Below are 54707 nucleotides of genomic sequence, written 5' to 3' on the forward strand. Positions count from 1 at the left end.
ACCGCGGCCGTCCCACTCTTCTCCCCCGGCCCGCTTTTTTTTCGGTCTGGACCGTCGTTGCTTTTTCAGGCCCGCGGCCGGCCTTCGGCCGGCCCGTGGCTTCCGCTGCGCTCCAGCCACCGTGACGCTCCGCGTCACGAAGCTGGCTACAGGATCTGGGGGGCGAGCCTGACGGGGTGTCAGCAGTGAGAGCATGGAGGGAGGTGACAGGCAGTCGGGGCGGGTGATTGACGCCGTATCGAGTTCTTTGTGGGTGATGTGGGCTGGGCTACTCGCTGGTGCTGTTGAGGTCCCGTTTCATCTCGGTGCGGAGTTCCGAGAACCGGTTCTCCCAGTGGTCTCGCAGCTCAAGATATTTGCGCTCTGTGTGTGTTGCGCCGTCCTCGATCAGGTCGCGTAGGTCCCGCAGTGCCCGGAAGGCTGTGGTCGAGGCGTCAACAACGATGGCGGGTGCTACGAGGGCGACCTGGTAGCGCAGCTCGTAGGCATTCCCCTCTTGGAAGGCCTCCACTGCCTTGCGGGCCCTTTCTTCGGGGGGTGTATCTCGCGAGCGGGCTGCGAGCCGGAGGTGGTTCCTGGTCCGGGCGAGTGCGGCAAGGTAGTCGGCGTACAGCTCCCGTCTGACGGTCTGCTCGTTGTCCTCGCGACTTCGTTTAGCTCTCGCCCGGTCGGCAGCCAGTGTCGACAGGACACCGATTACCGCCCCCAGTACCGTGCTCAACAGTGATCCCCACCCCATCCGGCGAGCCTATGCCAGGGAGGCAGTCGGTGACACAGGATTTGAATCACGGGCGCTGTGCTTCATTTTTTACTTCAGATAAGCTCTGGAAGTAGGTGATGCCTCTGCTGAAGTTTCACGGTTCAATTTCGGGAGCAGTGAAGCACCGACATCGTGCCTGGGTCGGTCGGCAAGACTGCTAGTGGTGCCTGAGCCTTCGACAGCTGGGCTTCGGAGGCCGGTGCTTGACTCGATCAGGCGGGAAGCCAGGGGAAAGCGGACCAGATATGTCGACCACGCACCGCGTTGATCAGCGTGAGGCTGCCCAGAGGGAGGCCGTTGACGCGGTGCTCCGCGCCCTTGAATTGCCTTCAAGATCACTTGTGCCCGAGCAGGGGCTCCGGACTCAGGTGATCATGGCGACCGGCTCCGGGAAGACGCGGGTGGCGGTCCGCAGCGCGGAGGAGCTCCACGCGGGCCGTGTGCTGGTGCTCGTGCCCAGCCTGGACCTCCTGGCCCAGACCGAGGCCGCGTGGCGCGAGGGTGGCCGGCGGGGACCGATGATCGGGGTCTCGTCCCTGCGTGGAGAGGAGGCGGCCTTTCCGAACACCACGAACGTGGAAGAGTTGGTCGACTGGGTGCGGCCGTTCAACAGGGTGACTGTGTTCGCTACGTACGCGTCCCTCGGGCTCGGCACGCTGGAGCGGGCCCACAAGGGCGGCCTCCCGGGCTGGGACCTGATCGTGGTCGATGAGGCCCATCGGACCTCGGGCCGGATCGGCAAACCGTGGGCGGTCGTCCACGACAACACCCGCATCCCGTCCCTGCGACGGCTGTACATGACCGCCACGCCCCGGCTGTGGCAGCTGGACGAGGACCAGGAGCAGGGCGCACCGGGCGAGCTGGTGGCGAGCATGGAGGACGACCCGGACGGGCCGTTCGGGGCCCGCTGCTACACGCTGACGCTGTCCGAGGCGATCGACCGGGGGATCTGTGCGCCGTACCAGGTGGTGTGCCTGGACATCACCGACGCCCAGCTTCAGGCCGCTCAGCTCCTGGGCGCCGAGGGCCGCTCGGACCAGGTGCGCGGGGCCCGTCTCGCGGCTCTGCAGACTGCTCTGGTGAAGGCGTCGGCTGAGGAGAACTTCCGGCGCACGCTCGTCTTCCACCACGTGGTGAAGGAGGCCGAGGCTTTCGCGGTCGGCCTTGTCGACGTCGCCGCGCAGTTGCATGCCGCCGACCCCGAGCTGTACCCGCGCACCATCTGGGCCGACTGGCTGTGCGGCGAGCACAAGCCCCACCATCGGCGCCGTGTCCTGGGCGAGTTCGCCGACGGCATCACCAGGGACGGCACGGTCGTGGAGAAGGGCTTCCTGGGCTCGGTGAAGGTCCTGGGCGAGGGTGTCGACACCAAGAACTGCGACTCCGTCTACTGGGCCGACGTACGCGGCTCCATGCCCGACCTCGTCCAAGCCGTGGGCCGCGCACTGCGGATGCAGCCCGGCGACGGCAAGGTCGCCTCGCTGGTGGTGCCGGTCCTGCTCGGTCCCGGAGAGACGGCGGACAACATGCTGACCTCCCGCGCGTTCGGTGGCCTGGCAAAGCTGCTGGAGGCGCTCAGAGCGCACGATGCCCGGGTGGTGGAGGCATTGGCCGAGCCCCAGGTCCCCAGCCGCTACACGCCCGTCCAGAAGGCCGCACAGGGCCAGCAGGGCCGGGGTGAGGGGAACAGGTCCGGTGGTCCGTCGGCGCCCGCCCGGGAGCTGCTGAAGTTCTCCACGCCGCGTGACCCGGCGCAGCTGGCGGCGTTCATCAACCTGCGGGTCCTCAGCCCCGAGCACGAGCACTGGCGGCGCGGCGTGGAAGCCTCCGTCCTCTACGCTCGCGAGCACGGCGACCTGAAGGTGCCGTTCACGTACCGCGTCCCCGGGGGCCAGGAGGCGGCGGCCGTGGGGTGGCCGGCCTCGCTCGGGAACTTCCCGTTGGGGCAGTGGATCGCCGACGCTCGCCGGTTCTACGCCCGCGGGGACATGGGCGAGGACCGTGTCGAGCAGTTGGAGAAGCTCGGCATGATCTGGTCCCACTTCGACGTCGCGTGGGAGGAGGGCCTGACCGCCGCCCGTGGGTGGGCGGCCGAACACGGCCACCTCCTGGCGCCGTTGGACGCCACGTTCCAGGGCGCGGCGGTGGGTATCTGGTTGAAGAACGCGCGGGCGGCCGCCCGGAAGGCGCAGGAGATCGAGCAGCGGCGTGCCGAGGGGCTGCCGATGGAGTCGTCGGCCGGGGCGCTATCGGAGGCGCGGCGCGAGCAGTTGGAGGAGATCGACGCGTCCTGGTGCCCGAGCTGGCCGGTGACGTGGCAGCGGTGCTTCCACCTGGTACGGCTACACCTGGACGAGGGCGGGACGCTGCCCACCACGGTGGGCGACGTCGTGCGCCAGGGCGAGGATCTGGGGCGGTGGGTGACGTCGGTCCGGCTCGGCTGGGACAAGCTCACCACCGTGCAGCAGTGGATGTGCGAGCAGGTCCTCGGCATCGAGTCCGCGACGGAGGACGAGAAGCCGAAGCCGCGGACCAGCCAGGCCGACAAGTGGGCCGCCAACCTCGCGGCTGCCCGGCAGTACTACGAGCGCGAGGGCCACCTTCAGGTCCCGAGGAAGCACGTCGAACGAATCGGCGTCGGCGAGGACCAGGAGGAGCGGGAGCACAAGCTGGGGGCCTGGATCGGGAATCAGCGGAGCCGGGCCGCGACGCTGTCTCCGGAGCGGATTGAGCAGTTGTCCGCGATCGGGATGCGGTGGTCGTGATGGCCGTCGTCTTCACCGCGGTCGCCGCCCTAGCGGCCGGCTATCTGCTCGGGCGGCTGCGCCCGTGGCAGCGGGCGGGTTACGAGGCGGCCGATCAGGTCCGCTTCACCGGGGCGTGGGTGCGGGGCGGCTTCGGCCGCCAGGCCGTCGTCGTCCTGGTTCACGTCGTCACCGCGCCGCGCACCAGCTGGCGCATCATGCGCGCCCTTATACGAGGCCAAGCACCCGTCCGACCCCCTGCACCTGATGCGGCTGTTTGGGATCTCGGCCTTCACCGCCATGAAGTGCCTGCAAGCGGCTCACCCGGCCCGCTACCGTCCAGACCCCATTAGCCCTTGATCAACAAGCCCTCCCAGCCCGAGTGCGCGGCGAAGCCCATGGCGTTTCGGTGCCGCCGCACGTGATCTAGTGCTGTCAACTGTCCTTGCAGCTCAGCGTGTTGCATGCAGGTAGGGCAAGTAGGCGAAGATCCCTCCGGGACGCACATCTCCACGCGGTCCGTACTGTAGAGGTGCCGACCAACCTGCAGGTGTGGAGGAGAGGATGGCGGTGTCCATCACGGACCCGGTCGAGTGGGGGGGCCTGTTCTCTCGCCAACCCAGCGAGGGCTCGGCCGGTGATCCAGCCGCGACCCATCGCCGGTTATCTCGACGGAGACCCCCATACGGGGCGCATTCGCTTCCTGCGTGACTCGCGTTAGCGAAAGACGAACCGAGCTGCGGAACCGGATCTCTCCAAGACCCTTCGCCGTGCAACACCGCGATCCGCAAAGCATGCCATCCTGAGGCCGTGTCAGCGCGACGGCCGTGCGTGACTGTAGTTTCGAAACCCAGTGGATCGGCCGGCGCTATCCGGTCGACCGGCCCAGTACAGCGGGAGCCCGTCCCCTGGGACGACTCTGGGGGCGGGCTCCGCGGTGTTTGCAGTCTGGTCAGGAGGTGACCCCTACCGGAGGCGAGCAGAAACCCCACCCGGGTCCCTTGAGGCACACCTGGAACCTGTGCTTCTCATCCTCCCTCAGATCGCCGCCTTTGCTGCGGGTAACCGGGGCTTTGTAGCCCTTGGTGGAGACGAAGCGCAGGTCGTCGAGGTTGGCTTCGAGGTAGTAGCCGTCGGACTTCTTGTCGACGGCGTACATCGTGTCATCGCCTGGCAAGTCGAGTTTAGCGTCCTTGCTCCAGTACGCTTTGCCGACGGATTTTCCATCGGCGCTTACGTAGATGGTTGTATAGTTGCTGTCTTTCACGACCTGGAACTGCACTTCCGGCCAGGACGACATGGCCGTTGCCGGCGCCGTCCCGAAGGAGAAGAGAGTCCCGACGGCTGCGACTGTGGCAGCGGTTATACCTACGGCTCGTTTGATCCGCAAAGAAAGAACCTTTCTGCTGGCTCAAGCGTGCGGGGCCCCGGCAGTCGGGGCCCCGCATTAATGTACTTTGGTGGGGCAGCGCGCAGCGGTGCTGTCAACTGCTTTCAGTGCTATGAGCCAGCCTCACGCACCACTTTCCAGTAATAGGACGCGGTGGTCTTGCAGTGGGCCCGTGTGACGGAGTGGTACTTGTTGCAGACGTTGAGCATGTCCAGCAGGAGTACCCTGTCTATCTTTTCCCTCTTCGACTCGGTGAAGCGGTGCTGCTTCTTGTAATTCCGGTATGCAAAGTCATGCCGCTGGCAGGATGGAAGGAAGTTGAAACCATACGGCTTGTCAGGTGCGTTGCTGCAGCCGTCGGAAGACCAGTCCAGGTACTTCCCCCATTCCCTGGACTTTCGGGCATCCTGGAACTCATTCATGGGCCTGGTGATCAACCAGTCGGTCTTCTCCCGGACCCGAGCAGAACTAGGCGCGGCTGCTTGAACGTCGGAAGTAGCTGCCTCACCGGCCCTTAGGCCCCCGTAGTTGGGACAAGCCCCCATGCAGCAGAGGAGCTAGCCTTCGTCACCCCCGTCGACGAAGGCTGGTAGTTATCGGCGTGCGCAGTGCCAGCCAGGACGCCAAGTCCCAACACGGCTGTGGTTGCGACTGTTGTGACGGTACGTCGGATCAGCAACGAATTCCCCCAGTTTCTTGAATGGTCGTAGTGCTTCAGAAAGGTCACCTGGAGCCTCGGAAGCCCATCTGGCTCGTCGGCGCCTCAAGTCCGTTGGAGCATCTGACTGGTCCGTCGGCCGCCCCACCCGATCGGCGGACCAGCTCGACGTCGTCCAGTTCACCCACCGCAGGGTTGATTCGCACCCCGCCTGACCTGCAGGAGTCATTTCGTTCAGCGCTGCCGCGGATGCCCACCATGAGGGACTCGCCGAGGAAACTCACACCGATGGAGAGCTGGAGGGGGCGTGCGTTCTCGTGCATGCCCATCTTCACCGCCAGGACATTGAACCCGGCCGTGACCGCCAGGGTGCCGATCAAGGCGAGGAAGGTGCGGCCGGTGTATCGCTGCCACAGGACACCTCCCTTGTCGATGAGCTGAACGGTGGCGCCGCGGAGTGCGCCGAGTGCCACACCGAGGACGGCGCCTGTGATGACCCAGGTGAGGTCGGTGCCGGTCAGATCCGTTTTCTTGATGAGGGACAGGACGCCGATCCCGGTCAGGATCGTCGGGGCCACGAAGAGGTCCTTCGCGTTGACCGGTTCACCGATCATCCGTTTGATCACGACCGCGATCGCGACCACAGCGATGATCACAGCGAGCAGCCAGGGGTTCACACGGGTACCCACCTCTCTTTGTAGCGCGCTTGAGCTAAAAAGAATGTTAGCCCGGTCGTGCTATAAAGGCAACGTGCCAAAGATCGTCGATCCCGTGGCCCGCCGCAGGGCAGTAGCGCAGGCCGTCCTGTCCGTCGCCGCCCGGCATGGGCTGGAGCATGCGTCGCTGCGCAACGTCGCGGAGGAAGCCGGACTCGCCGTCGGCTCGGTCCGCCACTACTTCGCCGACCACGACGAGTTGATGACCTTCGCGATGAGGGAGCTGAGCCGGCGCATCGGCGACCGCATCCGCAGCCACGCCGAACGGCTCCTGACTCCCGGCGGCAGCACCGACCGCCGGGCCGGAACAGAAGAGCTCCTGGCCGAGTTCCTTCCCCTGGACGAGGCCCGTCGCCAGGAGTCCGCGCTCTGGCTCGCCTTCACCGCCGCAGCACTCACCCGCCCCGAACTGCGACCCTGCGCCGCCGAAATGCAGGCCAACCTGCACACCCTGATGTCGCGCGTGCTGCACGAAGCCCGGCGCGCCGGCGGGCTGCCGGCTGACATGGACGTCGAACTGGAAGGCACGCGACTGGCTGCCCTCCTCGACGGACTCAATCTCCAGGCAACGCTGCTGCCGGACCGCTATCCGCCCAAGCTGCTCCGGCAGGTACTGCGACGGCACCTGGACGCCCTCAGAGCCGGCAACTGACCTCCAGCCGGCGCTTCCTCGCATTTCGCCACCCTGCCGGTGTGGCAGGTAAAGCCGGCAGTCTCCACATCGGCTGTCGACCAGCACAGGGCAGGATCGCGGTGCGATGCTGCCCGCCGGCGCGCCAGCCCTTCACTCTCCTCGCTGAGGACGGGCAGCTACCTCAGCACGCTCGGGGTCGCCCCCGTACATCCGAGTTGCTCGGCACTGACCGCTCAATACGGTGGAGGGCCCGGTCGAGTGAGAGGACGCGAAGACGTGGATGTATATGAGGCCGTGGACAGTCGCAGGGCTGTGCGGGCGTTCAGCGATGAGCCGGTATCCAAAGAGATACTCGAACGAGTGCTGACCGCAGCAACGCGGGCTCCGTCGAGCGGGAACCTCCAGCCGTGGCATGTGTATGTCGTGACCGGCGAGCCCTTAGCCGAACTGAAGAGGCGCGCGACGGCCAGGGCACTGGCGGGAGACCCGGGTGATGAGCGGGAGTATCCGATGTACCCGGCCGAACTGACGTCGCCGTATCTGGACCGTTTTTCCGCCGCGGCCGCTCAGCGGTACAAAGCGCTGGGAATCGAGCATGACGACCCCGATAGGCCCAAGAAGATCGCCGCCTTGAACTCGGAGGCGTTCGGGGCGCCGGTCGTCCTCTTCTGCTACGTCGACCGGACGATGGGGCCCGGACAGTGGGCTGACGCGGGGATGTACTTGCAGACGGTCATGCTGCTGTTGAGGGCGGAAGGGTTGCACAGCTGCCCCCAGGTGATGTGGACCATGTATCGCAAGACTGTCCGCCAGACAGTCGGAGCTGATGGCGGGCTCGTGCTGTTCTGCGGTGTCTCGGTGGGATTCGAGAAGGAAGGCGTGCCACGGCTGCGTACCGGACGGGCGGACATGACGGAAACAGTGAGCTTCATCGGGGTGTGACCGCTGGGTGGTCAAGATCGACAGGACAGGTCCTAGCGCGGTTCGAGCCGGGGGATGCGGAGCTGTTCTTCGGCCGCGAGGAGATGACGGAGCGGCTGGAGGAGATGGCCCATCGGTATCGGGTCAGCGCGGTGGTGGGGGCGTCGGGCAGCGGCTGCCGGCTTCTTTAAGGCTGCCAGGCGCCCGCCGGCCGCCTCTCTCACTCCAAGCGGGGCCTCCACATCACGCTGAGCTACTTGTCGCCCGGATCGCCGTCCGCTAGCGACACCCCAAAACGGTGGGCCACCTGAGGTCTCCAAGGTCGAACCCGAGGCTCCGTAGGCGCTACAAGCGCCCGCGACCCGCGGGTTCGGCCTCGAACCCCTTCCAGAATCCAGGAACCTGTCGAATTCGCGGCGAGTTGAGTTCGACCACATGCGGCGCCTGGGCTGGATCAAACCCAGCGAGTGGCGCGAGGTGCGGTTCGGCACGTCGCGGGCCGGTGCGGTCGAGGTGCCGATGTTCACCACCGCGGCCGTCGACGCCCTGCCCGCAGCTCACCCCGAGGTCGACTGGGCGCAGCTGCGCATGGTCGGGAAAGGGCGACGCTCCCCGCTTGCTGCGCTGGCGAAGGCAGCCACCCCGGTGTGAACCATCCCGGGTCGGGGTGGGCAGGCACTGCGCGCCCCGGCCAGGCCGGCCCCGTTCCGCTACTGGCGGGGGACATCCACAAGCTCGAGGCTGAGCTGCGTGAGGCTCGGAAGGAGACCGAACCTGTGGAGACGGCACGGAAACTGCTGGAAGGTACGCGTGCCCGGCACAGCAGCGATCCGCAGCTACCGAAGGCTCAAGCGGCTCTCCACGACGTACGGGACGTGTGGCAGGAACTGACGGGTCGACGCCCCCTGTGACTGTTGCGCGCCCCCTTGCTTGGAACAGGAGCACGGCCAGAGCGAGGCGCTGATCCAGCAGTCCGACCCTGAGCTGTGCCACGTCTCACTCATCATGGGAGGGACATCTTTACTGTCACCCCAGAGGTGTCCCCGGCCGATGGCTAAGGCCGGCGATGCTGGCGCAACGCGGAACCGATACGCGTTGCGGAGCGTACTTACGGGAAGACGCTGAGCGTGATGCGTTGAGCGCTACGTCTACGGAGTCTTGGCCGGAGAGGGTGGGGGACGTTGACGGAGGCACTGATGGCGCTGGCTGCGGCGGGCGGCGCCGCAGTGGTGCAGGCCGCAGGCACGGACTTGTGGGCGGGTTTTCGCCAGCGGGTTGCGCGGCTGCTCGGCCAAGGAGACGCCCAGCGTGAACAGGCTGAGTTGGAGCGCTTGGACCGGACCGCCACCATCGTGCAGACGGTGGGACAGGACACGGAAGAACGGGCACGCATCATCGAGGAAATCTCCTGGCGGACCCGTTTCGAGACGCTGTTGGAGAGCTTGACTGCGCAAGAACGTGCGCTGGTAGCCACCGAGTTGAGGGGGCTGCTGGCCGATGCGACACCGTCAACCGCGGCTCCGGCGGGCGGCTTTGCTGCCGGAGGTAAGGTCGACATCCATGCCGAAGGTGGCGCGGTCGCAGCTGGAGTGATCAACGGGGAGGTGCGTGTCGGCACCCCTCGGCAACCCGGTCCGTCCCAGGGCTGAGCGGACCGGCTGCCCCCAGCCCATCTCATGTCGTACACGCGTTGCCGGCGGAAGGCTTGAGGATCCATGCCGCTGGCCGTGACAGTATGGCCGTTGGCTTCGCCGAGCAGGTCGTCTACGCAGCTCCACAGCGGGTATCAGTGCCGTGGCCACACCAGACGGGCGTCCTACCGCGGCAAGCTGACTGTTTCCGGCACCGCGTCGACCTCGCTGAGGTCCTCGACGTCGCGACCGACGGCAGGACAACGGGACGGTGCCAGGTCTTAACCGGCGTCGGCGGGGTCGGCAAAACTCAGCTGGCCGCCCACCACGCCCGCTGCATGTGGCAGGCCGGTGAGGTGGACCTGCTGGTGTGGGTCACCGCCTCCAGTCGGGAGGCCGTCCTTGCGGCCTACGCCCAGGCAGCGGAAGAAACGCTCGGCGGTCCATTGTCTGACCCCGAACGGGCAGCGTCCGCATTCCTTGCCTGGCTCCAACCGAGACCGCCCTCAGACGGCAGCAGCGGCTGTCGTTGGCTGGTGGTCTTGGACGACGTCGCCGACCCCGGCCACCTGCGCGGTCTGTGGCCGCCGAGCAGCCCCAGTGGCCGGACCCTGGTCACTACCCGCCGTCGGGACGCGGCTCTGACCGGCCCCGAACGCAGCCTCGTGGAGGTCAGCCTGTTCACTCCATCCGAAGCGGCTGCCTATCTCAGCGACACGCTGGCCGTCCATGGCCGCCACGAGGCTCCCGAGCAACTCGCTGCCCTTGCCATGGATCTGGGATGCTTACCGCTGGCCCTATCCCAGGCCGCCGCCTACCTCATCGACGCCGACATGGACTGCGCTACCTACCGCACCCGGCTGGTCGACCGGAACACCGTCCTCAGCACCTTGCTGCCCGACACATCCGGACTGCCCGATGACCAGGCCGTCACAGTGACTGCCGCTTGGTCGTTGTCCCTGGAGCAGGCCAACCGGACACGGCCACGAAACCTGGCCCGCCCCATGCTCCAGCTGGCCGCGATGCTCGACGCCAACGGCATCCCCGCCGGCGTCCTGACGAGTCCGCCGGCCCTCACCTACCTCGCCGCCCAACGCGCCACCACACCGACGAGCAATGCCTGCGAACCGCTGCAGACCACAGCCGAGGAAGCCACCAGTACTCTGCGTACCCTTCATCGGCTGAACCTGATAGACCACACCCCCACTAGCCCTCACCGGGCCATACGCGTCCACCAGCTCATTCAACGCGCCGTCCGCGACACCCCTCCGGTCGGCCATATCGAGTCCTGCGCCCGGGCTGCCGCTGACGCTCTGATGGCCATCTGGCCCGAGGTCGACCGCGACACCGCGCTAGCTCAAGTGCTCCGTGCCAACGCCGAGACCCTTCGCAGCCTCGCAGGGGACGCTCTGTGGCGGCCCAGCCCCCACCCCCTGCTCCTCCGTTCCGGGCAGAGCCTCGGCAAAGCCGGACAGGCCAGCGCTGCGCGCGACTACATCCGCCGCCTCGTCGGCACCTCGCAGAGCCGCTTGGGCCCCGACGATCCCCACACCCTCAACGCCCGCCGAAACCTCGCCTGGTGGCAGGGAGAAGCAGGATCCCCCACCGCTGCAGTGGCCGCACTCACCAGCCTGCTACCGCAACAGCAACAGCTGCTGGGACCGGACCATCCCGACACCCTGAGCACCCGCAGCGACCTCGGCCACTGGCAGCGCTACGCCGGAGACACCGCCGGTGCGGTTACGACGTTCATGGTTCTCCTGACAGACCAGGAAAGACTGCTGGGGCCGGATCACCCTGACACGCTCGTCACCCGCCACGATCTCGCTCACTGCCAGGCCCGAAACGGCGACTTCGCGGCCGGGGCAAACGCGCTCGCGGAACTCCTTCCCCACCTCCTGGAAACGCTCGGCGCAGAACACCCCACAACGCTGCTCACCCGCCACGACCTTGCCTTCTGGCAAAGCAAGGCAAGCGGAGACATCGAACGGGCCGTCAGAGTACTGGCCCAGTTGCTGCCCGACATGGAACGAGTACTCGGCCCCGAACACCACCACGCACAGATCACCCGCAGTAACCTCGCCAACTTCCAAGGCGAAGCCGGAAATGTGGCCAGTGCCGTGACCACTCTCACCGCCCTGCTCGCGGACCGGAAACGGGTCCTGGGCGCGGAACACCCCAGGACGCTGCTCACATGCAGCGACCTCATCCGCTGGCAAGCCCGTACAGAAGATCCCGCCACAGTTACCGAGGCATTTACCGACCTGCTGGAGAAGATGCAGCAGGTCCTCGGCCCGGACCACCCCACAACGCTTAAGACCCGTAGCTACCTCGCCCGCTTCTGGAGTGAGACTGGAAACGCGGCCGAGGCCGTCAGGGAACTCACCGAACTGCTGGCAGATCAAACACGGGTTCTCGGCCCGCAACACCCCGACACCACCACAACCCGAGACGAACTCGCCTACCGACGTGGATAACAAGCCGTCGGAGAAGTCCATACCCGTCGTGCGATCGAGCTCCCCGCTATCCGGCGGACTCGACCTCGGATACGCGCGGATCTCCACCACCACCAGACAGAGCCTGGAACGCCAGCTCAACTCCCTTCACGGAGCGGGCATCCCGGACCAACAGAGCTACGTCGACAAGAAGAGTGGCGCCACCGTCGACCGTCCCGGCCTGGCGGGCCTGCTCGTCTACGCCCGCCCCGGCGACACCGTCGTGGTCCACACGCTCGACTAGCGTGTTGTGGGCACTGCTGCGTGACGGAAGGGTGTTCACCTCCGCCCCGCCGGTCACGCAGGCGGCTTGACTTCGTCATTGAGACTCCTTCGAAGTCGGTGATCAGCGGTAGGGGCTCCAGCCGCCGAATCGGGCCATCAGCTTGCGGGCAGCGTCCTCGTTCAGGCCGAGGGCCGCGGCAGCCTGTTCGGCCGTCGCGTCCTGCCGGGCGTCGTGGGCCGGCCAGTACCCGACCTGTCCGGCGGTCACCTCCAGCCGACGGGCTGCCCGTACGGCCGCCAGCGGTGAGGTCTTCGCCAGCTTCTCGATCTCCTCCTGCAGCCTGGCCAGTAGGGCGGTGACCGTCTCCGGGAGAGTGATGGCCGATTGTTCGACGTCGGCGGTGTGCGTGTCCCAGTCCTCCAGGCAGGTGTCCGCCGTGCCGTGAGCTGCCTCGATCAGCTTCTGCTCACCGATCACGTCCCAGTCCAGATCGTGTTCTGGACCATTCCAGCCGCAGGAGCACACCGCACGCAGTGCGGCCGCCCGCGGCCCGTGCGCGATCCCGCCGTCGTAGACGCTCCACTCCGAGACCGACCGTCCGCCCGCACCGGAGTTCATCCCGAACCAGACCGGGGCCGGGACGCTGCCGTCGGCCAGGAGCACACCGATCGCACCCTCATGGGAAGAGCCGAACTCCTCCGTCGTCCACGTCTCCCGCTCACCCATGACAGCCCTCCAGCCGCATTGCCCACACCCGTGGCGCCCCGAGCGGGCCCCGGACGACAATGCCGCAGCACCGACGGGCCCACTATCGGATTCACCGAACGGGCGTGAAGCCAGATTCAAACCGGCGGACCGGCCCACGGGCTCCATGCGCAGCGTGCCCACAGGGCACTCCAGTCCCCTCAGCAACGAAATCCATCATCTGCGTCCAGCAGCGCTGGCGACGAGGCGTAGGCAGCCGGCCACTGACTGCCCCGACCGGGGTAGAAGGAGCCACCCAAGCGGGTGGACTCCTCTCCCGTACGCGGGCGCGGCTCTGGCCGCAATAGACCAACTCATCCAATTCTAGGCGCAGTTGGCGCCTCTTAGCGTTGTTCTGTCACGTTCTGTCCGCCTGACTCAGGGCGACGAGTGACGGGTGGGGAGGAAGCCGATGGCACGACGAGACGAGTACGACGAGGTTCAGGCCGCGAGACGGCCAAAGGTGCCGATCACGACTGGCGATGGGCGCGGCAGGTCGGGGTGATTCCGGAGCCGGACGCATCGACCTGGCAGTGGTCGCGGGCCGCGGTGGAAACGCTGGACGCAGGGACGGTGCGGGCCTTGGAGCCGCGGGAGCTGGTCAGCCCGTGGGAGGCGGGCAACCGGCTCGCGCAGGCCCTGGGCACGCGGAACGAGGCGGATCAGGTGTCGGCGGTGTCCGGGTACGCGGTGGAGCGGCTCATCGCGCTCGGCCTGCTGCTCGATCTGAGCCGCGACCACAAATACCCGAAGCTCAACCCGGCCCTCAGCGCCCGCGCGGACCTTCCGGAAATCCTGGCCCGTGAGACGCCGCTCGCCGCCGACCGACTCGGCGTGCGCAGGGTCGACTTCGACTGGATGCGCTGCCTGGGCTGGATCAAGCCGGTCTCCTACGGCCGAGTGCAGTTCGGTGCCACCAGGGCCGGCGCAGCGCATGTGCCACGGTTCTCCACCGGACACGTCGACGACCTGCCCCACCAGCACCCCGACATCGACTGGCCCACCCTGCGTGCCCCGGGCAAGGGCCAACGCTCCCCGCTCGCCGCCCTGTGCACCGACCGGGGACGGAGACGGCCCCGTCCTGACAGCTACTGGCGGGCAGCGCCGAAGAGTGGACATCTCGGCCCGGTCGGCCCCGGCCTTACGCGTCCCGTCACGGGGACCTGGGCCTATCCCGCGCACTCCCTCCCGGCACGGGCCCGGACGAACCTAGCCCCCCCGGGTATGTCACCGAGCGGGACTTCCCCGATCTGGGAGCGCACAACGACGACGCGCCCACAAGGGCGGCAGGCCGCTCCGCCGCGTCGCGAAGTAGGCGGCCCGGCACCCCGCCGGCTGAGATGCGGACAAGGAACCGGGTACGGCGCGTCATGATCACGAACTGTGACTGAGCACTCCACCTGGCAGGACTCGCCAGCTGAAACACGAACTTTAGAAACCTCTCACCTGCATTGATGCAGGGGGCTAATGGCCCGACACCTACTTGAGCACGCCGATCCGGTCGGCTGGCCGACGGACGTATCACGGCGTTGTCGCCGCGCGGAAGAGGGCGAGGAGGGCCTGGGCCTGTGGGGTGTCCGCGTCGAAGAACTGCGTGGCCAGCGCGAGCGGGACGGTCGTTCCGTGCATGCGGACCTCGTGGCAGCTAAAGCAGAACGCTGCCTCGAACAGCGCCAGGTCGAGGGAGTCCTCGTAGGTACGGATGCTCCAGCCCGGCGAGAAGCCACAGCGGTGCTGTTCGCTGCTGGGCATGGCGTTGATCAGGGTCAGGGCGTCGGCGGCCTCGCTCCCAGCCCAGTGGGCGACCGTCCTACCGGGGTACGGGACGCCCCGCTGGGTGGGGAGGGCAGAGATCCGTACGACCTCGATCAGCGCGGTAATGGCGGCGGCTTCGGCGGGGAGCTGCATGCGCACAGTCTCCCCGGCGAACTCTGCCCGTCAACTCTGATGCACAGCCCCGCCAACTGCGGCACTCATCCGCCAGCTGAAGCGCTCAGTCACAGTCGGTGTGACTGAGCGCGCCGTCTGGCGGATGAGTGGTTGAGGTGGCGGGCTTGAGCGTTGTGGTTGGCGCAGGCCGTCGCGGTGCCGAGAGGGCGAGGCCGCCGTGTACTAGAAGGGGTGTCCGGAAGCTGCCCGTGAGGTCTTGCCGGGCCTGCGGTGGTCGGGCACCTTGTGCACCCCGCAGGTGAGGAGAGTTCCATTGACGTACCCCCTCCGTCTGGTTGGCGACAAGGTCACGGTGCGCGAGTTCCGCATCGAAGACGTCGACGATATGCAGCGGGTTTTCGGCGATGACCGTGTGACCAAGTGGCTGTCGTTCGACAGCCGAGACCGCAGCGAGACCCAGGCCAGGATCGAAGGCGCGATCAAGAGCGCCCAGCTCTCGCCTCGGACCGAGTACTACCTGGCAGTGACGAAGCGCGACGACGACCGTGCGATCGGCTTCGTCCGCCTCGTGCGCTCCGGCTCCCAGGGCGAGGACATCGGCTGTGCCATCGCAGCGGACGAGTGGGGTCGCGGCTACAGCACCGATGCGCACGTTGTGCTCCTCGACTTCGCCTTCGGGAGCCTTGGCCTGGAGGGGGTCAGCGGGTGGATCCCACTGGACAACACGAAGAGGATCAAGTCACTCGTAGAGGGCGGATCGCTGTCGAGGCTGGGGTTCACGACCGATCGCGTAGCGCGCAGGCATGAGTTCATCAACGGAGCGTGGCAGGACTGCAATCTGAACTCCGTGAGTGCGGAGGACTGGAGTCACCGTCGCCAGACATAACGACACTGAGTGCTTCAGTTGGCAAATCCCGCCAGATGGAGCGCTCACCTTGCACCGCCCTGACGGGTAGGAACATCATGCGCTCCTACCCGTCGAGGCGCTGTGGTTCCGACCGATAGTTGGCCAGCCGGTCCTGAGAAGCCCCAGGTCAGCAACTGGCGACGGTTCATTTTGGCCAGCCTGTCGACGGATAGCTGGCCAGTCGGTACCCCGAGATTGGTCAGCGCGGGTCCGAGTGAGTGGCTTGTGGAGCACCTCGTCCCGGCCCGGCGTGATCGTCGGCCATGAACATCGCGTGATCGCCGACGAACTCGTCCGGTTGATGACCGATGTTCCTGGGTCTATGGCGTGGTCCAGAAAGATCAACGGTCGTCTGATCAGAGCGAGACTGATCAGACGACCGTGTGGCACGAGCCGGCTCTTCGGGTCAGACGGTGCGGCCGAAGTAGGCGGCGATCCGGTCGAGTGCGGGGGCGTCCTGCGCGGCGGGCTTGGACGGGCCGAACATGCCGGTCTGGGGGCGGATCTCGTCGGGGTAGTTGCCGTACCAGGTCTGGTAGACCGCCTCGACGGCGTCCGGGTCACCGACGCGGTCCTGGCCGGTGGCGGTGGCGAGGTCCCAGCCGTGCAGAACGGCTTCCAGCAGCTGCAGGTCGGCCAGGCGCGGCCCCATGCCGCCGCCGGGCAGCGGCATCTGCCGCTGGAGGGCGCCGTCACTCCGCCAGGCGTCCAGGACGTCCTTGACGCCCTCTGCGTAAGCCTCGCCGGGCTGCCGGTCGCCGATGTTGTCGCGGGCGAAGAGGGAGAAGTCGGGGGCGGCGCCCTGGGCGAGGGTCACGTAGTAGGGGTTGCCAGCCACGAGGTGGTTGGCCAGGGCCCGCACGTCGAAGTCATCACACGGTGTGGGCTGCCCGTACTGGTCGGGGGTGACGTTGTCCAGCAGCTTCGTCGTGTGGGTCAGGGCCTTTTCCAGCAGCTGGATGTCCTGGGACATGATGATCGCGCCTCTCCGTCGAATGGGGTGTGGATGCGCCTGCACGGCGGCCGTCAGGCATGCCGGACCACCTCCGCCCCTGCCCGGGCCCGGGAGCACCGACAACAAACCCAGATTGCACCCCATATAGGACACATCGTGTCCCCATTGAAACGGGCAACGCCGTGAATCGCTCCACCGCTGGCACCCAGCCGAGGGAGCCACCCGGTACGGACCGAGATATCCATAACCTTCAGGACAGCCCGACCGCACTGCCCGCCAACTCACACGCTCAGCCCAGCCAACTCAGCCGCTCACCCGCCACCTGAAGTGCTCAACCGAGTGAGTCGGTCCGGGATGGTGGCCCTGCGTCGACTCGCTTACGCGGCGCGATGGTCTCGGAACCACTGCGCGACCTCGTCGGCGTGGGTGTCCGGCGGGAAGACGGGATAGAAGACGTGCTCGATCGTGGCGCCGCGCAGCACGAGGGTGAGGCGCCGGTAGAGCGTCTGGCCGTTGGCCTCAAACGTCGGGAGCTTCAGTTCGTCGGCGAGCGTGAGCCGGGGGTCGGAGAGCATCGGGTAGGGCAGGTGCAGCCGTTCCACGAGCGCCTGCTGATAGTCGGCCCGGTCCGAGGACAGGGCGAGCACCCGGTCGACGCCTTGCGCCCTCAATGCGTCGAGGTTGTCGCGGAAGCTGCAGGCCTCCTGGCTGCAGCCGCGGGCGCCGGGGATCTCATTCCAGCCCTCCGGGATGTCGGCGACCGGGTCTCCGGTGAGGGGGTAGAGGAACAGCACCCAGCGCCCGTCGGAAACCGCGTCCAGGCGTATGGCGGCGCCGTCCGTGCCGGTGAACGACAGGGCGGGCAGCGTACGGCCCGACAGGTGGGCGGCGGCGCCGTCGTCCACCGGGGCCGGCAGATCGGCGGGCAGAGGGTCGGCCTGGGGCAGCATCTCGTCGGGCTCCTTCATGGGCTCAGTGGCAGGGGTGGGGGTGGGGAAACCTCGCCGGGCCGCCGCGTCCCGGCGGCGGACCAGCTGATCCCGGCTGTGGGTCAGCCGGGCGACGAGCAGGTCGAGCGCATCGATCTTCTGCTGGTAGGCGGCCAGCGACTCCGCGCAGTGATCACCCTCGTCGTGTCCTGCGCGCAGGCAGGAGAGAAACGGCTGGGTCTCCCTGGGGGCGAGGCCGAGCGTCCCGAGGCTGCGGATCTCCTCGGCCAGCCGAACGTCCTGCGAGGTGTAGTCGCGGTAGCCGTTGCCCGCACGGCCGGGACTGAGCAGCCCGCAGTCCTCGTAGTACCGCAGCGCCTTGATCGTCACTCCGGCGGCGGCCGCCGCCTCACCTGCACGCATGTGCACCTCCTCGTCGTCCAGAACGCTAAACCCGGACCCCGGGGTCCGGGTCAAGGGTGGACTGCAGGCCTCCGCCGGGCGGCCGCTCGCCAGCGGGCCCCTTCCCCTTGTCTTGCCTGAGCACTGGACCGCCCCGCTGGACGAACTCGACGCACCAAGACGGCAAATGCGGCGGGACGCGCCGATCCGCCTCGTCCAGATGGCCACCGGCTACTCCCGCCGCTCCGCCGCCAACTACCTCGGATTCCCCCTGGGGTCGCTCCACCCGCCCGCCGACCCTCTCCGCGCCTGGCAGATGCAGCCAGGCAACGCCGAGGCGTACCAAAGCGCCCTCCACCGCGTCGCCGAGATCGCCATCGCCGAAGCCCAAAGCGGTAGAGCGGCCGTACGAGGGCGAGTCACTCCCGGGGGAGGCGGAGTCTTCCGCCACCCGCTCCTGGCTGTGGAAGTGAAAGCGAACACCGCTTAACGGCAAGATTGGGCAACGCTTGTCGATCACTGGGCCGGAAAGTGTTGCTGAGAACTGACACCACTGGCGGGGCGTGTCGTCCCTCCCCATCTCATGTGACATCGCCCTGCCTCAGCTGGCGTTGTCTGATTCGCGTGTCAGGGACAAGATCACACGAGGCGCCGGTCGCTCGCTGAGCGTAGTGCTATCCAAGGTCAGTGACGACTTCCAAGGTCCCCAGCGGACCTCTCGGTGCGGTGCTGTGTGACCTCGACAACGTGATCCGTTTTTGTGACACGAGCCACCTGGCAGAACTGGAGCGTGCTGCGGGGTCGGCGGAGGGGGCGACCGTGAAGGTGGCCTATGCGCCAGCATTTCGCCGCCGTCCGCGGAAGCAAGCGCGACGTGGGCTACGACGACCGGGCCGGGCTGCTCGTAGCTATCCCACCAGACGCCCCGGTAGCGGGCGGGCCGTCTCGCGGTCGACAACTCGCGCGACGCGGCCATGAGGTAGGTCCCGAGAGGTCTCCCGGACCTGTCCGACACTCTCGTAGAACTCGACTCGCACTCCCAGATTGATCATGTGGGGATCCTGGCACCCTGACTCAGCGGCATCCTGGGGTTCCGGCGGATCGGCTGGGAAGCGCCTCAGGTTGACCTTGTTGCGGGCGATGGCCTCCAGTGGCCGTATCCGGCGGCCGGCGCCTCTGCGTCGGACAGGTCGGCCCGGCCGCCTGTCTCTCCTGACGGCTCCTGCCGAGCGTCGGTGTAAAGCCCCGGACCGTCACGGTCCGGGGCTTCTTTGCTACTGGCTGGCTTCGGCGTGCTCCCGGATCGCCGACGCGACGGCCGCCAGGCCCTCCCCGATCGCGTCGGTCTGCTTCTCCTGGCCCTCCCAGCCGGCCGCCGCGTCCGTCCTGCTCTCCGCGTAGTCGCCCCACACGCGCTTCTCCGGCATCCTTGTCCCTCTCCCCTGCCGCCGGTCCGTCCGGCGGGCGCCTGCACCCTCCTCCCTCCTCGACCAGGGTGAATCGCCTCGAGCCGGAGGCTGGCCGCGCCCGATCTGGCCAGCTCTGCGACAAGGACGGGCTGCCGCTGCGCGAGATCGTCGCCGCCCCGGAGGCGGAGGACATCCGGCCAGTGCGTTTCGATCCGCCTCAGGTTGACCTTGTTGCATGCCACGGTCTCCAGCGGCCCGTATCCGATGGCCGGCCCCTCGCTGTCGGGCAGGTCGCTGAAGCGTGGGGCAAAGCGGGGCCGTGACACGTAACCCCGTCAGAACAACGTGCCAGGGGCGGAGCGCTGCGGCGACCTCCTGCGTGCGCGCCGGTTCGGGGCGGGTCTGCCAGCGTCCGCCCAGCCCCCCCACTCGCCACCGACCTCAGAGGTCACCTCCAGCCCGGCAACGGTGTCCGCCCAGGGGGCTCGCTTGGACTGGGTCGACCGTCGCACGCGGAGCAGGGTCCGGGCCGCATGCAGCTCTTCCGGGCTCAAGGCAGAAGGCCAGGTGATGGAGGTGCAGGCGCTGCAGGAACTGGAACGGGAACTCCCGCGGTGGTCTGCCCGCGCTCCGGCGGGCGTGAGCCGCCGGATCTCCTGTCCATCCAGAGTGCGCTCGGGGTCGGAGTGGAACCACCCCGTGCGGCCGTCCGCACCGACGACTGCAGAGACGCTCGAGCGCCGTGTGACAACCGTCGGGGCACCGCCCAGGCGGTCTTCCTCCGCACGGCCCCAGGCCCGTTCCCATTCCCGCAGCGCCACTCCCTTTACTCCGCAGGTCTGGGCAAACGCGAGGACGAACTGGACAGTGGGGCGACCGCCTTCCTGGCGGAGGAACCGCCCGACGGTGGCGTGGGCCAGGACGCCACCGCTGGCGGTCTCCAGCTCCCGGTACGGCCGGGCGCCGTCCTTCTGGTAGAGGTCGACCAACGCCGCACGCAGTTCCGCGAAGTTGCGCACATATCGAGGATGCGGAACGGGCCCATCACAGCCACGGACAGCACGGTAGCGGGCGCGCTTCCACAGCCGCTCGGCCTCACCGGGGTCAGTTCCGCAGGCCACGGCGTAGGCCCGGACGGTCTTGAGCTTTGGCACCTGTTCTCCGGACACGGCCCGGATCAGCGTTGAGGCGCTGCACCCGGAACGCGCGGCAAGCTGCTTGTAGTTCAAGCCCGCCCGGGCGCGCTGGGCCCGCAGACAGCGGGCCAGCTTCTCCAGCTCTCGTTCACACGGGGCGATGGGGTTCTCCCGTCGTCCCATAGGTCAGCCCTCCGCCGTCACGGTGCGCTTGCCGGAGCGTGCCCGGCGGACCAGGCGGAAGCCTGTGTCCAGCGTCTCGGCGAGCAGCACCAGGACGGACAAGGCCGGCATCCCCGCGAGGGCGAGCAGCACGGCCAGGATCAGGACGACCACGACGACGGTGGCCTCTGGCCCGGTCAGCGGCCGCTCGCCGGGCACCACGCAGGCGGCGCGTGCGGTGTGAGACATAGTTCTCTCCCGTTCGATTTTTGGGCTCCCCAACTGGTCCCTGCACACAGGCGGTTGCCGTCGCCTATGCGAGTGACCTTGCACCCACGATGTTGGCGCACCCTGAAGGCCCTCCTGACCCATCCCTGGCCTACGACGGGGTATAGGCCCATCCCCGTCTCAGACTGGACACTGCGGATCCAGACCCTTGAATGCATGAATTTCGCAGGTCAGCGCCGGGACTACCTGAGGGTTGCGCCGATTCCGTCTCAATCGCGGTTGTGTACCCGTGCGGTACTGCCGATTCTGGTTACACACCACGTGTCAAAAGCGTGGTGTTTCATCCCGTCGCCCCGTGGGCTCCCCTACGACTTCGGGACATTGCTGCGGGTGGCCGCGTTGCCGCGAGGGCCCCCGCGATCGCCGGTCCATACAGATACCGACATGGCGCCGAGGGGTCGGTGACATCGCAGCCGACCCCTCCGCAGTGCACGAGCCGGACTCGTCGGGTGCCAAGGACACCGGCCTGCTCCAGTTCGCCAGGAGTCAGCTCGGCCGCCGCTATGAGCGCCGAGGGCAGGTGAGTCTCCAGCGCACCAAGGTGCCTGCGACGCGCCCTCGTTGTACGCGAACTCAGTGAGCGCCCACTGCCCAGGCCTTGGTGGAAACAATTGTTCCACTGTCCTCGGGGAGACAAGCGTCATCTCGGCTGGTTGTCGGGGTCAAAGCTGCCCGTCCCGACAGCCGCTACCGGATGCTGCGCAGGTGGACTTGGCGGGCGGTGACCAGGGATCGCCAGCGGTCCCGGGCAGTGTGTGCGTCGTCGAGCCACTGGATGGTGCTTTCGGCGGGGTGGGGCAGGTCGCCCATGGCGGTGGCGGTGTCGACGTAGTGGGCGAAGTCGCCCGTTCGCGGTTGCCTCGCGCAGGCGGTCGATGGTGGCGGTGAGGTCGTCGTGTACGCCGCGTACGGCGTGGTGGAAGGCGATGGCGGTCTCGATGAGTGGGGAGAGCCAGGGAAGGCCGGCGACGGTGGCCTCGGTGTGCAGGACGGTGGCCCGGTCGGTGAGGTTGCGATCGGTGCCAGCGTCGCGCAAGAGGGCCGCGACCGCGGCGTAGAAGGTGGTGGCGCGTTGGCCGAGCGGTTCGAGGAGCTGGTGGGCGAGGGCGAGTTCGTCGGTAGCGCGGACGGGGTCGGTGAAGGCTGTCACCAGGGCGAGGAGGGTCTGGGCGATGGCTCTCGCCTGGGGCGTTGTGGTGTTCGGCTTCGGTCCGTGCGGCTTCGAAGGCGGCGATGGCGCTGTCGATGTCGATGTCGCCGTGGGGCCACCTGATGTGGGCGAGGACACGGTGGTGGCGGCCCTTCCAGCCCAGGGTCGGGATGGCGTCGAGGGCGGTGGGAAAGTCGCCCCGGATGCGGGCGAGGTTGGCCAGGCCGCGGCGGCCACGCGGAGCGAGCCGGCCGCCTGCGTCGGCGACCTTGCGCATGCCTCGAGGGCCTCGCCGGTGCGGCCGAGATCCTTGTGGGCTTTGGCCCGGGCGCCGGGGGCCGGTCGTCCGGGTGCGGTGTTCTGCTCGTCGGCTTGTCGTTCCAGGTCACCGGCCGACGAGGCCAGGCGCCGGGTCGGCAATCAGGTGGATACACCCATCTCGCCTGAGGAGAAGGTCAGCGCGATCCAGGCCCTGGCCCGCGATGAGCAGGTGGTCGCGGCGGTGACCACTGAGGTCTTGCGCCGTCCGAGGGCCTGGTGCACCTCCTGCCCGACCACGGCGACACCACCGCCCGCTGCGGCTTCACGGACTGGCACAGCTACGTCACCTGCGTCGACTGGTTCGAGGAGCGCACCTGCCCCGTCTGCCTCGCCGACCTCGCGCTCGACCACGGCGCCGAAATCCCCACGGAGGTCCTCGCCGAGCTGGACGAGATCGCCGCGCCCTGGCCGGGCCGCTGGCTCCTGCGCCCCCGCGAGGGCGACCGAGAGCGCGTCGTCGGCGTCTGCGCCGGCCCCGGCGGCTGGGACGAAGGACTCGCCGCCCTCGGCGCCCGGTACGACGCCGTCGGCTTCGACCCCTCCGGCGACGCGTGCGCCACCGCCGAGCGAGCAGGGCACCGCCGCATCGTCATCGACATCACCCTGCTCGACCCCGAGCACCCCGCGCTGCGCTGGACCGTCGGCGTCGTCATCTCCCCGCCCTGCCTGGCCTGGTCGACCGCGGGCAAGCGGGCCGGACTCACCGCGCAGTCCCTGAAGGTGCTCGCCGCCATGCTGCGCGCCGCCGGGGAGGCGGCCGGACACGGCGGGTACCGCGAGCGCTCCGGGGCGACGTTGGCCGACATGCGCGCCATGGCAGCCGACATGCCGGACCCGCAAGCCGGACTCGTCGCCGAGGTGCTGGTCTGGGCGCTCGGCCTCCAGCTCCACGGCGAGACCCTACGGTGGGTCGCCATGGAGCAGTCCGCGAACCTGCCCGAAGAGGTGCGGGAGGCGGTCTCGTTCGAGCTGGCCCTGGCTGGCTGGTCCCAGCAGCAGTGGGTGGAGCTGGATGCGGCCGACAACGGGGTGGCCACGACCGCCCGTCGGCGCGGTCGTCCTGCGCGCCCTGACCGGCCGCCCGTGGCACCGGCCGGTCGGTGAGTACCTCGGCCGGGTCTACGATGGAGGCGAGGCCTCGGCGCCGGTCGAGGTGCCGCAGCAGCGCAGTCGGTGCGCCCCGGCGGACCTGATGGCGCTGGCCGCGTAGCCAGTCCAGGGAAGGCGGCGGAGTCGCGTACCTGCGCCGCCGGCGGTCGGACCGCCACCGCGGAGCGGGGCGCCCACGGCCGGACAAGTCCTAGTTGAAGATCATGAAATCGAATTCAACGGTGATGGGTTCGTCCCAGAGCACATCCACCAACATGGAAATCTTGCCATTTCGCGCGATGGTGTTCATGCAGTAGATCGGTGCGGACCCCTGGACCGGCAATCCGTTCTTAAGTTCGAAGGCGGTCACGGCGATAAGCGAACTGCTTTTACTCGGGGCGATATTGAAGTCCAACCAATGTCTTCCGCGGAGCGTAACAGTGCTCACTAGGAGGTCCACGGAGCTGGCGACGACGCGCGCTCCGACCTGGGATTTGGATTCCGATCCCTTTGCAGTGGTCGGCAGTTCAGGAAGATTGACAGTTTCCGACTCGTCGTTCACGAGAACCCCCTTGCCGCTGCACCGCCCGACAGGGGAAAGTGGGGTGCAGAGTCATGATCAATCCGAGCTCTGCACGCGGCTGCCCCCTCCCCGAGCCATGCAGAAATTTGTTGAGGAAAGCCGGTGATGTTTGAGCTCATTCCTTGCCTCCCTTCCCTCAGGGTAGGCCAAGGAAAGAGCACCTGCCACGCGAACAGTCGCGACCCGAACGGGCGCAACCCGTCAACTCCCCGCTCGGGTTGTTGCACTGGGCGTACATGGCTCCTTAATAGGGCCTCTTCACAGCTCATCAAGGTGCCAGCGTTGCTCCTCCTCCGCCAACGCTCTCGAGTCGGGTGCTCGGCGACGGGCATGTTCGCTCCAGGCAACAGCCAGCAGGATGAACGTCTCGACGTCTTCCGGGCGCTCCGCCCCTTGTTCGTCGATCAGTGCCGACAGCTCGGCGGCCGTCCCCTCGCCGTCGCCGCACGCGGCGCATAGGACCGCCGCCTCCCTGAATCCGCGGACCGGCTTGCCGTTGTGCCCGTGCCAAGTGTGGGGGAAGCGGGCTGACACCAGGCCGGCATTCCCGCACTGCGGGCAGTTGGGGGTGTCGTCGGTCTCCTGGCGTGCGGTGGTCGCGGCCGGTCGGTCGGCGGTCATGTCGTGCCCGCCCAGGCCTCGGGGCCGAACGCGCCCTTGATGTCGGAGGCGAGGGTCGAGGCATTCACCAGCCTGCCGAGCGCGTACACCGTCGTCGTCTGCGGAGACCTGACACGCAGGTGCACCGGCGACTCGCCGGGATGAGCGCCCAGGATGCGCTTCAGCTCCGCGACAACAGAGGCGTTGACGCGTCTCACCGCGGGCTGCTTGCAGGAGTTGTTCGCTCAGGTGAGGAGTTTCGCGAGCGCGGCCATCTCGGTGGGCGGGTCGATCACCGGCTGGATGATGAGTTCGTCGATGCCGGCCTGTTCCAGGGTGGTGATGCGGGCGAGGAGGTCGTCGCGGGTGCCGACCAGGGCCAGGGTGTTCATCAGCGAGGGCAGAACCAGGTCCCGGTCCTGCGGTGAGATGCGTCCGAGGTAGTTGGGGTAGAGCTTGGTGTGCCGGTCCGGCGCGGTGGCGGTGGTGCCGCGCCGGTCGAGGAGCCGCCGCACCACCTCGCGTACCTCAGGGCTGAGTTGCTGGGCGAAGGCGGTTTCTTCGGCGGCTGTGTCGGCGGCGAAGGCCAGCAGCGACAGGACGAGGTGGCCGGTCGCGTCCCGGGCCGCGACGCCGTGGGGGTCCTCGTCCTCGTCGAGTATGTGGAGCGAGGTGACCACATAGGAGTCCGTGTGGGAGTCGGGGGCGCGGGGTGCGTCTTGGGCGGCGTGGCGGCGGGCGTCGTGCAGCGCGTGCCAGGCGGTGGGGTCCAGCAGGCCGAATGAGATGAGGCCGGTGCCGCGGCGGCCGGCGACGGCGGCGGCCTTCGGCCCGAGCAGCGCCGCCACGACGAACTCGATCGGGTCGGCGGTGTTCACGTGCGCCCTGGTGTGCAGGAACCGGATGTCGCGGACCCGGTCACCTTCGCGGTACTCGGTCGAGCGTCCGGCGCACAGGTCCTGCAGTGCGGCGGTGAAGTTTTCGAGCCTGGCCGCCGTGGTCGGCCGCATGCCCAGGGTGCGCCGGGCGGTGTTTCCGGTGCCGACGCCGCAGATGATCCGACCCGGTGCCAGGGCGTTGAGGCTGGCGAGCCCGCTCGCGGCGGCCGGAGCCGAGCGCAGCGCCGGTGAGGTCACGCCGATGCCGAGCCTGATGCGGCTGGTGGCCTTCGCGCACAGGCTCAAGGCAACGAAGGGATCGCCGTGGACCATCGGGGTGTCGTTGACCCAGAAGCTGTGCAAGCCCAACTCCTCGGCCCGCACGGCGAGGTCCTCCACTCCGGGGTGCGCGCTGACCACGATGCCTGCACGCATCACAACCTCCAAGGTAGGCGGATGGAATCGAACCGGCTCAGCATGACAGGTCCCGGCGCAGCAGTGGCGGCGACGGCCGTCAGGCCGACGTCGACCACCGCGGCGCCCCGGGCTCGGATCGCGGCAGCCGCGGCGCGGGCGCCCTCGAAGAGGGAGTCGATGACGTCGGCGCCGGCGACGAGGAGCACGCGGGCACTTGACTGCCAGCCCTCGCGCAGCTGCGCCAGAGACCGCGCGCACGCCTTGGCCGGGCGGGTCTGGCGGGCGGCGATCCGTTCGACTTCGCCCGTGCCCGCTCGGAGACCACAGGCGCGCACTTCAAGTTCCCGTCGTCGTCGATGTCACTGCCGACGGTTCGATAGTGCTCGCCGACGACATGGAGCCCGAACTGCAGGTCGTACCAGGTGCGGTAGCACGCGCAGCTCGACCTGCACACGGCCGAGGAACGGTCCGTGTCCTAGTCCACGCACGGCTGGAACAGCTTCGGAATCATCACGCTGTCCACGAGCGTGGCATGCACTGCGCTCGGGACGCACCGCTGAAGCTTGCCCCGCCACTTCTGCCCGTACGGGGTCTTCTGCCGCCGGATAGTCACCGTGGCGTTCAGCGAGGTGCACGCGACGCCGAGCCGGGGCTCGGTGTAAAGGACGAACTGGGTGTACCCCTTGGTCGGGTCGGTCAGGTTCAGCTCACTATGGGTGTAGCCGGTCAACGCTGCTCCCCTTCAGGTCTGCGGGTTGACTTGTTCCGTTTGGCGACGATGCCAGTGGCCGCATGATGAAGCCTCTATTTGTTGATCATGCCGATCGGGGCTCACCGAACCGCTGGTAGGCGGTGTGGTCTGTTCGTGTCATGGCAGAGGGGCGGGAGAGGTCAGTTGGCCACTGTCGAAGAGCGCGTCAAGAGGATCATCAGGGAGCAGCTGGATGTCGATGAGAGGGACGTGAAGGGAGACGCCACCTTCATCGACGATCTCGGTGCGGACTCCCTGGGCGTGGTGGAGCTGTTGCTGGCCAGCAAGGAAGAGTTCGGCATCGAGATCCCTGACGAGGAAAGCGAGAAGCTACGCACCGTGCAGCAGCTTGTGGACTACGTCAACGCCCCTCAGGGGTAGCCGCAAGGCTCCGAGCCCCCAGGCCATGTTCGCCTGGGGGCTCTTCGCCTCATTGACCAAGAAGTCACCACGCCCCTACCGCCGGCCACGTGCCGATGCGCCCGCCTCTAGCATCACGCCGAGCATGGTCGGCCGGCCTGGGTCACTTAGGAGGAAGTTCGGCGGTGACCTCCATGGCCCACTGCAGCCAGTCGTCCAGGACGTCATCGTCCAAGGTCGACTCGTCCAACACGACCCAGCCCCTCTGCTCCTTGCCACGCATCTCCAGCGTCCTCGCGCCGGGACGTGCCAGGGCTTCGTCCATCCCCTCCTTCCCCACACGCACCATCAGCCCCTCGTCATACAGGTTGGCCAGCGCGTTGCCCTGGAGGAGGAAGGTCAGGCCGGAGAACATCTTCTTCGCGACCACCCCCTCGGGCTCCAGCCGTTCCTTCACCCGCTCCGCCAGCACTTCGTCGTACGCCATGACCACCACGCTCATCCCGTATCTCGGTACCTGTGCCACATGCCTCACCATGCCCGCACCTTTTCCTCGCCGCATATGGGGCTTTGCCCCGCTCACCCCATGTGCTGCCGCCAAGCGGCATGTGGCGTCACCGGTCAGGTGGTGCCCCAGGCGGCGCTGATGCAGAAGGGCTGACCGGAGGGGTCGAGTAGGACGGTCCAGTGTTCGCCGCCGGGCTGGTGGGACGGCTTGGTGGCGCCCAGTTCGATCAGTTGCTTCTCGGCTGCTTCGACGTTGTCGAAGGCCAGGTCGAGGTGGAAGGCCAGTTCCTGGTCGGGCCAGTTGGGGGCCTGGAAGGACTGTGCCGTGTAAAAGATGTACATCGTCCCGTTGGCGGTGACGGGGAAGGCGGCTTCGTTGCCGTTCTCGTCCGGGTAGGCGTCGCCGACCTGTGTGCCGAGGGCGGCGGCGTAGAAGGCGGCCAGCTCCCGGCCGTCGGGCGCCCAGATCGCGTACGAGCTGACCTTGCCCGCCAGCCCCCTGTGAGCGTTGTCCGTTGTCATGGGTCTTCTCCTTCGTCATCGGCATGTCAGATGTGCGGTAGGCGGGGCTGCTCTCCCGGCCACCGACGACGTGAGCCCGCCGTTTAGCTGCGCGGCTGGTGCGGCTGCAGGATCTCGTGGGTAGTGCCGGAGTCGTCGCGGAAGCTCGTGGAGATGCCCCACGGCTTGGGCTGCGGCTCGCCGAGGAAGGTCACACCCCGCTCCGACAGCTCCTTGTAAGCCGCCTGGCAGCCCTCGACGGTGAACGTGCAACCCGCGAGCACACCCTTGGCGAGCAGCGCCTTGAGCTGCTCGGCGGACTCCGAGTCCATCAACGGCGGTCCCGGAACCATCAGGGTGAGCTGCAGATCCGGCTGGTTCTTCGGACCCACGGTGACCCAGCGCATGGCCTCGCCGAACGGCACATCCATGCGCTCCTCCAGGCCGAGCTTCTCAGTGAAGAACGCCTTGGCCGATTCCTGGTCCACCACCCAGGTCACGACGGTGTTCACTCCAGTGATCATGATCTCTCCTAATCGCGTGCAGCACGCCTTGCGCTCGGTGAGGGCGCGCCGCCTTCAGTGGTTGAGGAGCCCTGACCAGGGCAGCCGTCGTCCGGCCCTGCGCTCCGTTGCCCACGCAGGGTGATCGACTCATTCCGTGTCACCCCGGGGTGGAACCCGAGATTCCGCCAGACGGCGATGCCCGCCGAGGAGACTCCGGACTCCCGAGAGCCGGCGATCTCGAACGACAACTGCCGGGCGACCTGGCCGTCACCGCGGCTGGCCGCTCCGGCAGGAAGGGCTCCCGCCGCCCGCCGAGGTACCTCCTCGACGCTTGGACGGTTTCCACGCTAGGGCCCCTTTAGGACACCTCACGTCACTAGTGCCTGCCATCCTCAAAACATGACTCAGGACCTGCCCGCCCGGATGCTGCGCCTGCTGTCTCTGCTCCAGATGCGCCGCACATGGTCCGGCACCGAACTCGCGACACGCCTCGGCGTCACCCTGCGCACCATCCGCCGCGACATCGACCGGCTCCGCGATCTCGGCTACCCCGTCGAAGGCACCACCGGCACCGCCGGCGGCTACCGCCTCACCTCCGGCACCGACCTGCCACCCCTCCTGCTGGACGACGAGGAAGCCGTCGCCATCGCCGTCGCCCTGCGCACGGCCACCAGCGGCGTCACCGGAATTGAGGAGACCGCGGTGCGCGCCCTGGCCAAGCTCGAACAGGTCCTCCCACAGCGGCTACGCCACCAGGTCACCGCGATCCAGGCCACCGCCGCCCCGCTACCCGTCCCCTGGAGCACCGGGCCCAAGCCGACCCCACCACCCTCACCACCCTGGCCACAGCCTGCCGCGACCACGAGATCATCACCTTCACCACCAGCAGCGGCACCACAGGAGCACGCCGGGCCGAACCGCACGCCCTGGTGGCCGCCACCCCCGTCTGGTACCTCGTCGCCTACGACACCGACCACGACGAATGGCGCCTCTTCCGCGTCGACCGCCTCACCGACCCCACCCCCACCGGCCACCGCACCACCCCACGCGAGCTACCCGCCCCCGACACGGTCGCCTACGTCGCCGAGCGCCTGGCCGCCGCCCCTGCCCGCTACACCCTCCACGCCACCGTCCCCGCCGACGCCGAAACCGTCCGCACCCGCACCTACTCCCTCCCCAACCGCGTACAACCCATCGACGACCACACCAGCACCCTCGACCTCGCCGCCAACAACCCCCACCACATCGCCGAACAACTCCTCGGCGTCGACTTCGGCCCCACCCACACCATCCACGGCACCCCCGAACTCGCCCCCTACCTGGAAAAACTCGGCCACCGACTCCTCCGCGCCGCCCACGCCCTCAGCAGTCAGAGCGAACACGGCAGCGGCAAACACGAGACGGAGAACGGGATCCACAAGGACGACTAAGTGGTCAACGCTCGAATTCCTTCGGGGGTTGACCCCAGAACAGGATTTGTGGCGAGACCGGTCCGGGTGTCTTGGTTGCAGAGCGAGGCTGCTGCCAGGGTAGGGCCGCCGTGTCAGCGCCGCCGCTACTGCTGCCGGCCCAGGCGCTGATCGCCCAGTAAGGGGTGTCGTTGACGGTAACCAACAGTCCATGGCGGGCCCGGGTTCAACCTGGTACGACTCCTGCCGTCCACCTACCGATTCCGGTGGGCGTGGATGCAGAACGGCCGTTCGCACCGTGGCTACTGCTGCTCCCACTGCTCCTTGGTGATCTCGTACCGTACGCCTCCATACTCGGAGCCCTCGATCATCTCCATGTCGGAGGGCGTAGGGATGGTGTCCGCGAGCATCATTCCGAGCTTCTCCATGATGTTGCGCGAACCGTGGTTCACGGACATCGTCGCAGCCCAGACCATGCGCACACCGAGCTCCGTGAACGCCTTGCCCAGCAAGGCCCGCGAGCCCTCGGTGGCATAACCCTTGCCCCAAGCCGCCTGCCGCAGCCGGTAGCCGAGTTCGGCTTCATCCAGCGGGCCCTCCGGCTCGGGACGCAGGTGGAACCAGCCGATGAACGCGCCGCCGTCCTTCTCGTGCGCGGCGAATAGTCCGAGGTCGCCGCCCCACTTCTCGTAGCCGGCGAGGATGTTCGGCAGGTTGCGCTCGCAGACGAGCTCCGGCGCGGTCGGATTGCCGCCGGTCAGGTAGCGCATCACCGCCGGGTCACTGTCCAGTTCGATCAGCAGGTCCGCGTCATCGGCAGTGAAGCGGCGCAGGGCCAGGCGCTCGGTCTCCAGGTAGGTGTTCACGAGTCGATCATGCCTGGGGCAAGTCGGACAGCCCAACGGTTTTCCTCGGCAACTCGGGGGCTTTGCCGTGACGCCGCAGGATATAGAGACGGGTGCGGCTTGGTGCCGGCCCGTTCCCCGTTGCCCCCGAAGGATCGGTCGCTTTCCTCCATGCCCCTAAACCCAAGATCATTCCCACACAACTACCGGACCACAGGCCAAACGCTCGAACACCGAACCAAACGCGCCCCCAGTCCATGCCCATCACGCCCGCACACAGCCGCTTCAACCGTCCCGAGTCCCACTCCAAAGGCGGGACTCCAGACCAAAGCAGTCCAGCCCCCTGAAGATCGCTGCTCCGTCACAGTGGTTCACTCGATCAGCTGCACCCGGGACGAAGGTACCCACAGGGACGTGCATGGTGAATTCATGAACACTACTCAGACGAATCGCCCGAAGAAAGCCGTTGCGCGAATATTCACGGCCGGCGCCGCCCTGGGCCTCGCTCTCGCCGCCACAGCGGCCACCACCACCTCCGCCGCAGCCGTGACACCCGCCCCCCACGGCGCCACCGCCTCCAAGTCGAGCCCAGCCGGCGACCACGACGACGGCTGGGGCAACACCTGGGGCCAGGGCAACCACGGCGGCGGACACAAAGGCGGCGGACACGGCGGCAACGACGGCGGCGACGACTGCAGCGGACTCATCGTCCTCCTCTGCCTGTGACAACAATCCGCACGGCTCGGGACGGTTCGGGCCAGGCGGACCACGCACCGCGGCAGGAAGGACGATCCGCAGGAAGGACGCCGGCGGGCGACGGACGAGCGGGGGCACACGAAGGTTGCCGTAATCCGGCAGGCCACAAGCTGCCCCCCCCCGGCTCACGCCCCTCCCCCTCCCCCTTCTCTCGCCTCGCTGCCGTCCCCGCGCACCCAAAGGACGGGCGCGGGAACCTCGGTGGTGGCCCCCTGTGAGGTGCGTGAGTGGTGCCTCATAACCTGTTGGTCGCACTCGAAGCGGTGCCGGGCACTCCGAGCGGTGCCAGGTCAGCCGCGTATCACAGGGGGATCCGTATGTCCGCGTACTCACCGCCGCCCCAAGGCCCCGGGCCCTATGGCCCCGCGCCCCAAGGCTCGATGCCTCAAGGCTCGGTGCCCTATGGCCAGCCCGGCCCCGTGCCGTACGGTCCGCCGGCCGGCTACGGGCCTCCGGTCCCCGGGGCGGCTGCCGGTGGGCCACTCCCCCACGGCCAGCAGCCGGCGTACGGCCAGCCCCCGGTGCAGCAGCCGGGCGTGCCGATGTTCACCCCCACCGGGCCCGAGCGGCGTCCGTGGCTGCGGCCGCTGATCGCGGTGGGGGTCCTGGTCGGGATCGGGGCCGGTTTTTGGGGGCTGAGCGCCCTGACCGATGACGGCAAGCCCTCGGTGAAGGCCGCCCGCGACGCGCGGGTCGGGGACTGTTTGGAAAACCGTGGTACGCACGGCGATCCGGTGCTTTTCACCATTGCCTGCAGCGACGCGAAGGCCGACTACAAGGTCGTGATCGATGCGACGCTTCAGGGCACGTGTCCGCGGGAGTTGGACAAGTACACCGAGCGCGGCGGCCGTCAGGGGCAGACCACTCTGTGTCTGAAGCCAGCGCGGCACTGACCCGGGCCCTGGCGCGGACACAGGCGCAGGCGCGGACACCAGCACAGGGCGCAGGCGTGGGCCGGGCCTGGTCTGCTCTGGTCTGGCTGGTCTGATCGGGTCTGGCCGGTGGTCGCCGCCCGGTCATCGGTGGCGGGAACGGCACGGCGGGCGACAGCAGCAGCCGCCCTATGGCAGTCAGGGATCGATGGGCTGTGCCGCAGGGTGGTCAGCCGGCCATGCGACCGCCGACTGGTGTATTCGCGCCGGTGACTTGTGGGCGACTGCCCTGCCTTCTGCGCATGTGCCACGCATGCAAGGTTGGAAGATCCATGTGAGCGCGGCCTCGGGCGCGGCCAACGATGTGCTCTCTCCAGGGTGGTCCGAACGGCCCGCAGGGCAGGCGCCCGTGGTGCTCGCCGGGCGCTGCGTGCTCTCCGGCTCCCTGCGCGCCGCGCTGCAGCACGAAGCCGGGATGCTGGAGCGGCTCACCGCACCGGGACTGGCTCCTATCCGCGGGAACTCGTCGAGCACGAAGGGCGGCTGTTCCTGGTTCGGGAGGAGGTGCCCGCCTCCACGAAACCGCCTAAGCCGCGTGATCACCCCATGGCGCAGTTACCGGAGTGGTCCTCGCTCGTCGACGTAGACCGTGGGCTCCGACAGGAACACTTCGGCGTCCACGGTGCCGTACGCGATGTTGAAGGTGTCCATCCAGTACGACCAGTCCCGTATTCCCAACGCACTGCTGAAACGGTAGTTGAGCTGCCAGCGGACCCACTGGCCCGGAGCCAGGCGAACAGCCGGGGGCCTGCGCGGTCGAGGCGGGAGGGCGAACAGGGGGTCCACCCTGGGCTGGACCCGCAGTCGACCGTCGGATTCCCGGAGCTGCACGTCGACTCTGCGCAAGTCCTCCTCGGCGTCATACGGCTCGAAGTCATCCCGCTCATGCATGCGGACCACGTGCGCGGACGAAGGTGCCGTGCTGGGGAAGGCGAAGCCGACCGGGGCTGCGTTCCTGTGTGCGGCAGCCTCTCCGCCCCGGGACTTCTTCGTCCAGGTCGTCCGTATCCACTGGACGGATACCTCCACGGCCTCATCCCCTCCTCATCCCCTCCTCTGCGAATCCTCTGCGGGCTCGTCGACGGGCGCATCACCTTATGTGCGCGCCCCGCTACCCCGCTCGCATCCGCGCCGCTACCCCGCTTGCGTACGCCCGGCCGGCCCGCTTACCTGCACCCCGGCGGCCCGGCGGCCCGCTCATGCGCACCGGCTACCCGCCGTCACCGCGGAAAGTGCGGCGGTACACCTGGGGCGGGACGCCGATCGCGGCCTGGAGGTGCTGGCGCAGCGAGACGCCGGTGCCGAAGCCGGCGCGGTGGGCGACGAGATCGACGGGCCATTCGGTGGTCTCCAGCAAGTGGCGTGCGAGGTCGACGCGTTGGCGGGTGAGCCATTGGCCGGGGGTGGTGCCGACTTCGTCGCGGAAGCGGCGGGTGAAGGTGCGTACGCTCATGTTGGCGTGGGCGGCGAGGTCGGCCAGGGTGAGGCGTTCGGCGAGGTGTTCCAGGGCCCATGCCTGGGTGGGTGCGGTGCTGGTGGCCTGGGTGTCGGGGACGGGCCGCTGGATGTACTGGGCCTGGCCGCCGTCGCGCCAGGGCGGTACGACGCAGGAGCGGGCGACCTCGTTGGCGATCTGACTGCCGTGGTCACGGCGGACGATGTGCAGGCACAGGTCGATGCCCGCGGCGACTCCGGCGGAGGTGAGGATGTCGCCGTCGTCGACGAACAGGACATCGGGGTCGACGCGGGTGGTGGTGAACATCCGCTGCAGCCGGTCGGCCTCCCGCCAGTGGGTGGTGGCGGGTCGGTGGTCGAGCAGCCCGGCGGCGGCCAGGACGTATGTGGCGGTGCAGATGCCCACGATCCGGGTGCCGGGGCGGATGCCGGCCAGGGCGTCGCGCAGTGCGCCCGGCAGCCGGCCCTCTTCGCGGATCGGGCCGAGGGCCTGGGAGGGAGGGATGACGACGGTGTCGACGCCGGCCAGCAGGGAGGCGTCGTGTGTGACGCTGAGGCCGTAGTCGGCCTCGGTGCGCACCGGGCGGCCGTCCAGGCTGCAGGTGGTCACGGTGTAGAGCCGGGCGCCCGCCCTGTCGTGGGCGGCGCCGAAAATACGGGCGGGGATGCCGAGCTCGAAGGGGACGACTCCGTCCAGGGCCAGAACGCCGACGTGGTGCATGGCCAGATCCTTTCAGGTCATGGCCATCAGGCCGCTACTGGGGATCTTGTGACTCCGGCAGGCTGAGGATGTGCCCGAGAAAACGGCACAGACCACAACAAGAACTGCCGGAAAGCGAACGTGACCATGTCCATGTCTCAGGACGCCATCAGCCCTGCTTCTGCCCCTTCCGCTGCTCCCGCCCCCGCCCCCGCGACCATGCTTGCCGTCTCCCAGGACGCCCCGGGACGTCCCGACGTCCTCAAGGTCGTCGAGGTGCCCCGCCCGCAGCCCGGCCGGGGCGAGATCCTGGTCCGGGTGCACGCGGCGGGCGTGAACCCGGCCGACTGGAAGACCCGCGAGCGGGGTGTGTTCGCCAACGGGGCGAAGCCTCCGTTCACCCTGGGCTTCGACGTCTCCGGAGTGGTCGCGGAGACCGGCGACGGCGTAACCCTCTTCCAGCCGGGTGACGAGGTCTTCGGCATGCCGCGCTTCCCGCACCCGGCCGGGGCCTACGCCGAGTACGTCACCGCCCCGGCCCGCCATTTCGCCCCTCGGCCCAAGGGCCTGGACCACATCCAGGCCGGAGCCCTGCCGCTGGCCTCGCTCACCGCCTGGCAGGCCCTGGTCGACACCGCGCACGTCCAGCCGGGACAGCGGGTGCTCGTCCAAGCCGCCGCGGGCGGCGTCGGCCATCTGGCCGTCCAGATCGCCAAGGCCCGGGGCGCCTATGTGATCGGCACCGCCAGCGCCGCCAAGCACGAACTGCTGCGCTCGCTCGGCGCCGACGAACTCGTCGACTACCGGATGGAGGACTTCGCCGAGACCGTCCGCGATGTGGATGTGGTGCTGGACAGCCTCGGCGGCGACAACTGGGCCCGCTCCCTGCGCACCCTGCGGCCCGGCGGAACGCTGATCTCGATCCTGCCGCTGGATGGCTCCTTCCCCCACCAGGAGGCCGAAGCGGCCGGGGTGCGGGCGGTGTTCATGCTCGTCGAACCCGACCAGGCGGGGCTGCACGCGATCAGCGCCCTCGTCGAAGACGGCCGACTGCGCGTCATCGCGGACGCGGTCTTCCCTCTTGAGGAGGCCGCGGCCGCCCACACGCTCGGGGAGACCGGCCGCACGACCGGAAAGATCGTCCTCTCCGTCACCTCGTGACCGGCGACCGAGCCTTCCTTTCCTTCCTTTTCCTTTCTTCCTTCCCTTCTTCCTGGCTTCCTGGCTTCCTGGCTTCCTGGCTTCCTGGCGTGAAGGTGCGTCAGGCGCCGCACGCCCATCCCGGCCCGCCCGCGTCCCGCAGCCCCGCAGCGACAAGGACGACATCATCGCCGCTTTCCCCACCCGCTCCGAAAGCACCCGCAAACTTGGAAATGACTGAAATTTGTTCTACCTTCTCAGCGAGAATTCGGCGATCTTCACTCGGCCGTCCGGCTGATGAAGCGGGCCGCGACGAAGGGGCAGGACCAGCTGCCGGGCCGAGCTGATGCCATCGGCCAGGGGGGCCCGTGCAACGCCGTCGCATACCCATATCCAGTCGCCTGCGCATATCCAGTCGCCGCCGCATACCCGTCTGGGCCGGCCCGGCCGGCCTCGCACTCGGTCTCGGCCTGTGGGGCATCACCCGCGAGCACAGCATGTGGCGGGATGAGGCGGCGACTTGGCAGGCAGCCCATCGGCCGCTGGCCGAAATTGCGCAGATGGTCGGTCAGGTGGACATCGTCCACGGCCTCTACTACATGGTGTTGCACGCGGTGTTCGCCCTCTTTGGCGACAGTCTGCTCGCGCTGCGACTGCCCTCGGTGCTCGCCACCGCCATCGCCTGCGGACTGACCGCCCTGATCGGGGCCCGGCTCTCGGATCGCTGGGTCGGCATCGGTGCCGGGTGCGGTCTGGTCGTCGTTCCCGCAGTCCAGGAACATGCCCAAGAAGGGCGGCCCTACGGACTCGTCCTTGCCTTTGTCGCACTCGCGACCTGGCTTCTGGTAGGTGCCCTGGAGCAGCCGAACCGTCGACGATGGGCCTGCTATGCGGGTTCGGTGCTGATCGCCGCGCTGCTCAACTGGTTCTCGCTGCTCGCGCTGGTCGCCCACGGTGTCACCGTGGCGTACGTCCGCCCCGGTCGGGCCCGCGTCATCGGGGGGGCGCTCGCCTCCTGCAGCGCCCTCGCCGCGGCTCTCCCGCTCATCCTGGCCAGCCAGGACCAGGCCGGACAGGTCTCGTGGATCAAACCGCTGGGCTGGTCGACGGTGCTCGGCGTGCTGATCACCGTAGCGATCGCAGCCCTCGGGGCGCGCACACCACAGGCTCGCACACCACAGGCGCGCACGACACGCGGCGGCCGCGAGGAGACGTCTTCCGCCCGTATGCACCTCGCGGCCGTCGCGCTGCCACTGTGCGCGCTGCCCCAGTTCGGCCTGGCGCTGGTTTCGGTCGTCAAGCCTCTCTACGTCACCCGCTACGTCCTGTTCGCCTATGTCGGGCTGGCACTGCTGCTCGGCGCCCTGCTGGCCGCGATCGCGGTGCGGCTCAAAGCACAGCCCCGGGTGCTCTTTCCCGCCGTTGTCGCCGTCGCCCTGTTGGCACTGCTGCCGATGGAACTCCGACTGCGTACCGAAGACAGCCGCGTGGACGACGTACTCACCGCCGCCCACCTCGTAGACCGTGTCCGTCACGCAGGCGACGGCGTGGTCTACATCCCCGCCGCACGCCGCGACACCGCCCTCGTCTCACCGGACGCCTTCCAAGGCCTCCGGGACCTGGCCCTGGCCCAGAGCCCGCAGGAGTCAGGAACCCTGAAGGGCATAGAGGCCGACCCCCGCACCATAGAGCGCGCCATGCTCGCCACACCGCGCATAGTCCTCGTCACAGACCCCGGGGCGCCGCCCCCCGACACGGCACGTGACCTCACCAAACAACGCGTCCTCGAAAGACACTTCGTTCGCCGCTCGACCAGTACGGAGCGAGGCCGTCAGGTGAGCGTCTACGAACGACGCCGGCCGGCCGGGTTCGACGGACCATGCGGCTCGGCTCCCGGATCGTCGTGCAAGGCGGGGTTCAGCGGACGTTCGTGGCGGTACCCGGCGGGAATAACCGGTCGGCTGAGCGCGCTGGCACGATCATGAACGCCCTCACCTACCTCGGCGGACCGACCGCGCTCATCGCCTACGGCGGCCTGCGTCTGCTCACCGACCCGACCTTCGACGCTCCCGGCGACTACCCGATCGGCGAGCGCAAGCTCGTCAAGCTGGCCGGGCCCGCGCTGAGTACGGATGAGGTGGGCGCAGTCGACGCGGTGCTGCTCTCGCACGACCATCACCCGGACAACCTCGACAAGGCGGGACGCGGGTACGCCGCTGCTGCCCCGCTCGTTCTCTCCACCCGCTCGGCAGTGGAGCGGCTCGGCGGACCGGTGCGGGCGCTGCCCAACTGGGAGACGTACACGATCGGTGACATCCGCATCACGGGTACCCCGGCGCAGCACGGGCCGGACGGAAGCGAGCACCTGGTCGGCGAGGTGACCGGCTTCGTGCTGAGCGGGGACGGGCTGCCGACGGTGTACGTCAGCGGGGACAACGCCTCGCTGGACGTCGTGCGGCAGGTCGCTCGGCGGTCGGGGCCCATAGATGTGGCGGTGCTGTTCGTGGGGGCGGCCCGTACACCGCTGGTGGGTGATGCGGACCTCACGCTGTCCAGTGCGAACGCGGCGCGGGCCACGGAGATCCTCGGTGCGCGGCAGGTCGTGCCGTTGCACTTCGAACAGTGGGGTCACTTCACTCAGGGTGCGGACAGCCTGACGGCGGCCTTCGCGCAGGCCGGTCTGAGTGAGCGGCTCCATGTCCCGAAGCTCGGCGAAACGGTCGGGCTCTAGTCCGGCCTGGCGGTTCATGAGGAGGAGGGGGCTGAGCGGCGACCAGTCCTCAACCCTTCTTTCAGCCTCGGCCGCTCTCTCATGCCTCGGCCGCTCTCTCAAGCACCAGCCGCTCCCGACGATTCCTCGATTTCGGCCACGGCGAGCTGAAAGATGCGGTGCTGATCCTCGGTCACCGGCACGTCCGACTCCCCGGCCTCTTCAGCGGCCTCCAGCCACTCGTAGATGATCACCTCGATGATGTCCGGCACACCTGTGCCCAGCAGCATCTCGACCAGCTGCCAGGAGTGCGTCGTGACCGGAAACCTCGCCGCCCGGTAATGCGCCCTGGCCTCCTGCCATATCTTCCGCGCCGCCTCTGGTCCCTCGACATGGGCCGCGTCGTGCAGCAGACGGCACCAGCCGACATCGATGCGGTCGATACAGCCGCTGAACTCGCTGTCCCAGGGGCTGATTTCCGCGACTTCACGGAACAGGGCGAGTGCCGCGGCACGATCGCCGGCGGAGTAGAGGTCGTGCGCCGGCCTCAACTTCGCTTCCAACCGCTGGTGCGGCAGCGCACCGTGCTTGGCGATATAGGCGTCCGTTTCCGCCATGTAGTCGCTGAGTTCGGCTGCGCGGCTTCGCATGCGGTCGGAAAACCACCACAGCTCAGCGGTCTCGTCCTCGTCGACGCCGTTGGCTTCGGCTTCCTTCAGTAGCTCGACGGCCCGGTCGTTGTCCTCGTCCATCTGTTCCGGGTCCGGGGAGTCTTCCAGGTCGTCCAGGTGGGCGTAGGCCCCGGCGAGCGCAACCGCACCACGTACGTTCCCGTCCACGGCTCCGGCCGCCAGATATTCATCCACGGCCGAGGCGACATGGGACCAGTACGTCCCGTCGGCCAACTCTCCGGCAGGGGTGAACAATGCGCCCAGTTCCGGTGGCAGCTTCCCGGAGGTGATCACTGTGGTGATGCTGGCGGGAACCGACGGCTGGTCCATTCTTCTCCCCCGACACGGTTGATCGACGTTCTTCCACGCGGCGTACTACGCGTCTTGAATCGCGTTCACCAGGCCGGCAACAAGGTTCGCCCGCTCGGCCATGACGTCGACCACCAGGTACTCGTGGTCGGCGTGGGCACCGCCCCCGACCGCTCCAAGGCCGTCGAGTGTGGGCACCCCGAGTGCGGCCGTGAAGTTGCCGTCGCTTCCGCCGCCGACTGCCTTGCCTTCGATGCCGGGAAGCAGTCTCGTCGCCACGGCGAACAGCTCGGTCGACGCGGACTCGGGCATCGGGGGCCGGCCGACCGCTCCTCGGACGGTGATCTCCGCCTCGTCGAGATGGGGAGCCAGTGCCGCGAAAGCGGCTTCGATGCGTTCCTTCTCGCCGGCCGACTCGACCCGGACGTCGACGACGACGGTCGCCTCCGCGGGCACGACGTTGTCCAGGGTCCCTGCGGACGCGACGGTCGGGGTGACGGTCGTGCCGAGGTCGGGGCGACCGAGCGCCTCGATGTCCAGTACCTGGTGCGCCGCCTCGACCAGGGCGTTGACCCCGGCTGCCGGCTCAAGGCCCGCGTGCGACGCCCGGCCCGCGACCGAGACCTCGAACGTGCCGCAGCCTTTACGACCGGTCTTCAGGCCTCCGCCGTCCGCGGCGCCCTCCATCACAAGTACAGCGCCACAGGCAAGGGCTCGTTCTTCGATGAGCGCTCGCGAGGAGTGGGAGCCGACCTCCTCGTCGGCGGTCACCAGGATCTCGACGCCGGATCGGTCCTCGAGCGTCGCCAGGCCATGAACGGCCTGCACGAGCCCGCCGAGCATGTCGAAGACTCCGGGGCCGGTCGCACGACCGTCTTCGACCATGAACGGGCGGCGCTCAAGGGTGCCGAGCGGAAACACGGTGTCGTGGTGACCGAGGATCAGTACCTTGGGATCGCCGCCAGCCGACCAGTGGACGTGCGGGCCGGCCTCGCTCTCGACGAGGACGGCCTGCCCGCCGAGACGGCCCTCGATGACGGCGGCGACCGCTTTGGCCGAGGCCCTCAAGGCGTCGAGGTCGCGCGACGGAGACTCGACTTCGACGAGTGTCCTGAGGTCCTCGAGCATCGCGTCAACACTCAAACGGCCGGTCTTGTGCATCGTCATGCTGCAAGGGTAATTGGCAGGCCACGGCGGCCCTGCCCCGCGGCATCACGAACATCACCTGGCTTCGTTCACTTTCAGCAGCAGCGTTTGTCCAGCACTTTGGGCAGCAGCTGGCGGTCGACGGGCTCGGGAATGTTCACGAGAAATGACGTCAGTGCATGGGACGGCCGGGCGCTCGTGAGGGGACGCTGTTCGTTACTTCGGGCCCTGGCGCCCTGTCCCGTCGGGTTGCTCTGTTGGGCAGAGGCGCATCGCGTCCGCTCTGATCCACCGGCGGTGCGGGCCGTTTGCAGCGGAGCAGGGGCGCCTGGCCCGGCCACTCAGTCGAAAGTGCTGGCCAAGTAGGCGTTGCGGATTCTGATGAGGTGGGGCATGTAGCGGCTCAGGAGGAGTCTGTCGACGATGCCTCCGACCGGTCCCAGCGGTGAGGCGAAGTCGATGACGTCTCTCATGATGGTGCCGCCGGCGCCGTCCGGCTCGAAGTGGTGGGCGTGACGCCATCGCTTGAAGGGTCCGGACTCCTGCTCGTCCACGAAACTTCGGGGCCGGTCGTAGGAGGTGATGCGGGCCTTGAGTCGCCAGGTCAGGCCGAGGTGGCGAGCCTGGAAGGTCACTGTGTCACCGAGCGCCAGCTCGCCCCGGGTCTTGCCGCCAACCGCTCGCTCCGACGAATCGGCCATCGAGCGGGTGTGCGACTCCACGTCCAGGCATACCGCGAACACCTGGTCCGGGGGTGCGGCGACGGCTGTCACTACCTCGAAATGCTGCACAAGCTCACCCTAGACGCCGGGGATTCTGGACCCTTGCCCGGGGCGAACGCATGTCTGATCTCAGGCTCGGCAGCGCTTCTCCAGGGTCGCGCGAGGCGGCGGAATCTCCCCCGACACCCTCGGCTGCAACGACATGGCACCCGCTCCGCACGACGACGCCGGGCTTCAAGACCACAACCAGGCCTCAGAGCCCGACGTCACGCTCGGCCCGAATTGACCAACAGCAACCCGTGAGGGCGGCGGGCCGTCGAGATGGAACCCGCAGGAGTCAGCTGGCTGCGGCAGGCTCTTCGGCCCGAGCCCGCGTGCTGGCGAGGCGGTAGGAGTCGGTGCCGGTTTCGATGATGGTGCCGTTGAAGGTGAGGCGGTCGACGATGGCCGCGCAGAGGCGGGGATCCGTGAACGTCTTGGTCCAGCCGCCGAAGGACTCGTTGGACGCGATGGCGACGCTGTTCTTCTCCTCGCGCTCGGTCAGCACCTGGAAGAGGAGCTCGGCGCCGTGGCGGTCCAGTTCCATGTAGCCGAGTTCATCAATGCAGAGAAGGTCGACGCGGCCGTAGCGGGCGATGGTCTTGTTCAGCTGCTTCTCGTCGGCGGCCTCGACCAGCTCGTTCACCAGCTTCGTGGCGAGGGTGTAACGGACGCGGTAGCCCTTCATCGCCGCTTCGGTGCCCAGGGCGATGAGCATGTGGGACTTGCCAGTGCCGGAGTCCCCGATCAGGCAGAGCGGCTGGCTTTTCTTGACCATTCGCAGCTGGCGAGAGTGTGAACGGTGGCCGCGTCGATGTTCGGATTGGCGTCGAAGTCGAAGGCCCGCAGAGACTTCTCCCGCGGGAAACCGGCTGCCTTGATCCGCTGGTCCGAACGCCGGCGGGCCCGGTCGTCGCACTCAGTCATCAACAGTTCGGCAAGGAAACCGCGGTAGGTCATCTGATCCTTGACCGCCCGGTCGGCGATCTCGTTGAACTCGTTCCGGATCGACGGAAGCCGCAGCAGGCGGCAGGCAGTGTCGATCGCGGCGTCAGCAGCCTGCTCGGTCAAGCCTCGCTGGCGGGGCAGGGTGGTCACTGTGCTTCTCCCTCATAGTGGTCACTGCCGCTTGTGCGGCGGCGACGGAGCAGTTGGTCATAGGGGGTCACCGACGGCAGCGGTCTGGTGTCCGGCGGAAGGTGTGCGAGCCGCCACGCGTGCAGCGACGTGACGGTGGCCGACGTCTGCCCCGGAGCCGCCGGGATGGATGCGCCGCCGGTTGGCTCGTCCTCCGTCTGGGCTGCCTTGCGGGCCTCCAGGGCGACGGCGACGGCGGTCAGGGCGCCGGCCCGCAGCGCGGTGGCCAGGCCCGCGACGACATGCTCGTGGGCGAGGTGGCGGTTCAGCAGCAGTACCTCGATCAACGCCCGGGTGCCGTCCCGCTCGCCGTGAACCTTGCGGGCCTGGGCCCACCAGGCATCGTGGACCGGGGTGAACTTGCCTGCTGACCGGGCCTGTTCCAGAGCGGTGGCACCGGGAAAGGCGCCCGGCTTGCGGATGAGGGCTTCGAGATAGTGGTCCAGGTCCAGGCGGCAGCTGCCTTTCGCGATCAGCCTCTCGGACGACTCGCACCCGCTTGCCGATCAGACGGATCGGGACCGAGTAGCGGTTGGTGCGAACGGCGATCTGGCTGTAGCGGTCGACCGTGGCGTGAACAGCCGGCCCGTCTCGAACGGTTCCTCCGGCAACGGCATCAACAGCGGCCGCTCGACGGCGAAGTACTCGTCGACGGTCCGCGGCCGCGAACCGATCCGGCGATGCCCGTCGTGCAGGTCCCACTGGTCGACCATCTCGTTCAGCTCGGCGAGAGAGTCGACTTCCGGCACCGGGGTGAAGTGGTTGCGACGGAAGTAGCCGATCATCCCTTCGACTCCGCCCTTTTCGTGGGCGCCTTCGATGCCAGGGCGGCAGTAGAAGCTCTCGATGTTGAAGTGCGAACGGAAGGCGATCCACCGTTCGGTCTCCACCCTGGCTCGGTTCAGCCCGAGCACCTGGGCGACGGCCGACTTCAGGTTGTCGTAGCGGATCTTGCTTCGCGGGACACCGCCCAGCGTGCGAAGCGCGTGCACGTGCCCTTCGAAGAAGGCTTCCTGGCCGCAGGATGCGAAGACCCGGTGGACGGCTTTGCCCGAAGCGAGAACAAGTAGCAGGTCACCAGCTCGCCGGCCAGTCGCACGGTCACATCGCCGAAGTCGACCTCCGCCTCGTGGCCCGGAAGGTGGGTCTGCGGCACGAACGCTTCCACCGGGGCTTTGCCCGAGGCCGCGAGGATCTCCGGCTTCCGGTCGGAGACGTAGCGCCGGACCATCGGGTAGGACACCTCGGCGCCGTGCTCCTCGATGAGCCGGTGGAAGATCCGCGTGATCGTATGCCGCTGCTTGCGCGGCGCGTCGAGGTCCGCCCGCAGCATCTCGTCGATCACCGGCTTGTACGGATCCAGCGCAGTCCGCCGCGGCGGCAGCTTTTCCCGGGGCTCTGGCCAGACGGAGTCCACGGCCTTCTTGACCGTCCGCCACGACACGTTGTACTTGCGCTCAAGCTCGCGCATCTTCATGCCCGCGCGGTGATCACGCCGGATCGCCGCGTACAGCTCGACCTTGGACATCTGTGACATGACCAGGACCTTTCACCAGAAGCACCCCGATGCTGCCCTGGCAAGTACCCCAGTGCTGTCAAAACTCGGTTCTGGCACAGATCTTGGGGAGCTGTTGCGGAGTGTTACCTCGATGTTCGATTGGGAGGGGACTGTTCGCGTGAGACCACGTCGGGGACGAACGCATCGAGGACGACGCGGCGAGGTCCTCGACGCTGCTCGAGAGGTGGTGAAGATCGTGATGAACTCACAGTTGATAAATTGAGGGCCGGGCTCGGTGCTGGCCGGGCGGGACGGGGATTCGAGCAGAAATGACGTTCTGTGTGCGGCAAGTGACAGCTCGAACGCGACACGTCAGAGTCCCGGCGTGAGCGAGACCAACGATCTGACGTCGCCGGAAGTGCGTATACGGCGGGCCTTTCCGCGAGGCGAGTCCGTGGACTTTCGCGCCGCCGAGGACGAGGATCCGGCGCTCGCCAACGCCTGGGGCGCTGAGCGGACTGTGCGGGCGAGAGTGCTGCGGGCACTGCTCATCAAGGCTCCACAGGAGGAGCAAGAGATCGCCGCGCTCAAGATCACGGGGCGCGGATCACCGGCGTACTGGACCTGAAGCACGCCACGATCGATGCCGCCATCCGGCTGAGCCACTGCCAATTCGACGGCGTTCCCGACCTGTACGGTGCCCAGCTGCGCGAGCTCAATCTGAGCAAGTCGGTTCTGCCGGGCCTGACCGCGGAGACCTTGAGGGTCGAGGGGGTGCTGCGGATGACAGGCTGCCGTATGCAGGGGCCGGTGCGGCTCGGCGGGGTGCACGTCTCCGGGGCGTTGTTCATGGAGGAGGCGGAGTTCACGGCGCCGGACGACTCCGAGCCGGTGCTGCAGCTCAACCAGGCCGTGATCGGTGCCGACCTGTGGGCGCCAGAGATGCGCGCGAACGGACAGGTACGACTCACCGGCGCCTCCATCGCCGGGCGGATCAACGTTCAGGACGCCGAACTCAACCAGCCCGGTGGCACCGCACTGGACGCACAGAACCTCAACGTGGGAGCCCACGTGCGGGCACGGCGCGTGCGTACGCAGGGCGGGGTCGAGCTCCGGGGCTCGCGCATATCAGGCCGTCTCGACCTGCTCCACGCCCACCTGTCGCATCGGGGCGGCACGGCACTGCGGGCCAGCAGCTGTGTCATCGGTGAACTCTGGCTGCTCGGTGGCGATCGCATCGAGGGTGCCCTGAATCTGCGGCGTTCTCGAATAGAGATCATGAACGTCGAACCGAAGACCCTGCCGGACCAGGTGTTCATCAGCAATCTCACATACACCGTACTCACCCCACACGAGCCCGCCGAGAGGCGCCTTCCGATGCTGGAGCGGGACGGCGACCGTTATGAGCCGTACGGCTACGAGCAGTTGGCGGCGTCCTACCGCCACGTCGGTGACGACGATGCGGCCCGACTCGTCCAACTTGCCAAGCAGCGCCGCCGGCGCACCACGCTCACCTGGTACGGACGACTGTGGGGGTACCTCCAGGACGGCATCGTCGGCTACGGCTTCCGCCCGTTGCGCGCGGCCGTCTGTCTGTTGTCGCTGATGGCCATCGGGTCGATCGCGTACGGCCTGGACCACCCCAGCCCCGTCAAGGCAGGCGAGGGGCCTGCCTTCAACCCCGTCTTCTACACCCTCGACCTGCTCCTGCCGATCATCAGCTTCGGCCAGGAGTCGGCATTCGCCCCTGTCGGCTGGCACCAGTGGTTGTCGTACGCCCTGATCATCACCGGCTGGATCCTGGCGACGACGATCGTCGCGGGCGTGACCCGTACGGTGAGCCGCCAATGACCCGCTCGGCGCTGGTCGAGCACTTTGCGGAGTGTTATTGGAGGAGGATCATCTTGCGGAGTAGTTCGAAACCGGATCGGCCGTAGAGCTGCCGCTTGATCTTCTTGATGCGGTTGACGGCACCCTCGATGCTGCCGGAGCTCCAGCTGAGAGTGAGCCCGGCTGTCACAGCGTCGAGGTCTCGGAGCAGGTGGAGCGCGAAGCCGGTGAGGCCAGGTAGCTGACTGGCGTCGACTGCGTCGATCCAGGTGGGCAGTGTGGTGCCGAGGCGGTCGGTAAGGATCTTGCCGAAGTTGCGGACGTGTTCGGCGGCCTGTTCCAGTTCGGGGCAGCGGGCCAGGACCTCCTTCAGGCCGGTGCATCCCTCGGCGAAGCGGCGCTCCAGGTAGGGCTTGTAGGGGTCCAGCCTGCTCGGTCGGGGCCGGTTCTCGCGGAAGGTGTCCTGCCAGCGTGCGGCGTTCGCATACCGGAGCACGGTATTAAGGCCCCAGCCCAGGTGCCGGGCGATCGCCCGGCGTGAGTGACCCTGGGCCAGGAGCTCGTGGACCAGGGCGTGTGCTGCCTTCTTACGCTCGGCCCGTCGGCCGACGGGATCCGAGTCGTCCTGTGGTCGCCCGGAAACCAGTCTGGTGTCTTCCGGCAGCATGCCGGTGGACGATGGGTTGCGCAGGCAGTCGCGGTGGGCGGCGACGCAGGTTTCCACGGCTCGTCCGAGGCCCTGCCACAAATGGAACCGGTCGGCGACCTGCAGAGCACCGGGGGCACCGCGCCGGGCACCCTCAGCGTAGGCGCCGGCCCGGTCCCGGCAGATGATCTCCACGCCGGGGTGGCGGATCAGCCAGGCGGCCAGTGGCCCGGCCTCACGGGTCGGGAGCACATCGACGACGCGATGGTCTTCGACGCTGGTCAAGACGGTGGAGTAAGTCGGGCCGCGACGGATCGCGAAGTCGTCCAGGCCCAGCACACGCGGAGTACTGAACCGTGGATCGGGCAATGCCATGACCCTGCGCAACAAGGTCGTCCTTCCCGTGGCGAAGCCCAGCTGTGCCGCCAGCCGAGCGTCGGGCTCGCCCGGCCAGCGCGAGCCCGACGCTCTCCAAGGCACGGTTGAGACGAGTCGTGAATCTTGCGTATGGGGCGGCCAGCTGGGAGAACGGCTCGGTGAACGTCCGGCGGGGGCAGCCCGCCGCTCCGCAGATGAAGCGCCGGACCGTCAGCCGGATCACGAAGCCCTGTTCAGCGAGCGGAAGGTCCTTCAGCCTGCGCTGGTACCGGTCGTGGACCCGGTCCGAGAAGCAGCCGCAGTCCGGACATGCAGCCCCGGCCGCACGGCCACTCGCGACCACCTCGACCGTGCCGAACGCGGCCGTCACCGTCTCGACATCCACATCGTCAATCCCGTCGAAAACCAGCGACTCCCAGAACGGTGCATCGGTCTGCATGACCAGCACCATCACCGTCCGCAGCCGACCACAGCAGCCGTCGACAAGTACCTGAGGGAGCGTCACTTCTGGCTGTCGGACGGCAAGGCGTACGCCGTCTCACAGAGCCAGCCTCCTCGCAATCGAACATCTAGGTAACACTCCGCGACCGCTCCCCAAGATCTGTGCCAGAGCCCACTACTCGTGAATAAAGCCAATCACCCACTGCGCCGGCCGCCCCGACATCGCCGACACCGCGGCCTACGAGGAGCGGTGCCTGGGCGTCGCGGTGAGCGGGAACACTGTTCCCTCCGGTAGGCCGTCACCGAGGGCCGGGTGTGGGGACGACGGCCCCGCCGCCATGGCGTACGGCCTGCACGACGGCGGTGTGCAGGGCCTCCAGACCACCTGGTGCCACGGCGACCGGGCTGCCGGTGAGCGTGTACCACTCCTCGGCTCCGGTGTACTGGATGTGCACCGCCACTCGGCCGCCGGGCTGGAGGGCGGTGGCGATGGTGAGGTCACCGGTGATGACGCCCACCTCGTCGGTCATCGCGCCGCCGGGGCCGGCGGTCACCTCGTCGACGTGCCGTTGGGGTCCGGTGGACATCAGGCGCAGGTGTCGAGCATCGAGGCGAGCCGGTCGGCCTCCGGCTGGGTCACCGACAGCTGGTAGACGTGCTTGACGTCCGTCCAGGCGCGCGCGTACGTGCACCAGTAGCCGCGGCTGGGCGGGGTCCACTGGTCGGGCGACTGGTCGCCCTTGCTCCTGTTGGAGCCGGCGGAGACGGCGATCAGCTGCGAGTGCTCCAGGTCGTTGGCGAACTGCTTGCGTCGGGCGGTCGTCCAGCTGTCGGCGCCCGAGCGCCAGGCGTTGGCCAGGGGCACCATGTGGTCGATGTCCACCTGCGACGCCGACGTCAGGGTCTTGTCGTCATAGAGGCTGCGCCAGGTACCGGAGACGGCCCGGCACTGGGCGTCCTGGGTGACGTTCTGGCCGTCACGTTTGAGCACGACCTCACGGGTGTCGCAGTTTTCTCCCTGCTGACTCCAGTGCGGGAACTTCGCGCGCGAGTAACCGTTCATGGAATGCGGTGCCTCGATGGTCAGGTCCGCGAGTTCCGTGCGGACGACTTCCGCCGAGGGCGGCTCGGGCATCTGGGTGGGTACCGCGGCGGCCGGAGTGACGGCGACCGGGCCGAGCACGGCGCCCAGCGCAAGAGTGACGACGGCGACTAACCACCGGGCGCGTGTATTGATCATGCGTCACAAGTACCGGACGGCCTCCCTCAACAGAGGGCCATCACCCGGTCGGTGGCGTGTCCCCCGGCGCCGGCTCCGCACCCGGGACGTGGTGAGGCCGGGCCCCGGCCCCCCTGTGAGCGGAGATGCATTTCGGTGTGGGGCCCATGAATGACCGTCCGGCGGCGGCGCGGCCCGCGCCGCAAGGTCGCCCTGACGTCTGCGGGCATGGTCGAGGGCCCGGCTCGCATGGTGCTGAGCAGTGGAGTCGCAGACACAGCAAGCAGCCGCCGGAGACGAATCCTCCCCATGGCACATGAGGAGCCCAGAGGTCAAGAGAAACCGTCGTTTTTTAGGCAAGATGCCTCATCGACCGGCGCGCTGAACGCGGTCTCAGCGCGCCTCGTACTACGGGCTACTTGTGCCCGGGCAACACCGGACGGTCAATTCAGGCCGCCTGGAGCCGCGTTGTACGGGCCTACGGACGAGACCACGGCGATCCCGACGGGGAGACCGCCGGAAGGGAACGAACGACCGTGACAACCCAGCGCACCGCTCGCCTCGCCGCCGTCCTCGCTCTGCCTGTCGCCCTGGCTCTCTCGGGTCTGACCGCCGCTCCGGCTCTCGCCGGGGACAAGGCGTACCAGATCAATCTGAAGCCCCTGAACAACTCGGGGAGCCAGGGCACGGTGATGCTCAGCCTCGACGGCGACCGGCTGAACGTGAAGATCGAGTCGGACGGGCTCGTCCCGGGCCAGCCGCATGCCCAGCACCTCCACGGCTCCACCGACGGTCACGACTTCCAGTGCCCGGACGCGAGCGCCGACACGGACGGCGACGGGATCATCAACAACACCGAAGCCACGGTGCATTACGGCGATATCAACATCTCGCTCACCACCGACGGCGACACCAGCCCGGACAGCGGGCTCGCCGTCGACCGCATGCCCAAGGCGGACGCCCGGGGCCACCTCTCCTACGAGCGCAGCATCCCGGTGTCCCAGGACGTGGTCGAGCACATCAAGGACCTCCACGTGGTGGAGCACGGCATCGACCCGAACGGCAACAAGCAGTACGACTTCGGCGTGGGCAAGAGCGAACTCGATCCCAAACTGCCCCAGGAAGCCACCGCCCCCACGAACTGCGGCATCGTCGAGGGCGCCGCGGTCGGATCCATCCCGGTGGGCGGCGTGGAGACGGGAGGCGGAACGGCCGAGAGCCAGGAGATCCCCAGGGCGTTGGTGGGCGCAGGCGGACTCGCCTTCGTGGCGGCGGCCGGAGCGCTCGTCCTGGGCCGCAGGAAGCGCTTCGCCGCTGCCGCCGAGTCGGCCGGACGGAGCGCCGCGTGAGGAACTGGGGAAGGCGCGAAGCCCTGTCCTGCGCCGCGGCCGCGGCGTTGCTGCTGCTCGGCGGGTGTGCGGGCGGGGACCCTGCGTCGCAGGCGCCGCCCGCCGGGCAGCAGCAGCCCGCACAGGGCGGCCAGGCCGCGTCCGGAACGGAGAAGGGGACGGGGACAGGAGCGGGCACGGGAGCGGAGAGCGGTCAGGGCGGTGAGCAGGGGACGGGGGGTGCGCGGAAGGCCGCCCCGCAGCGGATCTCCGTTCCGTCGCTCAACATCTCCTCCACCCTTGAGGCGTTGGGGAAGAAGAAGGACGGGACGATGGAGACGCCCGTCGACCCCGACAAGGCGGGCTGGTACACCCCGGGCCCGGCGCCCGGCGAAAAGGGCCCGGCCGTGATCGCGGGTCATGTCAGCTGGAACGGCAAGCCGTCGGTGTTCCACCGGCTGTCCTCCCTGAGGGCCGGTGCGGCGATCGAGGTCGAGCGGGCGGACGGGAGGTCCGCGAAGTTCACCGTCAGCCGTGTCGCGCAGTACCCGAAGGACAAGTTCCCCACCATCGAGGTCTACAAGAACATCGACCACGCGGGGCTGCGCCTGATCACCTGTGGTGGCGACTACGACGCGTCGCAGCACTACTACCCGGACAACGTGGTGGTGTTCGCCGAGCTGAGTCAGGCGGAGTAGCTCCAATGGGCCGGGAACGGCAGTGGAGTTCGGGGGCAGCATGGCCGTCTGCCATCGCCCTGGCCGGCGGCCTGGCCGCGTTCCGGCTCCTGGGCCGCCGGCCGGGTGGGGACGTCGGGCGGTGAGCGTCAGTCGGTGAGCGTCACGCAGGGCAGGCCGACGCTCTCGCCGCCGCGGAAGCCTTCCGCGCACAGCCGGGTGCCGGCTGGGAAGTGGCGTTGCGGGTAGGCCTGGTCGCGGTAGGTGCGGAACTTGGCGACGTCCTCGACTTTGGTGCGGGCGCTCCACAGGTCGGCGCTGTCGTTGGTGACCCACACGCGTGCGGAAATCCTGTGCGGCTGGTTGGTGTTGACGACCGACACCTCCACCCTGCCCAGATACGTCCCCGTGTCGTAGGTCTCGATGCAGACGGAGTGGTTGCACCACTTGCCGTCGGCGGTCGCGGGCGGCCCCGCGCTGAAGACGATGCCGACGGCCGCAGCCGTCGTTCCCATGGCTGTGACGATCTTCCGAAGGGTAGTCATGCCTGCTCAACGACCACCCCTGGCCCCTGTTACGCGCAGTGAGCCGCCCCTGGGGACAGGTGCCCGGCCGCCCGCGGGGTGGTGGTTACCGTGCCACCCAGAGGGTTGCTCCCCTACTGGTCAATCCTGGGCCGGAGTTCACTCCTCCGAGTGAAGAGCGAGGTGGTGGAGGGAGAAGTGGTGCTCAGGTCTCGTCAGAGGGGCGAGGACGCGCACCGCGTCCCAGTCCAATAGATGGAGACCACATACATGACGCCGTTCTTGGAGTGGACCGGGTACGTCTCGGCCGCCGTGAGCGCGGTGAACGCGCTGGGCACCCTGGTGCGCCTGCTTCGGAAGCGCAGCCCTGACGACGGGGGGACGCCTCGGTCCAGAACGGCCGGGCGTCCGCGAACCATCGAGGGGCGTTGCCGGTGTGCCGCCCGTCTTCCGATCGCGGAGGCGTACGGGGCCGGCGAGGCGTACGCGATCGTGGAGGCGTACCCGATCGGGAAGGAGTACCCGATCGGGGATCACCGGATGGCGGTGCGGATCACGATCTGCGCCGATCCCGCCGGCGGCGGTAGGGCGGGCGGGGGGCTGGGCCCGTGGTAGGCGACGGCCTGTCCGGGGAGGCTGTGGCGTTGGGCTCGGACGTGGGCCTGCGGCTGCTGGAGTACTACTCGGACTTCATGGCGACCGAGCCGCAGAAGCTGCGGCACTCCTATCCGGTGCTGTCGCTGGCCGCCTGCGAGGACGTCGCGCAGGAGGCCTTCCTGCGTGTGGGGTCCAAAGCGGCTGCTGGAGGGCTCGCGGCGGACACGAACGTCGTGGCGTATCTGCGGCGTGCGGCCCGGAATCTCGCTGTCGACCGAACCCGCGATCAGCAAGGTGCGGGCCGGCGGCTGGTGTTGATGGGCGGCGATTCGCTGGCCGCCGTGCCGGAGCAGCGGGCGTTCGCGGAGGAGGACGGACTGGTCCTGCGGGATCTGGTGCTCCCCGCGATCGAAGGGATGCCGGAGAGCCTCCGGCGGCAGGTCGTGGACCTGCAGAGCCGGGGGCTGAGCGATCCGGAGATCGTCGCCGAGCTCGGTATACCCGCGGTCCGTCTCCACAATCTGCGGAACAAGGCGGTTTCGCATCTAAGGCGCACACTCGCCGGGCATATTCGCGAAGGGCACCGAAAGAAGCAGCAGCACGGAAAGAAGGACAGGTGAGGGATGTGAGCAGGTACGACGACCACCGCGACGGGGCGGGGCGCCCGGCGCCAGTGGTCCCGTCCGCGCTCGCGGAACTGCTGGATCGGCTCACCGGAGCACCCGACTTCTGGGACCGGCCCTGTGGCGACTTCGGCCCCCTGACCACCGAGTATGCGCTGTCCCCCGAGAAGCGGGCGCACGCCAACTCGCTGTACCGGCTGGGGTCGAAGGCCTTGGCCCGGGACGAGCTGCTGTCTGCCGCCGACTGGTTGGGCGCGGCGGCCGAGGCCGGTCACCCGGGGGCGTTGTTCCGGCTGGCCGCCCTGACCGCGCGGGTGCGTGGCCAGGGACAGGAGAGCGTACGGTTCCTCGTCGCGGAGGCCGCGCGGCACGGGCACGGTGACGCCCGTGAGCTGTTGGCGGCGTCAGCACGCCCCACGGGCACCGAGTCCCCGGCGCATACCGCGCTCGAAGATCCGCAGTTCGTCGACGAGGTGCGCGCCGGACTCGGGTGTGACCCGCCGGCCGAGCCTGCGACGCAGCAGGAAGGCGTGGGAGCGGGTGAGCGGCCCACGGTCGCAGCCGTGGAGGGAGCGGAGACGGCCTGCGCCGAGCTGGTCTGGGTACCGGCGACGGGGCTGGGCCGACAGGACGCTTCCGAGCGCGTACGGCCGGCGCAGCCTTGGTCGGCCGACGAGACCATGGTGGCCGAGCAGCCGCGGCGCACACCGGTATGCGGCAGCACGGGCTCCGCCAACGGCCTGCTGCTGCCGCTGCCACCTGAGCAGCCCGTGTGCGCGTCCGCCGCCACCATGCGCGAAGGCAGCGGGGACATGAAGGGCGGCAGCGGCTCCATGGACATGAACGACGGCAGTGGGGACGAGCCTTGGTGGTCGGCCCATGCGCTGCGTCCCGCCGTGCTGACGGAGATGGCCCGCCGCACTCCCGTACACATCGACACCCCGCAGCAGTGGCGGGCAGCGGCCCAGGCCCTGGACATCCTCTACCTCGTCGATGCCGCGGGCGGGATCACCACCAGGGCGCTGGCCACCCGGACCCGGCTCTCCCCCGCCGCGGTCGCCTGGCTGCTGCACTGGCTGCGTGGGCAGCATCTGATCTCCACCATCGCCGGCGCGCACTTTCCGGGCCCCCTCATGGCCATGACCCGCCACCCTGAGCAGCGCGCACAGCTACTCCAACGGACCCTCACCAGCCTGCGGGACCGCCTCGGTGCCGCCGTCTATGTCAGCGGCTACATGTCCGGAGACGTCAGAGTCCTCCAGTCCGCCTATGGGCCGGATGCGCCGGCGGTGACGGAGTACGTCGCCTTCCGCGACACCGCGCACGCCAGCGCCGTCGGCAAGAGCCTGCTGGCCCAGCTCGACTTCGACGGCCGGATGGACCATCTGGCGCGCTACCGGCCGATCAAGCTCACCGACCGCACCATCACCAGTCCCCGAGCTCTCTTCGAGGCCCTCGACGGACACGGTCCGCATGCCGCCCAGTTCGACCTCCTGGAGTACTCCCACCACGAAGTCTGTGTGGCGTTCCCGCTCGGCATTCCCGGACGCGCCACGTGTGTGGCCCTGTCCCTGCCCGCCGGACAACGCCACCGGCTCCTGCCCACCGCCCATGCCCTCAGCGAGCGCTCCGCGGCACTCCTGCTGACGCTTCTGCTGACCGAGGACCCTGTGACCGGCAGGCAACCACGAGCAACTCGCGCGGCGCCGGAACCCGGCCCGGCCACCGCGCACTCCGGGGCCCGTGCCTTGCCGTTACTCGCCACCCATCACCGCTGAGCACTGCGTTCCTCGTACCGCTCTTCGTCGAAGCAGCCCGGTGGTCTTCTGGCCGTCCGTCGCGCGTTCGTTTGCGCGGCGGACGGCCTGCCGGTGCTTCGAGCCCTGGACGGCCGCGCGCGCATCTCCTCATCAGGCCAACAGCGCCAACAGCCGGTCGGCTTGCCGTTCCAAGGTGCCGGGAGGGTTTCTGGGCTGCTCCGCTGCCTCTCTCGCCAACAGGAACAGCCAGACCAGGGCGAGCAGTCGGCGGCACTCCCTCAGGCGTACTGTCTCCGCGAGGGAGAGTTCGAAGCGCTCCAGAAAGGCCGAGACGTCGAACGGGTGCTCCACCCAACTGCCCACGTGTTCGGTGATTTCCGCCAGCTCGAAGGCCCGATCGCTACGGCCCGAGTCCTCGAAGTCGACGACCTGGACTCGGACGCCGTCCCACAGGTAATTCGCGAGATTGCCGTCCCCCGGGCCAAAGACCGGTGCACCCTCCCACCGGGCGTCGGCTCGCAGCCCCGACTGGGCCAGCCATTTCAGCCCGGCGTT

The 54707-nt window shown here is 68.3% G+C and carries 56 protein-coding genes and 7 pseudogenes (1 of these 63 running past the window's edge); 27 read left to right on the forward strand and 36 right to left on the reverse strand.

The features are described from left to right. Positions 1 to 268 precede the first annotated feature (268 nt). The gene (locus ACZ5XZ_RS19140; RefSeq protein ID WP_468979439.1) at positions 269 to 721 is read right to left on the reverse strand and encodes a hypothetical protein; all 453 of its coding nucleotides are present in this window, start codon (positions 719 to 721) and stop codon (positions 269 to 271) included. 284 nt (positions 722 to 1005) lie between these two features. On the opposite strand from ACZ5XZ_RS19140, the gene ACZ5XZ_RS19145 reads away from it, so the two are divergent. Next, entirely contained in the window at positions 1006 to 3525 is a 2520-nt protein-coding gene (locus tag ACZ5XZ_RS19145; protein ID WP_468979442.1) for a helicase associated domain-containing protein, read from the forward strand. Positions 3526 to 3554: 29 nt separating this feature from the next. Here ACZ5XZ_RS19145 and ACZ5XZ_RS19150 read toward each other — a convergent pair whose 3' ends face one another. The 4 genes from ACZ5XZ_RS19150 to ACZ5XZ_RS19165 form a co-directional block, all read right to left on the reverse strand. Further along, on the reverse strand, positions 3555 to 3689 hold the full coding sequence (locus tag ACZ5XZ_RS19150) for a hypothetical protein (RefSeq protein WP_468979444.1): 135 nt from the start codon (positions 3687 to 3689) through the stop codon (positions 3555 to 3557). Positions 3690 to 4456: 767 nt separating this feature from the next. Next, complete coding sequence (locus ACZ5XZ_RS19155; protein ID WP_468979446.1) at positions 4457 to 4771, reverse strand: hypothetical protein; 315 nt, start codon at positions 4769 to 4771, stop codon at positions 4457 to 4459. Positions 4772 to 5004: 233 nt separating this feature from the next. Next, positions 5005 to 5439: a phospholipase gene (locus ACZ5XZ_RS19160; protein WP_468979449.1), complete on the reverse strand. Its 435-nt coding sequence runs from the start codon at positions 5437 to 5439 to the stop codon at positions 5005 to 5007. Between the two features lie 178 nt (positions 5440 to 5617). Then, positions 5618 to 6241, reverse strand: a complete 624-nt coding sequence (locus tag ACZ5XZ_RS19165) for a hypothetical protein (protein ID WP_468979451.1) — start codon at positions 6239 to 6241, stop codon at positions 5618 to 5620. Positions 6242 to 6302: 61 nt separating this feature from the next. On the opposite strand from ACZ5XZ_RS19165, the gene ACZ5XZ_RS19170 reads away from it, so the two are divergent. From ACZ5XZ_RS19170 to ACZ5XZ_RS19200, 7 genes and pseudogenes are all read left to right on the forward strand, one after another. Next, positions 6303 to 6920, forward strand: coding sequence for a TetR/AcrR family transcriptional regulator (locus ACZ5XZ_RS19170; RefSeq protein WP_468979452.1), 618 nt, complete (start codon positions 6303 to 6305; stop codon positions 6918 to 6920). Positions 6921 to 7178: 258 nt separating this feature from the next. Further along, positions 7179 to 7844 carry a nitroreductase gene (locus tag ACZ5XZ_RS19175; RefSeq protein ID WP_468979455.1) on the forward strand — a complete coding sequence of 222 codons (666 nt, stop codon included), beginning with the start codon at positions 7179 to 7181 and terminating at the stop codon, positions 7842 to 7844. Then, positions 7841 to 8014: an nSTAND1 domain-containing NTPase gene (locus tag ACZ5XZ_RS19180; RefSeq protein ID WP_468979457.1), complete on the forward strand. Its 174-nt coding sequence runs from the start codon at positions 7841 to 7843 to the stop codon at positions 8012 to 8014. Before ACZ5XZ_RS19175 ends, ACZ5XZ_RS19180 begins: the two co-directional genes overlap by 4 nt. A gap of 223 nt (positions 8015 to 8237) precedes the next feature. Continuing rightward, positions 8238 to 8474 (forward strand): annotated as a pseudogene (locus ACZ5XZ_RS19185) (hypothetical protein); the annotation flags it as partial. A gap of 530 nt (positions 8475 to 9004) precedes the next feature. Next, positions 9005 to 9472 carry a hypothetical protein gene (locus ACZ5XZ_RS19190; protein WP_468979459.1) on the forward strand — a complete coding sequence of 156 codons (468 nt, stop codon included), beginning with the start codon at positions 9005 to 9007 and terminating at the stop codon, positions 9470 to 9472. Positions 9473 to 9792: 320 nt separating this feature from the next. Further along, positions 9793 to 11931, forward strand: coding sequence for a tetratricopeptide repeat protein (locus ACZ5XZ_RS19195; protein WP_468979460.1), 2139 nt, complete (start codon positions 9793 to 9795; stop codon positions 11929 to 11931). A gap of 28 nt (positions 11932 to 11959) precedes the next feature. Next, positions 11960 to 12193, forward strand: a complete 234-nt coding sequence (locus tag ACZ5XZ_RS19200; protein WP_468979463.1) for a recombinase family protein — start codon at positions 11960 to 11962, stop codon at positions 12191 to 12193. A gap of 102 nt (positions 12194 to 12295) precedes the next feature. On the opposite strand, the gene ACZ5XZ_RS19205 is transcribed toward ACZ5XZ_RS19200, so the two are convergent. Further along, positions 12296 to 12901, reverse strand: coding sequence for a hypothetical protein (locus ACZ5XZ_RS19205; protein WP_468979464.1), 606 nt, complete (start codon positions 12899 to 12901; stop codon positions 12296 to 12298). A gap of 519 nt (positions 12902 to 13420) precedes the next feature. On the opposite strand from ACZ5XZ_RS19205, the gene ACZ5XZ_RS19210 reads away from it, so the two are divergent. Then, the gene (locus ACZ5XZ_RS19210; protein WP_468979466.1) at positions 13421 to 14293 is read left to right on the forward strand and encodes a hypothetical protein; all 873 of its coding nucleotides are present in this window, start codon (positions 13421 to 13423) and stop codon (positions 14291 to 14293) included. Between the two features lie 147 nt (positions 14294 to 14440). Here the strand turns inward: ACZ5XZ_RS19210 and ACZ5XZ_RS19215 are convergent, their stop codons facing one another. After that, positions 14441 to 14827 carry a hypothetical protein gene (locus ACZ5XZ_RS19215; protein WP_468979468.1) on the reverse strand — a complete coding sequence of 129 codons (387 nt, stop codon included), beginning with the start codon at positions 14825 to 14827 and terminating at the stop codon, positions 14441 to 14443. Positions 14828 to 15122: 295 nt separating this feature from the next. Here ACZ5XZ_RS19215 and ACZ5XZ_RS19220 point away from each other — a divergent pair, with 295 nt between their 5' ends. Further along, positions 15123 to 15695, forward strand: coding sequence for a GNAT family N-acetyltransferase (locus ACZ5XZ_RS19220; protein ID WP_468979470.1), 573 nt, complete (start codon positions 15123 to 15125; stop codon positions 15693 to 15695). A gap of 427 nt (positions 15696 to 16122) precedes the next feature. Here ACZ5XZ_RS19220 and ACZ5XZ_RS19225 read toward each other — a convergent pair whose 3' ends face one another. Both ACZ5XZ_RS19225 and ACZ5XZ_RS19230 read right to left on the reverse strand, forming a co-directional pair. Beyond that, positions 16123 to 16689, reverse strand: a complete 567-nt coding sequence (locus tag ACZ5XZ_RS19225) for a TIGR03086 family metal-binding protein (protein ID WP_468979472.1) — start codon at positions 16687 to 16689, stop codon at positions 16123 to 16125. 359 nt (positions 16690 to 17048) lie between these two features. Continuing rightward, positions 17049 to 18023, reverse strand: a complete 975-nt coding sequence (locus ACZ5XZ_RS19230) for a redoxin family protein (protein ID WP_468979474.1) — start codon at positions 18021 to 18023, stop codon at positions 17049 to 17051. A 666-nt stretch (positions 18024 to 18689) separates the two neighbouring features. Between ACZ5XZ_RS19230 and ACZ5XZ_RS19235 the strand changes: the two are divergent. After that, positions 18690 to 18842 (forward strand): annotated as a pseudogene (locus ACZ5XZ_RS19235) (HAD family phosphatase); the annotation flags it as partial. A gap of 434 nt (positions 18843 to 19276) precedes the next feature. Here the strand turns inward: ACZ5XZ_RS19235 and ACZ5XZ_RS19240 are convergent. From ACZ5XZ_RS19240 to ACZ5XZ_RS19255, 4 genes are all read right to left on the reverse strand, one after another. Next, a complete protein-coding gene (locus ACZ5XZ_RS19240; RefSeq protein ID WP_468979475.1) occupies positions 19277 to 19429 on the reverse strand; it encodes a hypothetical protein in 153 nt (50 codons plus the stop codon). Positions 19430 to 19746: 317 nt separating this feature from the next. Continuing rightward, entirely contained in the window at positions 19747 to 20730 is a 984-nt protein-coding gene (locus tag ACZ5XZ_RS19245) for a helix-turn-helix domain-containing protein (protein ID WP_468979477.1), read from the reverse strand. A gap of 3 nt (positions 20731 to 20733) precedes the next feature. Then, positions 20734 to 20958, reverse strand: coding sequence for a hypothetical protein (locus tag ACZ5XZ_RS19250; protein WP_468979478.1), 225 nt, complete (start codon positions 20956 to 20958; stop codon positions 20734 to 20736). A 679-nt stretch (positions 20959 to 21637) separates the two neighbouring features. After that, positions 21638 to 22147, reverse strand: a complete 510-nt coding sequence (locus tag ACZ5XZ_RS19255) for a hypothetical protein (RefSeq protein WP_468979480.1) — start codon at positions 22145 to 22147, stop codon at positions 21638 to 21640. Positions 22148 to 22169: 22 nt separating this feature from the next. Here ACZ5XZ_RS19255 and ACZ5XZ_RS19260 point away from each other — a divergent pair. Both ACZ5XZ_RS19260 and ACZ5XZ_RS19265 read left to right on the forward strand, forming a co-directional pair. Beyond that, a pseudogene (locus ACZ5XZ_RS19260) lies at positions 22170 to 22670 on the forward strand (DUF6192 family protein); the annotation flags it as partial. A gap of 14 nt (positions 22671 to 22684) precedes the next feature. After that, the gene (locus ACZ5XZ_RS19265) at positions 22685 to 23572 is read left to right on the forward strand and encodes a hypothetical protein (protein WP_468979482.1); all 888 of its coding nucleotides are present in this window, start codon (positions 22685 to 22687) and stop codon (positions 23570 to 23572) included. A gap of 196 nt (positions 23573 to 23768) precedes the next feature. Here the strand turns inward: ACZ5XZ_RS19265 and ACZ5XZ_RS19270 are convergent, their stop codons facing one another. The 6 genes from ACZ5XZ_RS19270 to ACZ5XZ_RS19295 all read right to left on the reverse strand — a co-directional run bounded on the left by ACZ5XZ_RS19270 (position 23769) and on the right by ACZ5XZ_RS19295 (position 26765). Further along, entirely contained in the window at positions 23769 to 24119 is a 351-nt protein-coding gene (locus ACZ5XZ_RS19270) for a hypothetical protein (protein WP_468979484.1), read from the reverse strand. A gap of 279 nt (positions 24120 to 24398) precedes the next feature. Beyond that, on the reverse strand, positions 24399 to 24761 hold the full coding sequence (locus tag ACZ5XZ_RS19275; RefSeq protein ID WP_468979487.1) for a DUF6300 family protein: 363 nt from the start codon (positions 24759 to 24761) through the stop codon (positions 24399 to 24401). Beyond that, positions 24758 to 24958 carry a hypothetical protein gene (locus ACZ5XZ_RS19280; RefSeq protein ID WP_468979489.1) on the reverse strand — a complete coding sequence of 67 codons (201 nt, stop codon included), beginning with the start codon at positions 24956 to 24958 and terminating at the stop codon, positions 24758 to 24760. The genes ACZ5XZ_RS19275 and ACZ5XZ_RS19280 overlap by 4 nt, the downstream gene beginning before the upstream one ends. Before the next feature lie 27 nt (positions 24959 to 24985). Then, a complete protein-coding gene (locus tag ACZ5XZ_RS19285) occupies positions 24986 to 26053 on the reverse strand; it encodes an LLM class flavin-dependent oxidoreductase (protein WP_468979490.1) in 1068 nt (355 codons plus the stop codon). Beyond that, entirely contained in the window at positions 26053 to 26370 is a 318-nt protein-coding gene (locus ACZ5XZ_RS19290) for a hypothetical protein (RefSeq protein ID WP_468979493.1), read from the reverse strand. The genes ACZ5XZ_RS19285 and ACZ5XZ_RS19290 overlap by 1 nt, the downstream gene beginning before the upstream one ends. A 140-nt stretch (positions 26371 to 26510) precedes the next feature. Further along, positions 26511 to 26765 (reverse strand): hypothetical protein, encoded by a 255-nt coding sequence (locus ACZ5XZ_RS19295; RefSeq protein ID WP_468979495.1) that lies wholly within the window; start codon positions 26763 to 26765, stop codon positions 26511 to 26513. Between the two features lie 165 nt (positions 26766 to 26930). Here ACZ5XZ_RS19295 and acpP point away from each other — a divergent pair, with 165 nt between their 5' ends. Next, positions 26931 to 27167, forward strand: a complete 237-nt coding sequence (gene acpP, locus ACZ5XZ_RS19300; protein WP_468979496.1) for an acyl carrier protein — start codon at positions 26931 to 26933, stop codon at positions 27165 to 27167. 142 nt (positions 27168 to 27309) lie between these two features. Here the strand turns inward: acpP and ACZ5XZ_RS19305 are convergent, their stop codons facing one another. The 3 genes from ACZ5XZ_RS19305 to ACZ5XZ_RS19315 all read right to left on the reverse strand — a co-directional run bounded on the left by ACZ5XZ_RS19305 (position 27310) and on the right by ACZ5XZ_RS19315 (position 28678). After that, positions 27310 to 27684, reverse strand: a complete 375-nt coding sequence (locus ACZ5XZ_RS19305) for a TfoX/Sxy family protein (protein WP_468979497.1) — start codon at positions 27682 to 27684, stop codon at positions 27310 to 27312. Positions 27685 to 27767: 83 nt separating this feature from the next. Beyond that, the gene (locus tag ACZ5XZ_RS19310) at positions 27768 to 28175 is read right to left on the reverse strand and encodes a VOC family protein (protein WP_468979499.1); all 408 of its coding nucleotides are present in this window, start codon (positions 28173 to 28175) and stop codon (positions 27768 to 27770) included. Positions 28176 to 28258: 83 nt separating this feature from the next. After that, on the reverse strand, positions 28259 to 28678 hold the full coding sequence (locus tag ACZ5XZ_RS19315) for a VOC family protein (protein WP_468979502.1): 420 nt from the start codon (positions 28676 to 28678) through the stop codon (positions 28259 to 28261). A gap of 381 nt (positions 28679 to 29059) precedes the next feature. Between ACZ5XZ_RS19315 and ACZ5XZ_RS19320 the strand changes: the two are divergent. Then, positions 29060 to 30090 (forward strand): annotated as a pseudogene (locus ACZ5XZ_RS19320) (helix-turn-helix transcriptional regulator). 281 nt (positions 30091 to 30371) lie between these two features. On the opposite strand, the gene ACZ5XZ_RS19325 reads toward ACZ5XZ_RS19320, so the two are convergent. Further along, positions 30372 to 30935: a GNAT family N-acetyltransferase gene (locus ACZ5XZ_RS19325; RefSeq protein ID WP_468979503.1), complete on the reverse strand. Its 564-nt coding sequence runs from the start codon at positions 30933 to 30935 to the stop codon at positions 30372 to 30374. Positions 30936 to 31343: 408 nt separating this feature from the next. Here ACZ5XZ_RS19325 and ACZ5XZ_RS19330 point away from each other — a divergent pair, with 408 nt between their 5' ends. The 3 genes from ACZ5XZ_RS19330 to ACZ5XZ_RS19340 all read left to right on the forward strand — a co-directional run bounded on the left by ACZ5XZ_RS19330 (position 31344) and on the right by ACZ5XZ_RS19340 (position 33188). Next, a complete protein-coding gene (locus tag ACZ5XZ_RS19330; RefSeq protein WP_468979504.1) occupies positions 31344 to 31640 on the forward strand; it encodes a hypothetical protein in 297 nt (98 codons plus the stop codon). 572 nt (positions 31641 to 32212) lie between these two features. Further along, on the forward strand, positions 32213 to 32563 hold the full coding sequence (locus tag ACZ5XZ_RS19335) for an LppU/SCO3897 family protein (protein ID WP_468979830.1): 351 nt from the start codon (positions 32213 to 32215) through the stop codon (positions 32561 to 32563). A 187-nt stretch (positions 32564 to 32750) separates the two neighbouring features. After that, complete coding sequence (locus tag ACZ5XZ_RS19340; protein WP_468979507.1) at positions 32751 to 33188, forward strand: class III lanthionine synthetase LanKC N-terminal domain-containing protein; 438 nt, start codon at positions 32751 to 32753, stop codon at positions 33186 to 33188. Here the strand turns inward: ACZ5XZ_RS19340 and ACZ5XZ_RS19345 are convergent. Beyond that, complete coding sequence (locus ACZ5XZ_RS19345) at positions 33158 to 33631, reverse strand: hypothetical protein (RefSeq protein ID WP_468979509.1); 474 nt, start codon at positions 33629 to 33631, stop codon at positions 33158 to 33160. The genes ACZ5XZ_RS19340 and ACZ5XZ_RS19345 overlap by 31 nt on opposite strands. Before the next feature lie 181 nt (positions 33632 to 33812). After that, positions 33813 to 34778: a GlxA family transcriptional regulator gene (locus ACZ5XZ_RS19350; protein ID WP_468979512.1), complete on the reverse strand. Its 966-nt coding sequence runs from the start codon at positions 34776 to 34778 to the stop codon at positions 33813 to 33815. A gap of 198 nt (positions 34779 to 34976) precedes the next feature. On the opposite strand from ACZ5XZ_RS19350, the gene ACZ5XZ_RS19355 reads away from it, so the two are divergent. From ACZ5XZ_RS19355 to ACZ5XZ_RS19365, 3 genes are all read left to right on the forward strand, one after another. Then, positions 34977 to 35918, forward strand: a complete 942-nt coding sequence (locus ACZ5XZ_RS19355) for an NADP-dependent oxidoreductase (RefSeq protein WP_468979832.1) — start codon at positions 34977 to 34979, stop codon at positions 35916 to 35918. Between the two features lie 539 nt (positions 35919 to 36457). Next, positions 36458 to 37882, forward strand: a complete 1425-nt coding sequence (locus tag ACZ5XZ_RS19360; protein ID WP_468979514.1) for a glycosyltransferase family 39 protein — start codon at positions 36458 to 36460, stop codon at positions 37880 to 37882. After that, complete coding sequence (locus ACZ5XZ_RS19365; protein ID WP_468979515.1) at positions 37879 to 38628, forward strand: MBL fold metallo-hydrolase; 750 nt, start codon at positions 37879 to 37881, stop codon at positions 38626 to 38628. Before ACZ5XZ_RS19360 ends, ACZ5XZ_RS19365 begins: the two co-directional genes overlap by 4 nt. A 98-nt stretch (positions 38629 to 38726) precedes the next feature. Here ACZ5XZ_RS19365 and ACZ5XZ_RS19370 read toward each other — a convergent pair whose 3' ends face one another. From ACZ5XZ_RS19370 to istA, 5 genes and pseudogenes are all read right to left on the reverse strand, one after another. Next, positions 38727 to 39608 carry a hypothetical protein gene (locus ACZ5XZ_RS19370; RefSeq protein ID WP_468979517.1) on the reverse strand — a complete coding sequence of 294 codons (882 nt, stop codon included), beginning with the start codon at positions 39606 to 39608 and terminating at the stop codon, positions 38727 to 38729. 45 nt (positions 39609 to 39653) lie between these two features. Further along, positions 39654 to 40754 carry a M20 family metallopeptidase gene (locus ACZ5XZ_RS19375; RefSeq protein ID WP_468979519.1) on the reverse strand — a complete coding sequence of 367 codons (1101 nt, stop codon included), beginning with the start codon at positions 40752 to 40754 and terminating at the stop codon, positions 39654 to 39656. Between the two features lie 320 nt (positions 40755 to 41074). Next, entirely contained in the window at positions 41075 to 41524 is a 450-nt protein-coding gene (locus ACZ5XZ_RS19380) for an SRPBCC family protein (protein ID WP_353597212.1), read from the reverse strand. 268 nt (positions 41525 to 41792) lie between these two features. Then, positions 41793 to 42592, reverse strand: a pseudogene (gene istB, locus ACZ5XZ_RS19385) (IS21-like element helper ATPase IstB). Further along, positions 42589 to 44159: pseudogene (gene istA / locus ACZ5XZ_RS19390) on the reverse strand (IS21 family transposase). The pseudogenes istB and istA overlap by 4 nt, the downstream one beginning before the upstream one ends. A gap of 355 nt (positions 44160 to 44514) precedes the next feature. Here istA and ACZ5XZ_RS19395 point away from each other — a divergent pair. Further along, positions 44515 to 45980: pseudogene (locus ACZ5XZ_RS19395) on the forward strand (membrane-associated oxidoreductase). 34 nt (positions 45981 to 46014) lie between these two features. On the opposite strand, the gene ACZ5XZ_RS19400 reads toward ACZ5XZ_RS19395, so the two are convergent. From ACZ5XZ_RS19400 to ACZ5XZ_RS19415, 4 genes are all read right to left on the reverse strand, one after another. Continuing rightward, positions 46015 to 46890, reverse strand: a complete 876-nt coding sequence (locus ACZ5XZ_RS19400; RefSeq protein ID WP_468979520.1) for an ISL3 family transposase — start codon at positions 46888 to 46890, stop codon at positions 46015 to 46017. After that, complete coding sequence (locus ACZ5XZ_RS19405) at positions 46841 to 47434, reverse strand: transposase family protein (RefSeq protein ID WP_468979833.1); 594 nt, start codon at positions 47432 to 47434, stop codon at positions 46841 to 46843. Before ACZ5XZ_RS19405 ends, ACZ5XZ_RS19400 begins: the two co-directional genes overlap by 50 nt. A 289-nt stretch (positions 47435 to 47723) precedes the next feature. Then, positions 47724 to 48011 carry a hypothetical protein gene (locus ACZ5XZ_RS19410; RefSeq protein WP_468979522.1) on the reverse strand — a complete coding sequence of 96 codons (288 nt, stop codon included), beginning with the start codon at positions 48009 to 48011 and terminating at the stop codon, positions 47724 to 47726. Further along, entirely contained in the window at positions 48011 to 48664 is a 654-nt protein-coding gene (locus ACZ5XZ_RS19415) for a GmrSD restriction endonuclease domain-containing protein (RefSeq protein WP_468979524.1), read from the reverse strand. The genes ACZ5XZ_RS19410 and ACZ5XZ_RS19415 overlap by 1 nt, the downstream gene beginning before the upstream one ends. A 515-nt stretch (positions 48665 to 49179) precedes the next feature. Between ACZ5XZ_RS19415 and ACZ5XZ_RS19420 the strand changes: the two genes are divergently transcribed. Further along, positions 49180 to 49992, forward strand: a complete 813-nt coding sequence (locus ACZ5XZ_RS19420; RefSeq protein WP_468979526.1) for a hypothetical protein — start codon at positions 49180 to 49182, stop codon at positions 49990 to 49992. Further along, a complete protein-coding gene (locus tag ACZ5XZ_RS19425) occupies positions 49989 to 50669 on the forward strand; it encodes a class F sortase (protein WP_468979527.1) in 681 nt (226 codons plus the stop codon). Before ACZ5XZ_RS19420 ends, ACZ5XZ_RS19425 begins: the two co-directional genes overlap by 4 nt. Positions 50670 to 50797: 128 nt before the next feature. Here ACZ5XZ_RS19425 and ACZ5XZ_RS19430 read toward each other — a convergent pair whose 3' ends face one another. Beyond that, positions 50798 to 51163 (reverse strand): hypothetical protein, encoded by a 366-nt coding sequence (locus ACZ5XZ_RS19430; RefSeq protein WP_468979530.1) that lies wholly within the window; start codon positions 51161 to 51163, stop codon positions 50798 to 50800. A gap of 264 nt (positions 51164 to 51427) precedes the next feature. Here ACZ5XZ_RS19430 and ACZ5XZ_RS19435 point away from each other — a divergent pair, with 264 nt between their 5' ends. From ACZ5XZ_RS19435 to ACZ5XZ_RS19445, 3 genes are read left to right on the forward strand one after another with little or no spacing between them, the layout of a single operon-like run. After that, positions 51428 to 51787: a hypothetical protein gene (locus ACZ5XZ_RS19435; protein ID WP_468979532.1), complete on the forward strand. Its 360-nt coding sequence runs from the start codon at positions 51428 to 51430 to the stop codon at positions 51785 to 51787. Positions 51788 to 51816: 29 nt separating this feature from the next. Further along, entirely contained in the window at positions 51817 to 52389 is a 573-nt protein-coding gene (locus ACZ5XZ_RS19440; protein ID WP_468979535.1) for an RNA polymerase sigma factor, read from the forward strand. Positions 52390 to 52394: 5 nt separating this feature from the next. Then, positions 52395 to 54170 carry an IclR family transcriptional regulator domain-containing protein gene (locus ACZ5XZ_RS19445; protein ID WP_468979538.1) on the forward strand — a complete coding sequence of 592 codons (1776 nt, stop codon included), beginning with the start codon at positions 52395 to 52397 and terminating at the stop codon, positions 54168 to 54170. Positions 54171 to 54302: 132 nt separating this feature from the next. Here ACZ5XZ_RS19445 and ACZ5XZ_RS19450 read toward each other — a convergent pair whose 3' ends face one another. Then, positions 54303 to 54707: the 3' portion of a phosphotransferase family protein gene (locus ACZ5XZ_RS19450; protein ID WP_468979539.1), read on the reverse strand. Its footprint extends 378 nt past the window's final position; the window shows 405 of its 783 coding nt (coding positions 379-783); its start codon lies off the right edge, out of view; its stop codon occupies positions 54303 to 54305.

This window comes from Streptomyces sp. NPDC033270 (assembly GCF_055576575.1).

Excerpts from the sequence above, each read along its gene's own strand:
- ACZ5XZ_RS19330 (WP_468979504.1), top strand. The coding sequence starts at position 31,344 with ATGAACACTACTCAGACGAATCGCCCGAAGAAAGCCGTTGCGCGAATA.
- ACZ5XZ_RS19250 (WP_468979478.1), bottom strand. The coding sequence starts at position 20,958 with ATGTCTCACACCGCACGCGCCGCCTGCGTGGTGCCCGGCGAGCGGCCG.
- ACZ5XZ_RS19160 (WP_468979449.1), bottom strand. The coding sequence starts at position 5,439 with ATGGGGGCTTGTCCCAACTACGGGGGCCTAAGGGCCGGTGAGGCAGCT.
- ACZ5XZ_RS19240 (WP_468979475.1), bottom strand. The coding sequence starts at position 19,429 with ATGCCGGAGAAGCGCGTGTGGGGCGACTACGCGGAGAGCAGGACGGAC.
- ACZ5XZ_RS19355 (WP_468979832.1), top strand. The coding sequence starts at position 34,977 with ATGCTTGCCGTCTCCCAGGACGCCCCGGGACGTCCCGACGTCCTCAAG.
- ACZ5XZ_RS19360 (WP_468979514.1), top strand. The coding sequence starts at position 36,458 with ATGGTCGGTCAGGTGGACATCGTCCACGGCCTCTACTACATGGTGTTG.
- ACZ5XZ_RS19430 (WP_468979530.1), bottom strand. The coding sequence starts at position 51,163 with ATGGGAACGACGGCTGCGGCCGTCGGCATCGTCTTCAGCGCGGGGCCG.
- ACZ5XZ_RS19350 (WP_468979512.1), bottom strand. The coding sequence starts at position 34,778 with ATGCACCACGTCGGCGTTCTGGCCCTGGACGGAGTCGTCCCCTTCGAG.
- ACZ5XZ_RS19305 (WP_468979497.1), bottom strand. The coding sequence starts at position 27,684 with ATGGTGAGGCATGTGGCACAGGTACCGAGATACGGGATGAGCGTGGTG.
- ACZ5XZ_RS19415 (WP_468979524.1), bottom strand. The coding sequence starts at position 48,664 with ATGATCAATACACGCGCCCGGTGGTTAGTCGCCGTCGTCACTCTTGCG.
- ACZ5XZ_RS19365 (WP_468979515.1), top strand. The coding sequence starts at position 37,879 with ATGAACGCCCTCACCTACCTCGGCGGACCGACCGCGCTCATCGCCTAC.
- ACZ5XZ_RS19225 (WP_468979472.1), bottom strand. The coding sequence starts at position 16,689 with ATGTCCCAGGACATCCAGCTGCTGGAAAAGGCCCTGACCCACACGACG.
- ACZ5XZ_RS19230 (WP_468979474.1), bottom strand. The coding sequence starts at position 18,023 with ATGCGTGCAGGTGAGGCGGCGGCCGCCGCCGGAGTGACGATCAAGGCG.
- ACZ5XZ_RS19285 (WP_468979490.1), bottom strand. The coding sequence starts at position 26,053 with ATGCGTGCAGGCATCGTGGTCAGCGCGCACCCCGGAGTGGAGGACCTC.
- ACZ5XZ_RS19370 (WP_468979517.1), bottom strand. The coding sequence starts at position 39,608 with ATGGACCAGCCGTCGGTTCCCGCCAGCATCACCACAGTGATCACCTCC.
- ACZ5XZ_RS19215 (WP_468979468.1), bottom strand. The coding sequence starts at position 14,827 with ATGCAGCTCCCCGCCGAAGCCGCCGCCATTACCGCGCTGATCGAGGTC.
- ACZ5XZ_RS19195 (WP_468979460.1), top strand. The coding sequence starts at position 9,793 with ATGTGGCAGGCCGGTGAGGTGGACCTGCTGGTGTGGGTCACCGCCTCC.
- ACZ5XZ_RS19375 (WP_468979519.1), bottom strand. The coding sequence starts at position 40,754 with ATGACGATGCACAAGACCGGCCGTTTGAGTGTTGACGCGATGCTCGAG.
- ACZ5XZ_RS19145 (WP_468979442.1), top strand. The coding sequence starts at position 1,006 with ATGTCGACCACGCACCGCGTTGATCAGCGTGAGGCTGCCCAGAGGGAG.
- ACZ5XZ_RS19310 (WP_468979499.1), bottom strand. The coding sequence starts at position 28,175 with ATGACAACGGACAACGCTCACAGGGGGCTGGCGGGCAAGGTCAGCTCG.
- ACZ5XZ_RS19410 (WP_468979522.1), bottom strand. The coding sequence starts at position 48,011 with ATGTCCACCGGACCCCAACGGCACGTCGACGAGGTGACCGCCGGCCCC.
- ACZ5XZ_RS19245 (WP_468979477.1), bottom strand. The coding sequence starts at position 20,730 with ATGGGACGACGGGAGAACCCCATCGCCCCGTGTGAACGAGAGCTGGAG.
- ACZ5XZ_RS19340 (WP_468979507.1), top strand. The coding sequence starts at position 32,751 with ATGGGCTGTGCCGCAGGGTGGTCAGCCGGCCATGCGACCGCCGACTGG.
- ACZ5XZ_RS19335 (WP_468979830.1), top strand. The coding sequence starts at position 32,213 with ATGTTCACCCCCACCGGGCCCGAGCGGCGTCCGTGGCTGCGGCCGCTG.
- ACZ5XZ_RS19205 (WP_468979464.1), bottom strand. The coding sequence starts at position 12,901 with ATGGGTGAGCGGGAGACGTGGACGACGGAGGAGTTCGGCTCTTCCCAT.
- ACZ5XZ_RS19315 (WP_468979502.1), bottom strand. The coding sequence starts at position 28,678 with ATGATCACTGGAGTGAACACCGTCGTGACCTGGGTGGTGGACCAGGAA.
- ACZ5XZ_RS19275 (WP_468979487.1), bottom strand. The coding sequence starts at position 24,761 with ATGACCGCCGACCGACCGGCCGCGACCACCGCACGCCAGGAGACCGAC.
- ACZ5XZ_RS19435 (WP_468979532.1), top strand. The coding sequence starts at position 51,428 with ATGGAGACCACATACATGACGCCGTTCTTGGAGTGGACCGGGTACGTC.
- ACZ5XZ_RS19405 (WP_468979833.1), bottom strand. The coding sequence starts at position 47,434 with ATGGTGCTGGTCATGCAGACCGATGCACCGTTCTGGGAGTCGCTGGTT.